This is a genomic window from Acinetobacter towneri (assembly GCF_017498585.1).
Classification (GTDB): domain Bacteria; phylum Pseudomonadota; class Gammaproteobacteria; order Pseudomonadales; family Moraxellaceae; genus Acinetobacter; species Acinetobacter towneri.
The window spans coordinates 690,991-748,661 of sequence record NZ_CP071766.1 but is presented as its reverse complement, the minus strand read 5'-3'; the positions used below and the strand labels follow the sequence as shown (position 1 = coordinate 748,661).

The following is a 57,671-nucleotide window of genomic DNA, read 5'->3' as shown; positions in this document are numbered from 1 at the left end:
TGCTGCACAACAACCTATTGAGATTACGGTCTATCCGAAAGCAACTTATATTTATATTGATGTGCGGGATTTTGGTGCAGGTGTCGCCAATCAAGATCTCCTCTATCTGTTCCAGCCATTTTTCAGTACCGAAATCAATGGAACTGGTTTAGGATTGTATCTATCGCATAGTTTTTGTGAGGCGAATCAAGCCAAGCTGAGCTATGTAGAACAAGAACAAGGCGCATGTTTCAGGATGAAATGTCTACGTGCCATTGAATAAACGCGATTGATATTGGGTCAATCATGTTGCTGTGGTTTTGATTTAATTTTGTGTGGTTTTGGGGAAAATATGCACGCTGTTCAACCTTTGGTTTTATTGGTCGATGACGAAGAAGACCTTTGTACCCTCATGCAGATGACTTTGGCACGTATGGGGATTCAAACCCATGTCGCGTATCGTTTAGTGCAAGCCAAGCAGTTATTGGCAGAACATCAGTACGATGCTTGCTTAACCGACTTAAACCTGCCCGATGGCAATGGCTTGCAACTGGTTGAATGGATTTCCGAACAATATCCGAATGTGCCTGTTGCCGTATTGACCGCTTACGGCAATATGGATATTGCGATTGCTGCTTTAAAAGCAGGTGCATTTGACTTTGTCAGCAAGCCTGTCAATCAAATACATTTACAGCAACTCCTTGAAAAAGCACTGAATAAACCTTTCGACACCACCGATCATCACAGCCAAGATCAGCTTGAATATAAAATGTTGATTGGGCAATCTTTGCCTATTCAGCAATTGCGCAGCACCATCAAAAAAATTGCGCGCTCGCAAGCGCCTGTATTTATTACAGGCGAATCAGGTACGGGGAAAGAAGTTGTCGCCAATTTGGTTCACCGTTTAAGTAACCGCAACGAAGGACCATTTATTGCAATTAACTGTGGTGCAATCCCCACCGAACTCATGGAAAGCGAGCTATTTGGACACAAAAAAGGTAGCTTTACAGGAGCGACTCAAGACAAACAAGGTCTGATTCAATCTGCACATGGTGGCAGCTTATTTTTAGATGAAATTGCCGAACTGCCACTGAGCATGCAAGTCAAACTGCTGCGTGCCGTTCAGGAAAAGCGCATCCGTCCTGTGGGTTCAGATAGTGAAATTGATGTCGATTTTCGTGTGATCAGCGCCAGTCATCAGGACTTAGAAAGTTTGGTTCAGCAAGGACGTTTCCGTCAGGATTTATTCTTCCGTATTCACGTGATGGATTTGGTCTTGCCTGCCTTGCGTGAACGTGGACAAGATATTCTGTTATTGGCAGACCACTTCATTCAAAAAGTTGCACAAGAATGGGACATTCCTGCCAAACAACTGACACCTCGTGCCCAGCAATTTTTATTAGAACAGTACTATCCGGGTAATGTGCGTGAGTTACGCAATATTATTGAACGTGCCATTACCCTGAGTGATGATGATGTTATTGATCTCAAACACTTACAAACCGCACCCTTGCGCCAATTCAGTATGAGCAATACAGCAACCACTGAATCACAACCTACAGCAGAAACACCACAGCAGATCGTGACAGATGTATTGCTGACAGGACGCAAACTGCCTGAAGAAGGTTTAGAAGCCTACTTGGAAAAAGTAGAAAAAGACATTTTACTGAATGCGCTGCACCTGACCCACTGGAACCGTACGTTGGCAGCAAAAAAATTGGGCATGTCTTTCCGTTCTTTGCGCTATCGTCTGAAAAAGTTTGGATTAGATACTGAAGATGAGTAAACGCTAAACAATGAAGACTGTCTAAAAATACGTGTTACTCAGATGAGACTTAACGGCGGCTCAGCAGTAAATCTGCCACATGCTCAAGATAAGCCTCTTCTTTCATTTCAGGACTTTGAATATATTGCTGATTCGGCTGAATCCCAACCCCTTCAATCATTTGCTCGCGTGGGGTGTAATAATGCGAAACCGTCATTTGTAAGGCAGCACCATCGCTAAGTGGGAACAGCTTTTGCACCACCCCCTTGCCATAACTTTTTTCGCCCATCACCCAAGCGCGTGAATGGTCTTTTAAAGCACCAGTAAAGACTTCTGCCGCAGATGCAGAGCGATGATTAATCAGTACTCCGACTTTTAAATTTTGAAATTCAAAGCTAGGTAACGCCTGAAATTGTTGATCGCCTTCAGAACGACTTTTGGTCGATACAATCACACCCTGATTTAAAAATAAATCGGCAGATTCCACCGCAGCAGACAGTAAGCCTCCTGGGTTATTACGCAGATCAATCAATACGGCTTTTAAGCGTGGCGTGCTATGTTCTTCAATTAAGCGTTTAATTTCATTGGCGGTGTCTTGCTGAAACACACGTACTTTTAACAACAAGACCTGATTAGAAAGCATCTGCGCCTGAATATCGGTTTCTACTTTTTTGTTGCGTACCAACATAATTTCAGGCTGATTGGCTGCACGTTGTACGCTTACAGTCGATCCCACTGAGCCTGTGAGCAGGTTATTGACCTGATCTGCACTCAGCTTTTTCAGTTCTTGGTTATCAATTTTAAATAGGCTGTCGCCATTCTTCAGCCCTTGTTTAGCCGAGTCGGCATTGGCACTTAAATTTTGAATGACCCAATGTTGCTGGGCAGCGTCATAGCGCAAAGTAAAATCAACCGAGGCCAAGTCGCCTTCGGTATATTGTAAAAGTTGTTTATATTCTTCAGCAGTTAAATAGCGTGAATAACGGTCTAAACCGCTCACCAAGCCACGAATGGCTTGCTGAAACAAGGCATCATCACTTTTTTCAGTCACATAGTTGTCTTTGACAATGCCATAGATTTGTACAAATTCCTGTATCGACTCTACAGGCACATCGACATAGTCCTGTTGTAGTGTAGGGCCATCTAACTCCAAATCTGGCGCAGCCCAAACACTCGAATGACTGGCACACAACACGCTTGCCAACACAACCGCATAAATTTTGTGAGCCGTCATTCCATCATCTACCTGTCTCGAGGGTTATGCCTGTAGGCGAATTAAGTTGCGACCTTGCATATCTGCTGGCACTGGCAATTGCATCAAATTCAATAAAGTTGGTGCAACATCTGCCAACACACCACCTTCCAAAATGGTGGCCTGAGTTGGGCCTACATAAATGAATGGCACCAATTCAGTGGTGTGCTGAGTATGTACCTGACCACTGTCATAGTCTTGCATTTGCTCGACGTTACCATGGTCAGCGGTAATAATCATGTGACCTTGTTTCGCCATCACCGCTTCATAAACGCGACCTAAGCAGGTATCTACCGCTTCAACTGCTTTGACAGCTGCATCAAACACACCAGTATGACCGACCATATCGCCATTGGCATAGTTCACCACCAACAAGTCATATTCACCTGAGTTAATGGCTGCAACCAGTTCATCAGTCACTTCATAAGCGCTCATTTCAGGTTTTAAGTCATAGGTTGCTACATTTGGCGATGGGATCAGGATGCGTTTTTCACCCGGATATTCATCTTCACGGCCACCACTAAAGAAGAACGTCACGTGTGCGTATTTTTCAGTTTCAGCAATACGCAATTGCGTTTTGCCCAAGTCTGATAAATATTCACCAATCGAGTTTTTCAAATCTTCTGGCATGTACGCCACTGGTGCAGCAATGCTGGCTTGATAACGGGTTAGCATCACAAATTTAGACAATTGCGGCACAACTTTACGTTCAAAACCAGCAAAGTCTTGTTCCACAAAAGCTTTGGTCAATTCACGCGCACGGTCAGCACGGAAGTTCATAAACACCACGCTGTCGCCATCTTGAATTTTGGCAATTTCACCAATACGGGTGGCTTTCACAAACTCATCACTTTCCTCTGCCGCATAAGCCGCTGCCAAGCCTTCTACCGCGGTTGCCGCAGTACGTACTGCCTCACCTTCGGTAAGTAAACGATAGGCTTGTTCTACACGATCCCAACGGTTGTCACGATCCATCGCATAGTAACGACCAATCAGGCTGGCAATACGACCTTGATTTGGATATTGTGCAAATAATGCGTCCAATTTTTCCAAAGAAGGCTGCGCGCTTTTGGGTGGCGTATCACGGCCATCTAAAAAGGCATGTAGATAAACTTTTGCACCACGTTTTAATGCCAATTCTGCCATCGCCACGATATGATCTTCATGCGAATGCACACCGCCTTCAGACAATAAACCAAGCAGATGCACTGCACCGTTGGCTGCTTTGGCTTTTTCTACCGCATCGACCAACACTTCATGTTCAAAGAAAGCGCCTGTACGAATGTCTTTGGTAATACGGGTAAAGTCTTGGTACAACACACGTCCTGCACCCAAGTTCATGTGACCAACTTCAGAGTTACCCATTTGACCATCTGGCAAGCCCACATCTTCACCTGAACCAGAGATCAAACCATGCGGATGCTTTTCCTGCATAGCAGTCAAATTTGGTCGTTTCGCTGCTAAAAACGCGTTGTCTTCGACCGCTTCGCGATGACCCACACCATCCATAATCACCAATACGTGAGGGATTTTGCCAGCAGTTGCATCCGCCATAATCAATACTCTTTTTTCGTCTACAAATTAATCATGCTATCTTAACGAATTTTGCGTCAAGACTCTATGTTCAGAAGATGGTTTCCGCCACTGATTCAGATAGGTTTACCCAATCATACGGAAAAAGCAGCAGCATCGGCCCGCACTTAACGCGCACGATGCAGTAAGTAACCGCCGATGACAAACATCAGAATAATAGGAATAAATACGAACCACGCAGGCGATGGTGCATAGACCAAGCTGGCATAGCCCAAGAAATCCTGTAAATAAAAGAAGGTTAAGCCGACAAATAAAGCAATCACCAAACGGAAACCCATAGATTGCTGACGTAACGGCCCAAAAATAAAGGAGCAAGCAATCACCACCAAAGCAATCAGCGCAAAGGGTGCACCAAGTTTTTGCCAGAACGCCAGTTGGTAGGTTTTGGGTACTTGGCTGTATTCATGCATATAACTCATGAAACTGACCAATTGACTTGGGGATAAATCTTCAGGGTCGATGGTGACCATGTGCACATATTTCGGTTGCAATGCTAAAGCCAAAGCCTGTTCGCTGTTTTTAGCTAAAGTCGCGTTGCCCGCCTGCAAAATATCCATCTGTTCAGTTTGATTGAGCAACCAACTACCGTCTTTAACAAACTGTCCCTGATCTGCAGACAATGTACCACGCAAGCGATAATTATCATCAAAATCGACCACTTGTACATTTTTGAGCTGCCCTTGGGCATTGGCGTAGTCAATATAAATAAAACGATTGCCTTCGCGCGACCAATAGCCACGAACTTCACCCAGCTCAGCGACGCTACGGTGACTTTTAACACTTTTGGCTTGTTCATTGGTGTATGGAATCACCCATTCACTGAGCACAAAAGACAGCAGTACCAATACCATGGCGGAACGAATCACCCATCCCACAATACGCCACAGGCTAATCCCTGCAGAACGCATCACAATCAATTCGCTGTTGGATGCCAACGTACCCAAGCCTAACACTGCGCCAATCAAGGCAGAAATCGGCAAAATTTCATAGAGATAATTTGGCGCACCCCACAATACATACAGCAATGCCTGCCATGCACTATAGTTTTCATTGAGTGAACCCAATTCGCCTAAATAGGTAAACAACACCTGCAAACCAGACAAAATTGCCGTTGCACCAAACATAGCCAGTGCAGTGGTCTTGGTGACGTGTTTTGCAACTATACGACGTGCCAACATCTTAAGACCTCACTCGCTGAATTTGCTGCTTAATTTTAGGTGCTAGTTTTTGTTTACGTGAGAACAAGGCTGCCGCAATCGCATAAGCCAACAACACCAACGGATAAGCAATCATGCCCATTTCTTGTTTGCTGATACGGGTTTTAACCGCCATGAGCGCCACAATCAAACTGGCGAAAATTAACAAGGCAGGAAACAGTTTTAAATAACGCCCCTGACGCGGACTAACTTCTGACAATGCCACGGCTAAAAACAACGCCACCACAATCGCAAAAGGCACAAAAATACGCCATCCCAGTTCACTTGCGACCACAGGGTCTGCACGGTTTTTCCAAAGTTGCGAGGTGGTTAAGGCTTCTACTTCGGCACTTTCAAATTTAGCTTCTTTGTCATTCTCTAAACGTAAACGATAACTTTGGAATTCTGCCTGTGAATATTTGGCTGTGCCAGGAAATATTTCATAACGACGCCCTTCGACCAAATCCACCACATTGGCAGGATCATTTTCCAGCTCTACCCGTGTCGCTTCTTTTGCCAGAATCATGACATCAGGACGACCTGCTTTTTCTGCACGTTGATAGAAGAAAATATCTTTCAGGTTTTTACGATCTTCAGATAGATCACCTGCGTAAATGGTATATGGCCCTGAAGAAATAAACTCTTTGGGTCGCACCAAATCAAAACCTGTGCGTACCGCCTGACTGGTGGTCAATGCTTCAAACTGACGCAATCCCCACGGTGATGCCCACAGCATTAAAAAGCCTTGGACAATTAGAAATACCAGCGTCATTGGCACCAATAAACGTGCCAATTGATGCCGACTCACGCCACTGCTGTTGAGCACTGCCATTTCATGGTCGACATATAAACGACCAAATACCAACATCAAGCCAATAAAGAAACCCAAAGGTAAGATCAGCGTCAAGAATTCAGGCAAGCGATAGCCAATGATGCTGAATAAAATACTCGCATCCAAACGCCCTTGTGCCGCCACGCCAAAATACTTGATCAAGCGACCACCCATCATGATCAAAGTCAGTAAGGCAATCACAACCAAGGATGTCGACACAACTTGCTTGACCAAATAACGCCGAATAATCAAATTATTTCTTCCAAAATGTGAGGGAATCCAATTCGCGTTAGTTTACCTGAATGTTGAAAATATAAAACCTATCGCCTTGTTATACATTGAAACTCGACGCATAAAAATGTTTCAATGGTTGCATAGTTTGCACATTTAGATAGGCATAAAATCCAGTGATTAAATTTAGCTTAAGTCCCGCATTCCAAGAACACAGCGCGAGTGAATCTTTGTCAATTTTAGTGGCTGCAGAACAGGTGCCACAGGCAACTGCTGCTTATCAAATCAAGGATTTAGACAGCATTATTCAAGCGACACAATTTAAAGCAGGCTTTAATGAAAGTTTAAGTTTGGTGGCTAGCGTTGCTGAATGCGCCAATAGCAACCTGATCGGTTTGGGTAAAACCGAAGAATTACCAGCCGCAAAGCTGGCAAAAATTGCACAAAGCATTATCAAATCTTCACAAAAAAAATTTAAACAGATCAGCATTGACTTGTCTGCCCTGCCTAGCGAGCTGCATTATGTATTTGCACTCAGCCTGACCCAAGCAGCCTATGCTTTTGATGAATACAAAAGCAAAAAGAATGAATTTCAGCTTGAACAAATCCATTTCATTGCCAATAACAGCCCACTCAGCGTAGATCAACTTCAATTGATTGAAGCCATGCAATCGGGTCAAAACATGGCACGTGACTTGGGCAACCGTCCGGGCAACATTTGTTTCCCTGAATATTTGGCAGAACAAGCCCAAGCACTTGCGGCAGAATATCCAGACCTACTCAAAGTCACCATTTTAGATGAAGCAGAAATAGCGGAATTGGGCATGGGTGCTTTCCTTGCAGTCAGTCAGGGTTCAGACCGTCCAGGACGCATCATTAGCCTCGAATACCAAGCACAGCGTGATGAAGCACCTGTGGTATTGGTTGGTAAAGGCATCACCTTTGATACAGGCGGCATTTCACTCAAACCCGGCTTAGGGATGGATGAAATGAAATTTGATATGTGTGGTTCTGCTTCAGTTTTAGGCACCATGCGCGCGCTGTGTGAAGCACGTTTACCTATCCATGTGGTCGGCACGATTGCCACTGCAGAAAATATGCCGTCAGGCAAAGCCACTCGCCCGGGTGATATTGTGACCAGTATGAGCGGCCAAACCATCGAAATTTTAAATACCGATGCCGAAGGTCGTTTGGTGCTGTGCGATACCCTAACCTATGTGAAACGCTTCAACCCTGCTTTGGTGATTGATATTGCGACTTTAACAGGCGCTTGCGTGGTTGCACTCGGTTCGGTACTGACAGGCATGTTTACCCCAGATGATGAACTTGCGGCGGAATTGGATGCTGCGGGACACACTGCATTTGACCGTGTATGGCGTATGCCCGTGATTGACGATTACCAAGAACAACTGGATTCACCATTTGCCGATATTGGCAATATTGGTGGGCCTAAAGCAGGTTCAGTTACTGCAGCATGCTTCTTGCAACGCTTTACCCGTGACTATCGCTGGGCGCATCTAGACATTGCAGGCACTGCATGGAATTCAGGCAGCAATAAAGGTGCAACAGGTCGTCCTGTACCGTTATTGATGCAGTTCCTCGCACAACGTGCAAGCAATAATGGCTAAAGTTAGCTTTTATTTGTTTGAAAAAAGTCCTGAACGGCAAGTGGAAAGCACTTGCCGTTTATGCCGCAAAATTTTGCGGCAGCAGGCACGCATTTGGCTGCATTGCCCTGATCCAGAGTTACAGCAAATATTGGATGAGCGTCTGTGGAGTTTTGATGCCAGCAGCTTTATTCCACATGGCATTAACCAAACACAGGCCAGCGTATGTATTTCTGCCGAATTACCGCAGCAATCGGACTGGATTGTGTTTAATTTTAACAGTCAGGCACTTGAAGCCTATGCAAAATTTAGTCACATTATTGAGATTATTGAAAATCACGAAGCAGCTAAAGTGCTTGGACGTGAAAAATTTAAACAATATCGACGTTTGGGCATAGAACCACAGACGTTTAAGCTTTAATTTTAAAACGTTTTTTTAAAAATACTGCTCAAAATAAGGAGAGATGCGGTGACTTTAAATGTCGGCTCAGATTTTAAACAGCGCTGGTTAACCGCGCCTCAGGCTGTGCGCCAGACATTTATGGATGATCTGCATCGAATTTGTGAGGTCTTGCAACCTGAAACGCAATTACACAACTGGATTGCAGAAGATCAGCGCGCTCAGCAACAATCACAGGAAAAAATTGAACAAGCCTATGCTGACCTGAAAGCACGTTTGATTGAAGAAGCACGGCAACGTCGCCAATTGGCACTCGAACTCAAATTAGAACAGCAACGTGCAGAACAAGCCGCTTATGCTGCACAGCTACAGCAAGATGAAGCGCAACGCTTTGCAGAACAAACTCAAGCACTTGAGTTGATGCGTCAAAGTCTGGATCAGGAAATTTCAAACTATACTGCACGTTATGAGCAAAATCCTGAATTACCTGCAGTGACTTTTAATCAAGCCGCAACTGCGGTAAGTGATGATCAAATTGTTTCTGAACTTGAAAGTGTACGTTTGCGTTTAGAGCTAGAAGCCGAAACTCAAATTGAGCAGGCGGTAACGATCTTTCGTGCGCGACTACATGCTGCAGCCCAAGAAGAAATTGACTATATCTTAAAAAATTCAAATTTTTCTAAAGAATAATTTTACTTTTTATCCCCAATTAGCCCAAAGTCTTAAACCCAATGTCATCAAAATGAAATAATTTTGTCACATGATAATCATCCAGAAAAAGTTGAATTCTCAACTTTTATCTCCTTTAAATGACTTTTGTAATCATGGGTTTCAAATGGATATCTTGACGAAAATTTCAGGCAAAATCGACCATCTTAATGCGGGCGAACAGTGGAGTATTCGTGCTCAGGATTTATGGATCAGTCGTGCAGATTTCCAATCATTAAGCATGTACTTGTCTAAAGAAGCGGAAAAGGGTGAGTTTTCAATTCAAAGTAACGATACTTTTAGCCCGCGCTTGGGTGGCACAGAATTAATTGTCACCAAACACTAAAACTGAACAATATCAAAAGTCCACACGGTGGGCTTTTTTTGTGGCCATCAATCCACTTTTTTAGTTATCGCGGTGGATTTAGAAGAAGAAAATAGAAAAAATGAGGAATTTAAATCCAATCACCCAACCAAGACAAAATATTACCCAAGCCATAACCTATTGCCATTAAAGAAAAAATCCATACGGCAGCACCCACCACATTATAAAAACTAAAGGTCGCCAAAGGCATGTGCCCTGACCCTGCAGCAAATGGTGCAAATGAGCGTACAAACGGTATAAAACGCGCCATTAAAATAGTTTTGCCACCATGTTTCATAAAATAATGGTTGGTTTTGACAATATATTCAGGTTTGAAATAACGTGAATGTTGATGAAAATACTTCACCCCTAGAATTCGTCCAGTGTAATAGTTGACGCTATATCCCAAGACTGCCGCGACAAAAAGTAAAATCCCCATATAGTGCAAATGCACCACATCGGTGGTGGAACACAAGGCACCAATTGCGATCAGCAAACTATCGCCTGGTAAAAAGAACATGAACACAGAACCTGTTTCTGCAAAAATAATCAGAAACAAAATGGCATAGATCCACAGACCATAATTATCGAGTAATAATGGCAGCCAGTGTTCCAAATTCATTAAAAAATCAATCATCTACATTAAACCAAAGGGGTGTTTATGATGAAAAAAACATCTTTATCTTTTTAATTATCCCTAAAAACAAAAAAACAGTCTAATTTTTCAATCAGACTGTTTAAATTTCATTCGGCTCTGTGCTTATTTTAAAAAGCCATTTTCAGCCAAGAATTCCATGCTAATTTTAGATTGCTGCATAGTTTCTGCAGCTTTATCACCCAAGAGCAAACGCTCAATATAACGCGCCAAGACATCCACTTCTAAATTGACCTTGCTGCCAACTTTCCATGTGCCAATATTGGTACGCTCTGCCGTGTGTGGAATTAAATTCAGACTGATAACACTGCCGCGTAAATGGTTAATGGTCAGGCTGATGCCATCGACGGTCACCGAACCTTTTTCTGCCAAATATTTGGCAATTTCTGCAGGTGCAGTCACTTCATAGTAAATTGAACGTGCATCTTCACGTACCAGCGTAATTTCACCGACTGCATCAACATGGCCACTTACGATATGTCCACCAAAACGTGTGGTCGGCAACATGGCTTTTTCGACATTGACAGGCTGACCCACTTTCCATGTGCCTAAAGTGGTACGGTTCAAACTTTCACGGGACACATCTGCGGCATACCAATTGTCGCCCCACTCGATCACAGTCAGGCAAATACCATTGGTGGCAATTGAATCCCCCAAATGCACATCCGACATATCCAAATCGGTCTGAATACGCAAACGTACATCACCGCCCACACTTTGCAGGCTTTCTACTTTACCTAAACTTTCAATAATGCCTGTAAACATAATCTTTTCTCTCATTCACTGAGGATTTGTGGATTTACCACAACGCCAATTGGGTACTCACACCTGAGGTATCTACACCACCCAATTCTGCAAAATGGTAAAGTTGCCCTAACAACTGGCGAATAGGTGGGCCTGACTTGGCATGCGTATCGGTAATCACAATAAATTCCAGCACGCGCGCACGTTCAGACTGACGCTGCTTACTGACACGATAACGTGGTACATCTTGGGTCAATAACGTCACTCGACCGCGTTTTAAATTGGCTTGCAACAAGTCTGTGGCACTAATATTACCATCGGTAGAATAACTGGTCAGAATAAAACGTGCATTAATGGTGTCCAATAAGGTTTCATACGCCTCTTTGGCGTACTTAGATGAGTTGTATGGACTTGGACGTTCTTTGCGCCATGCACGGTCAATACCACTTTTAAAGCCTTTGGTGTCTGGGGTTGGTAAATCGACCTGATCCCACAAGGTTAAGGCATTTAAGACATGATAGTTACTGCTATAAGCATGTTGATTATACGGTGGGTCTAAATAAGCCACATCCACCTCAAAACCACTCATTTGATTGGCAAGATGCTGTGCATCGACACACCACATTTCTGCAGCAGGTTTATTTGGTTCACCAATGTCACAAAAACGACTTGGCGTGAGCCACAATAATGATTCTATTCGTTCGAGTGCAGTTTGAGTTTTGCCACCCCAGCCGTGGTGGAAGCTTTTAAACACCCCACTGGTATTACTGACAAAACTGGCAGAGTACAACAACGGCGCCAACAATGCCGACATCTCAACATCATCAATGGCACCCTGCGCTTGCCACGTAGCAATTTGCTGACGAATCGCATCTATGCGCATACCGTTACGACGTTTAAAGAATAAACGGTCACGACTTGGGTCATAAATTTCGTCATTGCGCGGACACAAATTATGCGTCACCCAGCCTTTGACTTCAGGCAAACGGTTCAAATAATCAATGGCTTTTTGATAGCCGCCTAATTCTTTAAACGCAGGTGCTTCAGTGCAGGCCAAAATCGCATGGTTTAAGGCATGGCTGTACGGTTCCCAGTCATTGGCAATCACCCGATAACCATTTTGACGCGCCAAACGTGATACCACTCCTGAACCTGCAAAAAAATCGGCAAAAATTGGTGCACGACCATTTTTAGGATGTAGCGTTCCTGTCTGTTCAAGTGCTTCTAAAATCAGATGCAGTAAACGGCGTTTATTGCCCAAATAAGGCACTAACTGATGGAATAAGTATTCATCAGTGGTGCGTGCCGCATGACGACGTTTGTGATAAACCGTTGACTCTGAACTCATAGTGTCTCTTGAGAAGGAATTAACCTAAGGCGCACGTCATCACCCAATTGAGTGACATCGCAAAGTTTAAATCGAAGTTGCTCTGCCATCTGTTCAAATTCTGCATTAAACATGGCACGAGCCGAGTGCCCTAACAATGTAGGTGCCACATAGCTGATCACCTCATCAACCCAACCTTCCTGTAAGAAAGCGGTCGATAAGGTTGCACCCGCTTCAACCAACACATCATAAATTTGATGTTGCTGTACCAATTGGGCAAGTAAGGTGGCTAAAGGTTGCGGTTCCAATTGTAACACGCCCAAAGCAGCCAACTCTGCACGATACGGTCCCATCACCATCACCGTTTCAGGCTGCTGCAAAATTTGTGCGCTCAAAGGCAAACGACCTTGGCGATCTAAAATAATCCGTTTGGGTTGTACTACGCTGTGGATGTCATCTACACCCTCTAAGTGGCGTACATTAAGCAGACAGTCATCGGCCAGTAACGTGTCGATCCCCGTTAATACTGCAGCAGAAATTGCCCGCCAATGCTGCACATCGGCACGTGCAGCCGTGCCTGTGATCCATTTGGATTCACCCGAAGCCATTGCCGTGCGACCATCCAAACTTGAAGCTACTTTTAAACGCACATAGGGCATGCCCGTAGCCATGGCTTTTAAAAAGCCTAAATTTAACTGACGCGCTTCAGCTTCTGCCACACCGACCTCCACCTGAATGCCTGCATCTTTTAAAATCTGAACACCCTTACCTGCCACCAATGGATTTGGGTCTGGACATGCCACCACCACTTTGGCCACACCTGCATCGACCAATGCTTTGGCACAAGGTGGCGTGCGCCCATAGTGCGCGCACGGTTCCAAAGTTACATAGGCAGTTGCACCACGTGCCTGTTCACCTGCCTGACGCAAGGCAAAGACTTCAGCATGCGGTTGTCCTGCACGCGGATGATGCCCTTCGCCCAATAATTGTGCATCTTTGACTATCACACAGCCGACATTTGGATTAGGTTTGGTGCTGTATTGCCCCAAACGTGCCAACTCAATCGCACGACGCATCCAAAAAAGATCATTGGGAGGTAAATTGGAAGTGAATTCAGTCATATTCAGATGTTGTCTGCTTTTTGCTGACATGAGGATTTATTGCTCACGTAACTGCATTTGTTCAATTTGACGGCGAAACGCTTCGACATCCTGAAAGTCCTGATACACTGAAGCAAAACGCACATACGCCACGTGATCCAATGCAAATAAAGCCTGCATCACAATTTCACCAATGGTACGTGATTTCACATCACGCTCACCCAAACGGCGAATTTGTAATTGGATGTCGCTGAGTACAGTTTCGATTTGCTCTTGGGTCACAGGACGCTTTTGTAAAGCATGCATCAGTGAACGACGCAGCTTGGCCTCATCGAAGGGTTCACTTTTCCCATCCGATTTAATCACACGTGGCATGACGACTTCATAACTTTCAAAAGTGGTAAAGCGTTCACCACAGCCAATACACTCACGACGTCGGCGAATTTGGCAGCCTTCTGCCGCCAAACGTGAGTCAATCACTTTACTGTCTGCAGTGTTGCAAAATGGACAATGCATAGCGGTTTAATTGCACAAATTTGAATGAAAATGCAGTGTAGCAAAAATTCCAAACTTTGTAGAGTTTTACGCAACATATAGAAAAAAAACAGCCCCGAAGGGCTGTTTTACACAATATATTGATTATGTACTGTCTAGATTATTCTACACGTTCACCATGTTGGCTTAAGTCGAGTCCCATACGCTCATCTTCTGCAGCCACACGAATACCAATGGTTAGATCAATTACTTTTAAGATGATGAAAGTCAGTACAGCAGAGTAAGCAATGGTCGCTAACACACCTTCAACTTGCACCCAAAGTTGGCTCATTAGGTTGCTTGGTGCAGCATCGCCCATAATAAACTCGCTGGCAAAGAAGGCTGTTAAAATTGCACCAACAATACCACCTACACCATGTAGTCCAAAGGCATCTAGAGAGTCATCAGCTTTCAGGGCGCGTTTTAAGGCAGTAATACCCCAGAAACATACCACACCACCAATTAAACCCATCGCTAATGCACCACCAACAGTCACAAAACCTGCTGCTGGAGTAATCACCACCAAACCTGCTACAGCACCCGATGCAGCACCTAATACAGAACCTTTACCACGTACCAGTTTTTCTGCTACAAGCCATGCAATTGCTGCGGCTGCGGCTGCCACTTGAGTCACAACTAAGGCATAACCCGCTGCACCATTCGCGCCTAAAGCAGAACCACCGTTGAAACCAAACCAGCCCACCCAAAGTAAACTTGCACCCAGTACAGTCAAAGTCAGGTTGTGCGGAGCCATAGATTCACGGCCCAAGCCCATACGTTTGCCCAACATGTATGCAGCAACTAAACCTGCAACACCCGAGTTAATATGAACAACAGTACCACCAGCAAAGTCGAGAGCACCATCATTGCCTAACCAACCACCACCCCATACCCAGTGGGTAATTGGTGCGTAGACCACGACCACCCAAATCGCGATAAAGGCAACAAAGGCACCAAACTTCATTCGTTCTGCAATTGAACCACTGATAATAGCCACAGTAATAATGGCAAAAGTCATTTGGAAAATCACAAATAAAATTTCTGGAATGCTGCCGCTTAAAGCCTCTGTACCAATGCCTGCCAGCATGACTTTATCTAGGCTGCCAATAAAGGCATTGCCTTCGCCAAAGGCAAGACTATAACCAATGATTACCCAGACAATACTGACAATGGCAGCCGCCACAAAACTATAAGCCATCGTGTTTAAAACGTTTTTCTTACGCACCATACCGCCATAAAACAGTGCCAAACCAGGGATGGTCATGAGTAAAACTAAAGCAGTCGAAACTAAAATCCAAGCGGTATCGCCTGTATCTAATACAGCTTCTGATTCAGCAGCTTCAGGCGTGCTGACTTCTGCTACAGCTGCAACTTCTGTTGCATTTGTTGTTTCGATAGGAGATGTTTCGGCAGTTTCAAGCACTGCAACATCTGAAGTTGGTGCGGTGGCTGTTGCGGCTTCTTCAGCCCAAGCAACAGAACCACCAAGAAGTGCGCCCGATAGACTCAGCGCGAGTAGCATTTTTTTCATTTGTGTCCCCCGACCTTTGTTTTTGTGAGTTATTAGGTACTCAGCAAACTTCATGCCATCTTTTAAACAGCGTCTGCACCCGTTTCACCTGTACGAATACGGATGACTTGTTCGAGGTTAGTCACAAAGATTTTGCCATCACCAATCTTGCCTGTACTAGCAACACGAGTGATTGACTCAATCACCGAATCGACCATTTCATCGCTAATTGCGATTTCGATTTTAACTTTAGGTAAGAAGTCAACGACGTACTCGGCGCCACGATAAAGTTCGGTATGACCTTTTTGGCGACCGAAGCCTTTGACTTCTGTTACGGTGATCCCTTGAACACCAATTTCAGATAATGCTTCACGCACATCATCTAATTTAAAGGGTTTTACAATTGCAGTTACGAGCTTCATGTGTGTTTTCCTTCGGCTTAATTCACCAGTAAGGTTTTATGTTCAAATTCCATGCCAAAGTTCTAAGGTCGGGGGAAATTAGAAACCGTGACATGAGTTTTCTTTATACCTTATTTTATACATTTATATGGTTTTGATCTTCAAAAAATAGACATATTTACTAGAAGATTTACGATTTTACTCATCGAATAAATCCATATTTCGTCTGAAATGCTATAGTCTATTCAAGACCAGTGCTACACTGCCTCCATTTTCTCCATCTTTGTGGAAACAACAATGATTGAAACTTTATTACAAGCCATTTTGGAACAAGTTGAACAACCTAAAAAAGATTTAGAACATAATTTACGTGCTTTGCTCAATGAGGCGGTCACCAAAATGGATTTGGTCTCGCAAGATGAGCTAGACCGCCAACGTACTGCGCTCAATAATGCCAACTTACGTTTAAATGAATTGTTAAAACAGGTTGAAGTACTAGAACAGAAAATTCAACTCCAAAAATAAGCACCAATTGAGTGCATAAATACAAAAACCAAACATTATAAAAATAACGCACCAAAACGGATCATCATAAAAATGTCTTTTGCCAAAGTGTATACGCGGGGGCTGCTCGGCTTGCACGCCCCTGCAATTGAAGTCGAAGTCCATCTGAGTCAAGGCTTACCTTCTTTAACCATTGTCGGTCTAGCCGAAGCTGCCGTGCGTGAGAGTAAAGATCGGGTACGCTCTGCCATTATTAACAGTGGTTTTCAATTTCCAACCAAACGTCTGACCATTAATTTAGCACCTGCCGACTTACCCAAAGATGGTTCACGTTTGGACTTAGCCATTGCTTTGGGCATTTTAATTGCTTCGGGACAATTGCCCGAACAAAGCACTGAAGGTTTAGAGTTTATTGGAGAATTGGCTTTAGATGGTCAATTGCGCCCTACCACAGGTACACTCAGTATTGCGATTGCCTGCCAACAGGCACAGCATTGTTTGGTTTTACCTGAACAAAATGCACAAGAAGCTGCTCAATTGCCTGACTTTGAAGTCTTTGCCGCCACACATTTAAAACAAGTTTGCGAACATTTGGCACAAAGCCAGCCTTTAGATAAAGTCACCGCAATTGCCCAGCCACAGTTATCTCATTCCGCATTTGATTTAGTCGATGTTAAAGGACAATTGCGCCCACGACGTGCTTTGGAAATAGCAGCTGCTGGTGGACATTCATTGCTATTCAAAGGCCCACCCGGTACAGGTAAAACCTTACTGGCATCCCGACTTTCCAGTATTTTACCGCCATTGAATATGCAGGAAAATTTAGAGGTCGCCAGCATCTATTCTGTGGCGGATAGCCCGCATACGTTTGGACAGCGCCCTTTTCGCGCCCCGCATCATACCGCTTCTGCTGTAGCCTTGGTCGGTGGAGGCTCATATCCCAAACCTGGTGAAATTACCTTGGCGCATTTAGGCGTTTTATTTTTAGATGAATTGCCTGAATTTGATAAAAAAGTGTTAGAAGTGCTGCGCCAACCTTTAGAGTCCAAAGAAATTGTGATTTCCCGCGCCTCTCGGCAAATTACCTTTCCAGCCAACTTTCAACTGATTGCTGCCATGAATCCCTGCCCTTGTGGTTATGCTTTTAATCAAGATGTGCGCTGTCAGTGTTCTGCAGAAAGTATTAAACGCTATCAAAACCGTATTTCAGGACCGTTGTTGGATCGTATCGACTTACACATTGATGTACCACCTCTGCAAGCACATGAATTACAGGATACCCGACCAGTGGAAAATTCTGAAACCGTGCGAAGCCGTGTCATTCAAGCATATACACGACAATTGCAACGCCAAGAGTGTTTAAACATGGCGCTCAGTCCCAAACAATTAGAGCAATTTGCACATTTAGATGATACTGCGCAAAATATTTTAGCCATTGCGCAGCAGCGTTTGAACTTATCGGCACGTGCGTATCATCGGGTGTTACGAGTGGCACGCACCATTGCAGATTTAGCCCAAAGTGAACAGATTCAAAGTCCACATTTGAGTGAAGCACTGTCTTATCGTGCCCATGAAGCCTGATTGAAAGTCTAATTAAGAGTTCGATTAAGAATCTGATTAAAAGTCTAAGAGATGAAAATAGCCCATTGCCATGCCTGTACAATGGGCGAGTTGTTTTTATTGTTTTAAGTTTCACTCCTAACTGGAGCTTTTATTTATCGTCGTAGCCGTATCTTTAGAAGGCTTTAGTTAAAGTAAATACAGCTCCTGTTTCAACGCCACGCTTTGCCGCATGCGAAAAACCATCGGTATCAATATCAGTTCCTACAGCAGCCAATTCAGCAGATAAACCTTCAACTGAAGCAAAGTTATAGCTTACACCGACTTTCCAATCTACATAGCTGTCTTTTCCACCGCCAAAATCAAAGTCATCTGCTTGGGTGTAACCTAATCCAGCAACCCCAGAAAAGCCGGTACTTCCAATGGGTGCGGTATAAGTGGCATTGAAATACCAAGCATCGGTGTCACCACCTAAGAAATCATTACTGTAGTTAATGGCTGTTAATAAGCTGGCATCTTTAAACAAAACATCACTAAAACCTAATTTTGCATAAGCTTCGAGCCAGTTTAAATCGCTCTCACTTGGGTAAGCGTAATACCAAAAACCCACATCCAAAATGGGTTTGCTGGCAAAATAATCTAGGCTTGTGGTATAGCCCATATAAGGGTCAAGCTCTAAATGTGCCGTACCACCAAAATCGACATTGGAACCCCACACACCAGCATAAAGGCCTGAATCATGGCTCAACGCAAAACCCGCTTGCACCGCAGGATCACTCATTGTTTGTGTCATGCCACGAAAACGATAATCACTGGTCATTGCCGCAGTACCACTAAAAGACAATGCTGAAGTTGATTCTGATGCCATGCTTAGACCAGATGCTGCCATCATCGCTGCTGCAAAAAGTGTTTTAAATCCCATGTTCATGATTATTCCCCCTGCATCTGATGAGATGCTTGTGTCTATTGTTGTTTAACTCACATGGAGGATTGCAAACCGTGTGCCAACATTCAAAAAAACAAGATTTTTCATACTCAGAATAGGCTCACAACCACATATAAATAATTGTTATTTATATTTATTTTTAAATTAATAAATTTCTTTTTTTTATCACTGTGACCTATAAGATACTTTTTTTTATTCTTTTTAGGTAGATGTTTAAGTCATATTTACTGTGCAGATACCGAATACATTGCAACATTTTTGATGTGCCTGACTTAGAACTCCATTTTAAACTACCTAAAAAAGTGCAATAACATTTATTCCCACATCTTTGCATATACTAAAAACTGGGACAAAGTCATTACTCATATGCTTATAGCCCCTTGCCCATTAAGGGCAAACAGCATGTTTGGCCTAGAAAAAATATTTTTGAATGCGAATAATTTTTTTGCACCAAGAACATGCATATCATTCAAATTGTTAAACCGAATAGCCAATGTGAGATTTCAGCAGCATTGTGGCAGGCCGATGCAATCTCTTCTGAAGTTATTACACTTAAAAATTTAGCGAAGAGAGAAATACTAATTGGGTCAAATTCATCAAAAACAGCGCAAATAAAACACCGTATTTCACATGAAACACCTCATAGCTAAAAACTATTACTCACCCCATAAACACGATTCTATTTTTTATACTTTTAGTTCAAATAAAAACCAAAATATCCAACTTTATCTATTTTTAAAATTTAAAACCGCACTTATGAGTAAATACTTAAGAAGATGAAATAAACATAAAATTTTAGGTTTTTACTTACTTATTTCGCCATAAATTCTTAACTTAAACTACTGAAATATTAAACAAAGCTGATTTTATGGCTAAAATTTACAAAAAACTTAAAGCATTGCTCCCAAGTCATCCATTCTAGCTGTTCAGCTCATTTAAAATTATGTTCATGTTTTTACTAAAAATTAAAATAATTATTAAACTTTTTAAAATTCAATATTTTTAATGACCCTACAGTTTATCGAAAAAATGCTTAACTTTAGTGTCATAAGCCCCTTAAAAATGATATTTTCGCGCCTAAATAGCGATACAATTCGGCTACGTTTCAACTACACATTTACTGCATGAGGCTGTCTCCCAATGCTGCAATCTAAAAAATTAACACTAGCGTTGCTCATCAACGCAGCGCTTGTTTCAACTGCATTTGCTAGCGAACAAAGTGAATCTAAAGGCTTTGTAGAAGACGCAAACGGTTCGGTTTTATTCCGTACAGGCTATTTAGCTCGTGACTATAAAGATGTAGCCCCTGATACAGATACCAGTTCATTTGCACAAACAGCAATCATAAAATTAGATTCAGGCTTTACCAAAGGTGTAGTCGGTTTTGGTGCAGGGATTATTGGTGATGCTTCATTCAAGCTAGGCGAAAATGCGCATACGGGCAACGGAATGATTCCAACACATAATGATGGCTCTGCTTATGACCATTGGGCACGTGGTGGTGCTTATGTAAAAGCACGTATTTCCAATACAACAGCAACTTACGGTACACAAGTACTCGATTTACCTGTATTAGCTAGCAACACTGCCCGTTTAGTACCTGAATATTTCACGGGTGTACTCGTTCAAAGCAATGAAATTGATAACTTAAACTTGGTTGCAGGTAAATTTACTGAAAACCAATATTCAAGCCAAATCAATTCAGATGGTAATCAATTAGACCGTGCTGTGGTATGGGGCGCGAAATATACATTTAATGATGACTTAAAAGCATCTTATTATGGTGTTGATGTTAAGGATAAATTAGATCGTCACTATGCCAATGTGAACTATAACCACGGCTTAAAAGATGATGCTGCTCTTAACTTTGATCTAAGCGGCTACCACACAAAATTCTCTAAAGATGCTTCAACTTATTCAGCAACAGGTACGATTGCAAACACTGCCTATGGTACAAATGCAGAGAATGGTGGAATTGCAGGAACAGAGAAAACCAATGACATTTGGGCGATCTCTACCTCATATAGCAAAGATGTACACAATGTGATGTTGGCTTACCAACAAAACTTTGGTGATGTAGGCTATGACTACGGCGGCAACGCAGATGGTGCACAATCTATTTATCTACCTAACTCATATTTGTCTGATTTTGTAGGTAATGATGAAAAATCTTTAGGCTTACAATACAACTATAACTTTAAAAACCATGGTCTTCCTGGTCTAAACTGGACAACTGCTTTTGTTTACGGTTGGGACATTGATGTTCGTGACCAAGCAAAAGATGGTCAAGAGCGTGAATTCTTTAACCAAGTAAAATACACCGTTCAATCAGGTTTTGCGAAAGATGTGAGCTTACGTCTACGTCATTCATACTACCGTGCAAACGATGAATACAAGAGCGTATATATGCCAGACACTAACGAATGGCGTATCTGGTTAGATATTCCTGTGAAATTATTCTAATTTCTCGGAATAGCCAATCCAATAAAAAACCTGCACATATTCTGTGCAGGTTTTTTTACATTTCAGCTTTCATTTGAACACTGAACAGGCTACGTGCAAATTATGGATTTGCAGCTTTGTAGCCTTCAATTGAGTTCAATACTTCTTGTTTCGCAACATCAGCACCTTCCCAACCACTTAACTTCACCCATTTGCCTGGCTCTAAGTCTTTATAGTGCTGGAAGAAGTGTTCAATTTGGCTGATCAATAATGGTGGAAGATCCGTATATTCTTGAACATCTTTATAAATTGGGGTTAATTTTTCGTGCGGAACGGCAACCAATTTCGCATCAATACCACCATCATCTTCCATGTTCAATTTACCCACTGGGCGGCAACGAATCACAGAACCTGGCTCTACTGGGTGTGGAGTCACAACCAATACGTCTAGCGGATCACCATCCAATGAAAGTGTATTTGGTACATAACCGTAGTTCGCTGGGTAGAACATTGCTGTACCCATGAAACGGTCTACAAATAATGCATCAGAATCTTTGTCAATTTCGTATTTGATTGGCGCTGCATTGGCAGGAATTTCAATGATCACATAGATGTCATTTGGTGCATCTTTACCCGCAGGGATATTGCTGTAGCTCATAGCATCACTCTTAAACAAGTTAAATCTTTTTAAAACCGCGTCAATTATAACGGTTTTCTGTCCTGAATTACTGCGCGATTATACATCTGCAAGGCAAAAATACATATTTTCACACCTGACTTGATCAGGTCAGTTTAATCACCATCAGCAAAATACAAATTGGACAAAGTAAAGACAGCATCCAAACAATTGAACGCAGCGTCGCCCAATTGGCTAAATAACAAATTCCATAAATAATGCGCAGCACAATATAAGCAATACCAAACATCATCACCACCACTTGTGGGATGACCATATATTCCGCCATGAGCACTGCAGCAATAAATAAAGGCAGGCTTTCAAAACTGTTTTGCTGTACGGCGTTAGCACGTGCAGCAAAACCTGTGGTTTTGGCTAAAAATTCACGTGGATTTTGGTTATCTTCACGTTTAAAGCCACCTGCCATTTTTGCGACAACAGCAAAGACATACGGCAATAAGCAAGCAATAATAATTAGATAAACAATTCCACTTATGCTTTGCATCAATTTTTTCTCATAAACTGTATTGAGAACTTATCATAACATGGCATTTCTTGAATAAATTTTGTTAAATAGCATGTTTTAAGCAATTGTATAAAGGATCCATTATGGTCAGCCCAGATCAAAAGGAAATGTTAGATGTACTTGAAAAGCAGCGCCAACATCAACTGCGAGTGGATCGTGTTTTAAAAATTGTGTTGCCTATTGTGGCATTTTTATTGATGGTGATTTGCGCCAACATGAACGTATGGTCGACCATTTTTACCTTCGTTGTACTTTGGGTGGCGTTTTATGCGGTAGGGATTAAGCGCTTACCGCTCTGGCACTGGATTATTGTGATTGTGGTGTATTGCTTAATTGATAATATTTTAAGTTATGGCAGTTTTAATCAATCAGGTTTTAGCCGCCAATTTGGTGCGATGTTTATTTTCTTGGGTATTGTGGGTGTTGGGCGTCGTTACTTTGACCGTTGGCTGATGAAAGAGTAATACTTTTGCCTTTATCGAACAAGAAACAATCTATTTTCTATAGCATATAAAAAATGCCCCTGAGTTTTCAGGGGCATTTTTATTTCAGAGTAGAATGAATTACGCAGTCTTACGCAAATCTTTACGCAAAATTTTACCTACGTTTGATTTTGGCAATTCATCCATAAACTCCACATAACGTGGGCGTTTATAGCCAGTTAAGTTCTCTTTAGCGAACGCTAATACTTCTTCTGTGGTCAATGATGGATCTTTTTTCACCACAAACAGTTTTGGCACTTCACCTGATTTTTCATCTGGTACACCAATTGCAGCCACTTCCAATACTTTCGGATGCTTCGCAATCACTTCTTCAATTTCAGATGGATACACGTTAAAGCCTGATACCAAAATCATGTCTTTTTTACGGTCTACAATTTTCACATAGCCGCGTGAATCCATAACACCAATATCACCCGTACGGAAGAAGCCATTAATCATCACTTTATTGGTTTCATCTGGACGGTTCCAATAGCCTTTCATGACTTGTGGACCACGGATTGAAATTTCACCTTGCTCACCCAGTGCAACTTCATTGCCGTCATCATCCAAAATAGCCACTTCAGTTAATGGTAATGGAATACCAATTGTGCCAGTGAATTCTTCAGATGCAGGCGGGTTTGCCGTTGCAACTGGCGAAGTTTCAGACAAGCCATAACCTTCAATGATGTTAGTGCCTGTCACTTTTTTCCATGCTTCAGCAGTCGATGGTAATACGGCCATACCACCACCCATCGCCATTTTCAATTTGCTGTGATCAAGCTGTTTAAACTCTTCATTGTTCACGAGCGCATTGAATAAAGTATTCACCGCAGGGAAGAAAGTTGGTTGATATTTGCGTAATTCTTTCATCACCGCAGGTAAGTCACGCGGGTTTGGAATTAAGACGTTTGCCTGACCTTTGTACATGCCGTAAAGCGCACACACCATGAATGCAAAGATGTGATACAGCGGCAATGCACAGAAAATACGGTCATCTGGCTGACCATCTTGTGCACCGAATTTACTCTGGAAAATACCATCACATTGCAGCATGTTTGCCACAAGGTTGCGGTGTGTTAATTCTGCACCCTTAGATACACCTGTTGTACCACCCGTGTATTGCAACACAGCCGTATCACTTAAAGTTAAGCTTGGGCGTTTGTAGTTGCTTGGGCTTACTTTAGACATTGCTGCGTTAAATTTAACGTGACCCGGAATGTTCCATGCAGGAATTTGCTTACGCACTGAACGTAAAACAAAATTCACCAACGTGCCTTTTAATGCACCTAGCATATCGCCCACAGAAGCAACAACAACATGCTTCACAGGGGTTTTACCAATAATCGCCTGATAAACGGATGCAAAGTTTTCAATAATCACTAAAACTTCAGAACCAGAGTCATTTAATTGATGCTCTAACTCACGCGAAGTATAAAGTGGATTCACGTTCACCAAAACTAAACCTGCGCGGAACACCCCCAGTGCAACCACAGGATATTGAAGTACGTTCGGCATCATCACCGCAACACGCGAGCCAGGTGCCAAACCTAAACTTTGTAAATAAGTTGCAAATTTACGGCTAGCTTCTTCTAGTTCACTAAAGCTTAAAACCTTATCCATAAAGATAAAGGCATCACGTGAACCAAATTTTTGGAAATTACGTTCAAAAATGTCTACGAGTGACGTATTTTCTGCAGGCAGTTCTACAGTTTCTGGAATCCCTGTCTTTTGGTATTCAGCAAACCAAATCTTTTCCATAATGCCAATTTCTCCAATCAATAATCCTTAGTTTTAAACTGTTTTTCTCAATACAGGACGTCGTTCTTTGCTTGTTTATGTCCCGTATTGCATCCATTTTCACGAATATAAACCATATATAACGTATTTTGCTTAAAAAACGCTAGTATTATCTTTGAATTAACAGTTTATTTGCTTTTTGGTAACCGCGTGGTAAGAGATGACCTTTCGTGCCGCGCTTCGCCACATACTTCAGCAAATCGTCGCCTTTGAGTTTGAGTTGTTGCTGTCCTGCAAATACTTGAATTGCTTCATCTAAACTTAAAGGCAACATAGACACCAACTGATCTTTTTCCTCAAGTTGTATCAATTTATTACCTTTACCTTTATTCAAAATTGGCAATTCTGACAGCTCAATCACCAGTAAACGCCCTGCTGAACTGAGCAGTGCAACATGACTCGCGTGTTCAATCATTTGCAAGTTCATCACTGTCGATTGTTCAGGCAAAGACAGGAATGCTTTACCTGCTTTGGCACTGGTATCTAACTGTTTGGCCTGCGTTTTAAAGCCGTAACCTTTGCTGCTGGCTGCTAAAATTTCAGCTTCATCATCGGCAATCAGCAATTGTTTAAAGCCAACACCACTGGCAGGAGCAAGTTTTGAACTTAATGGTTCGCCCAAGCCACGTGCCGAAGGCAGGCTATTAATTGGCAACGCATAACTGCGTCCCGTATCATCTAAAATATAGACGCGCTGATTGGATTTGCCTTGTGCATGACTGAGATATTGATCACCCGCACGGAAATTTAGATTTTCCGCATCGACCTCATGCCCTTTGGCACAACGAATCCAGCCTGCTTCAGACAACACCACCGTTACAGGGTCGGCAGGTAGCATATCTTGTTCATTAATCGCAGTCGCTTCGGCACGCAATACAATTGGTGAACGACGATCATCACCAAACTTTTTCGCGTCTTCTTTCAACTCACTGATAATTAAATTTTTCAATGATTCAGGATTCGCCAATTGTTCACGAATAATGGCAGCGCGTGCTTCTAATTCTTCTTGTTCACGACGAATTTCCATTTCTTCAAGCTTAGCCAAATGACGCAGCTTTAATTCCAAAATGGCTTCAGCCTGAATTTCATCAATACCAAAATGCGCCATCAACTCGGCTTTAGGATGATCTTCTTCACGAATAATCCGAATCACGGTATCAATATCTAAATAGGCAATCAGCAAACCTGCCAAAATGTGCAATCGCTTTTCGATTTTATTGAGATGATATTGCAAACGGCGTGTGACGGTATTTTTTCGAATCTCAATCCATTCCAGCAAAATACGACGAATCGATTTCACCTGCGGACGACCATCTGCGCCAATCATGTTCATATTGACACGATAGCTCGATTCTAAATCGGTCGTGGCAAACAAGTGACTCATCACCGCTTCGGCATCAATACGGTTGGAACGCAGTACAATCACCAAACGGGTTGGGTTTTGATGGTCAGATTCATCACGCACATCGCTCACCAACGGCAGTTTTTTCGCCTGCATTTGATCGGCAATTTGAGTAATGATTTTTGAACCCGAAACCTGATACGGCAATTCTGTGATCACGATTTCATTTTTTTCAATGCTGTACACCGCACGCATACGGTAACTACCACGACCCGTACTTTGCATTTTCAGCAATTCTTCAGGTGGGGTAATAATTTCAGCTTTGGTCGGTAAATCTGGCGCAGGAATATATTCTGCGACTTTTTCATCGGTTAAATTTGGGTTGCGAATCAGGGCAATTGTGCCTTTCACCACTTCACGCAAGTTATGCGGTGGAATATCGGTGGCCATCCCCACTGCAATACCTGTAGTGCCGTTAAGCAAAATATTCGGTACACGCGCAGGCAAATTGACAGGTTCTTTTAATGAACCATCAAAGTTATCTTGCCAATCACAAGTACCTTGCCCCAATTCAGCCAAAAGCACTTCACTATATTGCGATAGTTTGGCTTCGGTATAACGCATGGCGGCAAAGGATTTCGGATCATCGGGTGAACCCCAGTTACCCTGCCCTTCAATAAATGGATAACGATAGCTGAACGGCTGCGCCATCAACACCATAGCTTCATAACAAGCAGAATCACCATGTGGATGGTATTTACCCAATACATCCCCTACGGTACGGGCCGATTTTTTCGGTTTGCCGCTGTGCTTGAGTCCAAGCTCACTCATGGCGTACACAATACGGCGTTGTACAGGTTTCAAACCATCGCTGATATGGGGTAATGCACGATCCATAATCACGTACATGGCATAGTTAAGGTATGCACGTTCAGTAAATTCTGCTACGGAACGGTTTTCTGTTGCATGATGCGCAAGGCTTGTCATAAAACCTGTCGTCCTAAATCATTTGTTTTTGTATCAATCGGCTTATGCTATGCCGCAGCAGCATCCTGCACAAGGGCTAGTAAGGATGCTCTGCGACAATTTGTGTCTTATGCCGTAAAAATATTCATTTTATAAAAAACAGCAATGCAAAATATACGATGGCTGGTGGTTATTTTACAAACCTATCGACTCTAAAGTTCTGCCTTTGGTTTCTTCACCCAACACCACAATCACCAAGGCAACGGCCAATAAAACCGCTGTAAACATCATAAAGACATAACTAAAGCCATTTTGCATAACCATCATGTGTGTGACCACCATCGGGGCGATAATACCGCCCATGCGTCCAATGGCCGAGGCCCAACCTGAACCAAAAGCACGAATATTGGTTGGATATTGTTCAGGAGTATAGGTGTATAGCACCCCCCACGCGCCCAAGTTGAAGAACGACATCAAACAACCCCAGAACATGATCATCGCCACACTATCCGCCTGACCAAAGAAGTACGCCGATACGGCACACATGCCAATAAAACCTGCCAGTGTGGCTTTGCGGCCTAATTTTTCGACCAGCCAAGCGGCTGCAATATAACCGGGTAATTGCGCCAAAATCATGCCCAACACATATTCAAATGACTGTACGATGCTGTAGCCTTGCTGCACCAACAGACTAGGCAACCAAGTGAAAATGCCATAATAGGAATAGACAATGCCAAACCAAATCAGCCACAGCATTAAACTACGACGTGCAAATGGTCCCGACCACAGTTGGGTAAAAGAGATATGCTGTTTAGCGGCAACAGGCTGAACTTCAATCTGTTCAATGACTTCTACCCCACATTGACGCTCAAACTTTTGTACCAGTGCATGTGCTTCGGCAATACGACCACGATTGATCAGATATGGGATAGATTCAGGGACTTTTTTCCAGATAACCAAGGCATATAAGGCAGGCAAACCACCGATTAAAAATGCTGTATGCCAATCAAATTTTGGAATCACAAAATAAGAAACCAATGCCGCACATAACCACCCCAAGCCCCAAAAACTTTCCAGCAATACAATAAAGCGCCCACGCACATGCGCAGGAATGTATTCACTGACCAACGTCACCGCTACGGGAAGCTGCCCGCCCAAACCTAAACCTACAATAAAGCGAAAGACCAGTAACCAAGTTAAATTCGGCGCAAAGGCACAAGCGGCAGTAGCTAGACTGTAAATCACCAAGGTGGTGGCAAATACAGTTTTACGTCCAATTTTATCGGCCAGACCACCTGAAAAGACTGCGCCAATGGCCATTCCGACAAAGCCAATTGACACCACCATGCCTTTTTCGGCAGGGGTCATGCTCCAGTCTTCTGCCATTTTTGCCAAAATAAAGGAGATCAGTCCTGTATCCATGGCATCAAACATCCAGCCCAAACCAATCACCACCAGTAGGCTATAGTGGAATTTTCCAATGGGTAGACGTTGCACACGCGAAACTAAATCCATAACACACTCTTTAAGTTGGCTAAAAGGATATGGGCTAAAACACAACTGCTGTTGTATTTTTATACTATGAATTGACAGGATGTGGATAGCATTAAAAAACCGATCTGGTGATCGGTTCGCTTCTATTTAGATATTCAATACAATTCTTATAACCAATTAGGTTTCATCTTTAGAGGATGCTGAATGTTCATCATCGTCCTGATAAATAAATTTAGGCATTTCTAAGCCAAAATAAATCGCAATCAAACGCAAAGTAAAACCAAAAACAAGTGTTGAGATCACGGTCAATTCAAGCGACAAACCGATTTCGATACACAACCAATAGCAAATCACGGACACAAAAGAAATACTGGCATATAGCTCACGGCGGAACACTAAAGGCACATCGTTACACAGAATATCACGCAGAATCCCACCTGACACACCTGTTAAGACGCCTGCAACGGCAGACACCACAAAGCCATGCCCCATTTCCAAAGCAATTTGACAACCAATAATAGTGAAGCCAATTAAGCCTAAAGCATCGAGCACCAAGAAAATGGAACGTAAATGACGCATCCATTTGGCAATTAAAATGGTGATAAAAGCTGCAATACAGGTCAGCACCAAATATTCAGGATGTTTGACCCAAGTCAGTGGATAATGCCCTAATAACACATCTCGCACCGAACCACCACCCAATGCGGTGACACAGGCAATTAAGGTGACACCAAACCAATCCATGCTACGACGCCCTGCAGACAATGCGCCTGTCATCGCTTCTGCGGTAATCGCGATTAAGTAAATGACCAACAACAACATGGACTTGCCCTTCTTTCACTAGGCCAATAGATGCGCGTTATAATAAGCGAAAAACCAAGATAAAGTTATAAAAATTGCGCACAACATTGCTTAAGTTTTTTACCCGAACCACAAATACACGGCTGTTTCATAGTCGGCTGTTGCCCTGTGGTCGGATCTAGAAAATACCAACGGGCCTGATGTTGCACAAAATGGGAAATTTCATGGTGAATTTGCGCCTGCTTGGCATCGTGGTAATGGGCTTTAAATTCAACTTGGGCATGGCTTTTATCTAGCTTTTCATTGCTATTCAGCACTTCGAGCTTTAACCATTGATTCGACTTGCTCCAATCTGCAATTGCGTCAACATCCAAACTTGCCTGTTGTCCTAGCGCAGTAGTTTGCACAATATAATCAATTTGTTGCAAGGCAAAAGCGCTATAGCGTGAACGCATGAGTTGGCTCGCGGTTTCTGCATGTGCCTGCCCCACGTGTAAAGGTTGGCAGCAGTATTGATAATCGCCTTGCCCGCACGGACATGCCAAGTGATGCATAGAAAATTCCAGAAATTTAAATCAATAATAGGGTCTGTTGACACTTCGTCTATATTTGCAATGGCAACAGCCCCAAAACAGCCTGACAATGCAGGCTATTTTAGCGGAAGCACAAGACTGAAATGCAGTTTGGCGTTCAGTTTATGATGCGCTTGAAGATTCCTGCTGAATCAAATGCACTTTTTCAATTTTATGTCCATCCATGGTCACAATTTCAAAAACATAACCATCGGAAAGCAGCTTTTCACCGTTTTCAGGCAAACGCCCCAAATGGAATAAAATATAGCCTGATAAAGTTGAATATTGCTCGCTTTCATCCACCAAATCACGACCTAATAATAAAGATACGTGACGAATATCAATGGAACCATCTAGCAATAATGTGCCATCTTCCAAACTTTCAGCACTGGCTTCGAGAGCATCTTCATCAGGGAATTCGCCTGCAATTGCTTCCAGAATATCAATAGGTGTGGCAACGCCTTCAATCGAGCCATATTCATTCAGCACAATCGCCATTTGCAGCGGTGCTTGACGCAATTGCTCCATCACCATCAAAACTTGGGCATTTTCATGCACAATCACGGGTTCACGCAAATGTGTTTCAAAGTCCAGTACACCTGTTTCAATGTATTGATTCATAACTTTATGGGTTAAGACAATGCCTGAAATATTGTCCAGTTCACCACGTGCCACAATCACTCGTGAATGGGTCATACTTAATAATTGGCTGCGAATTGAAGCATCATCTTCGTCTAAATCAATCCATTCCAATTCAGGGCGTGGCGTCATCACCGACTTTACAGGACGCTCAGATAAGCCCAACACTCCTTGTACCATCACGCTGTGATAGACGCCATTTTCAGCATCAAAGACTTCATCGGCAAAGGCGCGGGTAGCTAAAACATCTTCATTGATATGACTGCTTTCTGCCGTATTTTGACTTTTGCCACCTAACATCCGCATCACAGCCGAAGCAGTACGGTAGCGCAAATCGGTGGTGGTCACGGTTTTTTCCTGATTTCTGCGGATGGTTTGGTTCAGGAATTCAATCATCACCGAGAAACCGATGGCGGCATATAAATAGCCTTTTGGAATGTGATAACCAAAACCTTCCACCACCAATGAGAAACCAATCATCATCAGGAAGCACAGGCATAGAATCACCACGGTAGGATGCTTATTGACAAAGTCCATGAGCGCCTTAGACGCCCACAACATAATGCCTATCGCAATGATCACCGCAATCATCATGACCGATAAATGCTGCACCATGCCCACAGCGGTAATCACGCTGTCGAGTGAGAACACTGCATCTAGCACTACAATCTGCACAATCACCATCCAGAAAGTCGCGTGCACAGGGTTTTCTTCTTTTAGTGCTGGTTTGCCTTCAATGCGTTCGCGCAGTTCCATGGTGCCTTTAAACAACAGGAACACACCACCAAACAGTAAAATCAGGTCACGTCCAGAGAAAGGATGTTCAAAAATATGAAACAGTGGTTGGGTCAGAGTGACGACCCACGCGATAGAGGCGAGTAAAATCAGGCGCATCCCCAAGGCGAGAAGCAAGCCCACCACCCGTGCCGTATTGCGTTGTTCTGGCGGTAATTTTTCTGCCAAAATGGCAATGAACACCAAGTTATCAATGCCCAGTACAATTTCAAGCACAATCAGGGTCAATAACCCGACCCACGCTGCGGGGTCAGACATCCATTCAAAGATCATGCGCTCTTCTCCTGAATATCATGGGTCATAAGTGCCACACGGCGATGACACTGAAAAGATAAGTTTGCTTGCTCTGGTTGGCACAGCATGTAATTTAAAAATATTCGTTCGGTGCGACTACTGCCACTGTCCATGACGATTCTATAGTTGTCAGACAAGCTTTGAGTATAGGAAAGTTTGCGCTCAGATTCATCCCCTTTTTGCGACATCATCCACGCCAATGCAGCACTTTCACAAATCTTTGCAAATTGAACACTGCATACTGACGGGTTTGTCATATTTGAGTACTAAGCTAGAGCCAACAAAAAGAACATGCTATGGTGAAGAAAATAAATGAATAGCGAATTAAGAATGACCCAATATATCAATAATCCATCTCCTCAAACCTCTCAACCTTTAGTGGCACTGTACTGTGGTTCGCGCTCTGGCAATAACCCGATTTATCAGGAAAAAGCAGTACAACTGGCAAGAAAACTAGCCGAGCAAGGCTTTGGTATGGTCTACGGCGGCGCGAGTATTGGATTAATGGGTTTGGTTGCTGACACCGTTGTGCAACATGGTGGGCAAGCGGTGGGAGTAATTCCTGAATTTATGCTGGATTATGAAATTGCCCACAGTAATTTAACCGAATTACACGTAGTAAAAAGCATGCATGAGCGTAAGGCGATGATGGCAGATCGTGCCAGTGCCTTTGTGGCGTTACCAGGTGGCTTGGGTACTTTTGAAGAAATTTTGGAAATTGCCACTTGGGGGCAATTGAATCAGCACCAAAAACCGATGATTTTATATAATGTAAATGGCTTTTATGATGCGCTGATTCAGCAGTTAGATCATGCGGTGCACGAAGGTTTTTTACCGCCACAACACCGCGCTAAACTAATTGTATGTAACCACTCCCATAAAATTATTAATGCCTTGAAGAATTTGGATTCTCCACGTCATTTTGTTGGTTGAACTTTTTTAGCTGCATGACATAGCAATAAAAAAATAGAAGTGAAAGCGAGTCGGTGACTCGCTTTTTTTAATTCACTGTTCATTGGTTGTACAGCATAAAAAAGAGAGCACCGTAGTGCTCTCTTTGGTTTGCATCTAAGTTTATAAATTAATTAGTTTAATTTGATTTGATAAACTGCGGTTGTACCACTCACTTCATTACCCACAACCAAAAGTGGCTTGCCGTTAGGCGAATCTTTGGCTGCAATAAAGATCAAACCTTCAGGACCGAGATTTGAATTTTCAACGGTAACCGCATTACCTTCTGCATCGAAAGATGTACGGGTTTCGCTGAATTTACGGTCATTAAAATATTCAACAAATGAGGCTTGTGTCGGCTGGGTAATATCATACACCATAATCCCGCCCATACGCTCCAACCCAATAAAGGCAAAGGTTTTTTGACCAATTTTACCTAAGGTAATCCCTTCTGGTTCAGGGCCTTTATTGTCACTACGATCATCTACACTTAATTTTTCATGGTTGGTATTGAAGTAATCTGGGAATAATTCAGCAGCTTTACGTTCAAAGTCATTTTTTGAGTCCCAAACAATTTTTTTGGTTTGAGGATCGACAATACTGAATGAACGTCCACCATAGGCATATAGTTTGTCATAGGTCATAAAACCATTGCTATCCAGCACAGGTTCACCATTTGCATCTTTCTTGTAACCCTGCGTCCAAGTAATGGTTAAACGACCCAATTGTGAATCTTTAATTAAATTCTCTGCACAGACTTCATTGGCATCGGTAGTGGTACATGCTTTAAATACGTTTGAATCAAGCTTTGCGCCTTTAACTCCTGACTTTAATAGACGCAAATGCGCAGCATAATCGCCATTGGTACGGAAACCTTTACTATTAAATAAGTGTTTAACACGAATTTCTTCGGCATAACCTTGAGTGAGATCATCCGTACTGAAATATAAGTCTTCATCAAGCAACCATTCACGCGCATCGCCTTCATTGGCAGTGACCAAGTAGCTTTGTCCATTGGCTTGATATTGCGCAATTGCATCTGGCATATACATGCCGTATAAGCCTGGCCAAGCTTGAATATTAATCATCCCCTCATTTTTAGCACAGGCTGTAATCGTTTTACCGTTATAGTCTTGTTTACCAACAACACAATCACGATCACCAGCATCTAAAGCATTTGCAGCTAAGCCAAAGTCTTTATAGCCCAAGGGGAAAATATCGACCACTTGGTCTTGAATCAAATCAATCACAGCAATAGCATTGTTTTCTTGTAGACTTGCCCAAGCAGTTTTACCATCGTCACTCACCGCAATATATTCAGGCTCTAAATCTTGTGCGACAGTCGCATTTGGCCCAAAAATACGCACGCCCGCATCAAGCAATTCCTGCTTACGTGTATTCCATGCCTGAAAATCTGCAGTTTTTACAGTAGGCTTGTTGATGTCAGTTAGATTAATAATACTGATTGAACCTTCTGGATCAATCTTATAACCTTCATTTGGCTCACCTTCATTGGCAACCAAGACTTTTTTGCCATCTGGAGTAAAAGTCAACATATCAGGCAATGCACCGACTTCAACTTTGCTGATAAAGCTCAGGTCTTTGGCTTTAAAAAATGCCACGATGCCTTTATCAGTTTTAGGTGTTGCCTGAACAGCTAAAGCGACAATACCTTGATGTACCGCAACACTATTGACTTCAGAATTCGCCAAATGAGTCTTGGCATCCAAGCTGTTCAGCTTAACAGGTGCACTTGGGTTGCTTAAATCCAGTACATCGACCACGCCATTTTTCGCATTGACTACAAATAAACGCTTACTTTCAGCATCATAAGCAGGAATTTCCGCAGCACTCGCACCAAAAACTTGTGCATCGTATTCCCCTAAACGCTCCAAACTAATTGTTGTAGGTGTTGCTTCAACAACTTCTTCTTTTACAGGAATAGGATCATTATTATCATTACATCCCACCATCCCCACAGACAATAAAGCCAACATTAATGCAGAAATTTGCGTTTTCATAAATTACTCATCATTTTTCTAAATGCACCCAACTTACAAACTCAAAGTGAATAATCGGTGACAAATAGATGACAATTTCATTGCATTTCCTTGAATTTTCAAACACTTTTCATGTTTTTATAGATGCAGTCCGCTAGATTGCAAAATGGTTTAAACTAGACCAAATGTCCATTTTGCCGAGTTATGAACCAAACACCGACCCATCAAGCCCTGCATCCTGAATACCGTCTTTTGGTATTTCTGGTTTCAATTGGCTTTTTTATGCAGGCGCTCGACACCACCATTGTGAATACAGCAATCCCTGCAATGGCGAATAGCCTGCAGGAAGACCCGCTGCGGATGCACAGTGTTGTGGTGGCGTATGTGCTCTCGGTGGCAGCGTGTATTCCATTAAGTGGATGGTTGGCAGATCGTTTTGGGGTACGCAATACCTATTTTGCAGCGATTATCATTTTTACCCTTGCCTCTTTGGGTTGTGCTGCAGCAGCGAGTCTGAATGAATTACTGTTTTATCGGGTGATTCAAGGTATTGGTGGCGCATTGCTCTTGCCTGTCGGGCGCTTGGCGATGTTAAAAATCATTCCACGTACCCAGTTTTTATCTGCCATGAGCCTGATGAGTCTGGCAGGGTTGATTGGCCCCTTAATTGGCCCAACTCTGGGTGGCTGGTTGGTCGAAGTCGCCACGTGGCACTGGATTTTCCTGATCAACATTCCTATGGGCATCTTGGGCTGTTGGATTTGTATTAAAGCCATGCCGAATGTGACTGAAACTGAAGTTAAAAACTTTGATTTTCTCGGGTTTATCCTATTAGTTGTGGCGATGGCGGGCTTATCTTTAGGCATCGAAAATTTTGCCAATCCACAATATAACCTGCTTTGGAATTTTGCGTTAATCTTGGCTGGTGGTATTGCTGCAGCATGCTATGCTCGCCATGCTCACACCCATCAAAATGCCTTATTTCGCAGTGATTTATTTAAAAATCGCTTATATGCGATTGGTATTTTAGGTAACTTTTTTGCCCGCTTCGGGGGCAATGCCATGCCTTTTATCATGCCAATCATGCTGCAGGTGGCTTTTGGTTTTGAACCATTTATCACAGGTTTGATGATGATTCCAACTGTGCTTGGTTCTTTGGTATCTAAACCAATTATTCGGCCTTTAATTCAACGTTTTGGCTATCGGCAGTTTTTACTGACCAATACGTTATTGGTCGGGGCGTGTATTGCTAGTTTTGCGCTGACCACTGCTGAAACTGCGACTTGGTTACGTGCCTTGCATTTTTTTATATTTGGGGTGCTTAATTCATTGCAGTTTGTGGGTATGAATACCTTTACACTCAAAGATTTACCTCAACAAGATGCCAGCAGCGGCAATAGTTTTTTATCCATGATTATGATGCTGTCGATGAGTATTGGCGTGGCATTGGCAGGTACTTTGGTGAATATGTTTAGTGCCTATTACGGCGCAGGACAGTTAGTCAGTGCCTTTCATGCCACTTTAATTTGTTTGGGTGTATTAAATATTTTGGCATTTTTAGTGTTTTGGAATATCCCCAAACACACGGCTGTTTAAAACGCCATTACCGAAAGCGCATGGTGCTACACCGCACTGCACGTTATGATATGACTTTGCTCCGCGAAGCTTTTTCAACATGTGCAAACCGTCCAATCAAGCTAAAAACTCAGCTTTTACACCGCACTATCGTATGACCATTGCGATGCTTGGCAGTGCTGTTTTGGCGGTTTTATTGTATTTGGGTGTGTTGCGCCAACAACCTGCGGCAACCGAAGAATATCCGATTCAAGGATTTGACGTGTCACATCATCAAGGCGATGTTCAGTGGCATAAAATTTCCCCACAAAAATATGCCTTTGTCTATTTAAAAGCCACCGAAGGGGGCGATTTTAAAGACCGTAAATTTCAGGATAACTGGCTCAAAGCCCGTGAACATGGCTTTTTGGTCGGCGCCTATCATTTTTATCGCTTATGCCGTGATGGAGCAATTCAGGCAGAAAACTTTATTGCGACTGTTCCAAAAAAATCCGACAGTTTGCCACCTGTAATTGACTTGGAGTATGACAGCAACTGCATCAATACCTATACCAAAGAACAGTTACTGCGCGAAATTCAAATCATGCATGATATGCTATATCAACATTATGAAAAACAACCGATTTTTTATGTATCCAAAGCCTTTTACAATATGGTATTGACTGAAAGTTTCAAGCAAACCCCTCTATGGGTCAGAGAATATCAGGGTAAACCACAACTGGCAGGTCAGCCAAAATGGTTGTTTTGGCAACATACCAATCAGGGTCAAACAAAAGGTATTCACACCCCAGTCGACCTAAATGTTTTTTATGGCAATAGCAAACAATGGCAGCATTTTTTAACAGACAACGCAATTCAACCCACAAGACTTGAACCGAACCAGAAAAAATAACAAGATAGCTGCTTCACAATAAAAAAGTACCGTCATGAAAATTATGAAAGGGCTGCTTTGGGCTGCTCTTACGCTCAGCATTTGTGCAGGATTCGCACTGCTTTACCTATTACAACCCGCAGGCAAACTAGAACAATTTTCCGCATGGCAATATTCAACAAAAACCGCAAATGCCAACTTAAAAGTACATTATTTTGGCGTATCTACCCTATTGTTTGATGATGGTGAAAACCAAATTCTGATTGATGGATTTTTTAGTCGCCCCTCTCTTGCACAAGTCATGTGGAACAAGTTAGACAGCCAACCAGCCTTATTGCACAAGTTGATTCAACAGCATCAATTACAACGCACACGTGCGATTTTGATCACCCATTCGCATTATGATCACACGCTAGATTTGCCATTTTTGGCGCAGCAACTCAAACACAGTCAAATCATCGGTTCAGAAAGTAGTTTGAACATTGCCCGTGGTGCCGCAATTCCTGAATCTCGATTAAGCCTTGTCAATCCTGCCCAACCAATACAGATTGGAAAGTTTAAGATTACGGCTATTCCATCACAGCATACCCCTGCCACCGCTGTGAATAATGATTTAGGTGAACAAATTCAACAACCATTGTCCTTACCTGCCCGTTTTTATGAATTTAAAGAAGGCGGCAGTTTTGATTATTACATTCAGCATCCTGAACAGAACATTTTAGTCAAAGCCAGTACAGGCGCGATTTCTAAACAATTACAACACTTGCAGGTAGATACTTTATTTTTAGGGATTGCACAGCTCTCTAAACAATCGGTTGCTTTTCAACAGCATTATTTAGATGAAACTGTGGAAACGTTGCGCCCTCGTGTCGTGATTCCAATTCATTGGGATAATTTTTTCCAGCCTTTAGCGCGCCCTTTAGAGTTTTTGCCCCGCATTGCCGACCATAGCCCACGGAGTTTACAGCGTTTGATCGACTATGCAGAACAGCAATCGACACAGGTGATTTTGCTGAATAGCAACACGCCTTATCCGCTTGCTCCGATGCTACAACCGACTTCCTAAACATGCGATACTGTTGAAATCTAAACGCTTCATCTAGTTTGTGCCATGCGGAAAATCATTCATATTGATATGGATGCCTTTTATGCCTCTGTTGAGCTGCGCAGTCGTCCTGAATTGCAGCATTTACCTGTGGTGATTGCTTCGCATCATCCTCGTGCTGTGATTGCTGCGGCATCTTACCCTGCGCGTGAGTTTGGTTTACGTTCTGCCATGTCGATGGCACAAGCCCGCAAACGCTGCCCGCAGGTGGTGGTGCTCGAGCCTAATTTTGCGCTCTATCGTGAGGTTTCCGCACAAATTCATCAGATTTTTCAGCGTTATACACCACTTATTGAACCCTTGTCTTTAGATGAAGCTTATTTAGATGTCACCGAAAATTTACAAGGTATTCCAAGCGCAACTGAAGTCGCAATGCGGATTCGGGCAGATATTTTTCAAAGTACAGGTTTAACGGCCTCGGCAGGTGTCGCACCGAATAAATTTTTAGCCAAAATTGCTTCGGACTGGCATAAACCCAATGGCATTTGCGTGATTAAACCCAGTCAAGTGCAGCAGTTTATTCAGGACTTACCCTTAAAGAAAATTCCAGGCGTAGGTAAAGTCACGCAGGAAAAATTAAAAAGCTTGAATTTAAATACCTTAGGCGATTTGCAACACATTGAAGAAAACCTGTTGATTCATCATTTTGGCAAATATGGAAAACGCCTGTTTTTATTTGCCCAAGGGATTGATGAACGTCCTGTGCAGGCAGAACGTGAGCGCCAGCAAATTTCCAAAGAAATCACCTTTGATGATGACTTAAACTTAGCCGAATGTGCAGCTTACTGGTCTAGCTTGATTGATCAGGTTTGGCATAGTTTAGTGAAAAAACAATATGTTGCACGTGGCGTATCGGCCAAATTGAAACTCAAAAATTTTCAGGTCTTACAACATAGCAAAAGTTTTAAACAGCCTCTTGAAACTAAAAATGATCTTGAAAAAGTCCTGCAGCTTTTGCTTCACGAAATGCATATTCCCGCACAGGATCAATTCCGTTTAATTGGGGTCGGTCTGTATCAACTCAGCTCTGCCGATGAACAAGCACAACTGTCTTTACTGTAAATATCACGACTCGTAAATATCACGGATATTAAAGCTATAAACTCGCAGCACGGCATGACAGCCTGCCAAAGCAATGCTTACCGATGAATACTAAAGCTATTTTTGTATAAATTTCAGCCAAAAGAATAAAAATAAGACAATTTACCCTTCACAGTTGTGCTTTTTAGAGTAATCTATGCGCGCGATGTATTTATCCGTACATACGCTGAGATGTCAAAAATCACCATTACTTTTGGCATACTTGTCCTGTGATTGGCGTGACGATCAAATCCGAAGATTACAGGACAACTCTGCGCTTGGCACTTAGCCGCTTTAATACCGCATCTCTCTTTTCCTCATATTTTCCATTCAACTACTTTTTATTTTAAGCAGACTACTGCCTGCATATTTTCCACGTGCTTGCCTGCCTCTATAATACCTCACGCTTTTTATACCTAATCGCTTGGCGCGAGGATTACACCCAATGGCTGTTCAACGTCTACATATTCAAAAACGTTATTCTGAAATTGCAATTTCTGGAAATTTAGTCCATTTGGCAGGGCAACTGGCAGAAGACACACAACAAGATATTGTGGGGCAAACCCAACAAACACTTGCCCTGATTGATCGTTTACTGGCAGATGCGGGTACAGATAAAAGTCACATCATGTCGGTGATGATTTTTCTAAAAAACATTGAGCGCGATTATGCCGCAATGAATCAAGTTTGGGATGCTTGGGTGGCAGATATACAAGCTTTACCGCGTACCTGCGTAGAAGCCAAGTTATACCATCCTGACGTTTTGGTTGAGATGACTGTGGTTGCAGTCAAACCTGAATAGCAACCCAACGTAAAATAGACACGATTAAATCAAGAGTCACAGCCAATTAAAAAAATCAGCATGTCATGGCGACATGCTGATTCATATTGTCTATCTAGTGACTTTAGCGGCAAGCGTTTAGCCCAATACCTTCACTTTATGGCGTACAGAATGCGCTAAAAAATCATACTTTTTTAAGGCTGTATCCAAATCATCTAAATCTGTAGACGATGACTGCCCAAATGCTTCGCGCAATTCGTGATATTCAGGCACTTCTTCATAACGCAGCACTTTATAGCCCGCCAAACGCAACAATTCATCTTGGTATTGTGCATTGCGGCTACGTTTCAACATCAACAGATCATCTAAGGTCACAATTGCAACGACCTGATGATTGGCATCCAACACCACAAAATCGGCAATCATATTGCGGTATTTATGACGAGTGCGTGAAAATTTCGTGGTCAGCAAGGCATCAAAAGACACATGCGCCAAGATGGTATGATGAGGTAAAATTTCCTGCAAACGTGTATACGTCAGCTGTTCATTTAAGCTAAAAATTGCACGTTGCTTTAGTGCACTGTCTTGAGGTTTTTCTCTATTTTCCAACCCCTTAACCGCCATCAAGAGAAAGGAAATCAGTATCAAAACCCCAATCAAAATATAAATTGTCATTATTCAATCCTTAAAATCATTTTTATAGTTGTTTCGGCTTCATGCCAATTTTTTATCAAATCAGTATATAACACGCTTTTATATTTAAACGTTCCATTTAAGAAACTACATGAAACATTGACAAAAGCATCATAGAAACAGAAATTCTGTTTCACAAGCCCGCCTTTTGTCTAAGCGCTGTAGCGTCTAAGCATATTTTTATCCTTAGATTGAAATACTGTATAGCATGCTCAAAAAACAAAGCAATGCTTAACAGATTCGATTGTCGGACAATTCCGATGAAATGAAAAGCAAACAAAAAAGGCGCCGCAGCGCCTTTGATGGAGCTTAATTTGAAGTACTAAGCTTTCGATTTTGGCTTAGATTTCTTGTGTGAAAATGGACGTTTTTCACCTGTTTCACGTGGCGGCAAGCCTGTGTGCTGGGTCAAAATTTGTCCTTTCTTCGGACGATTACTGTTCTGAGCACGATTGCCACTTTGCCCCGTACGTTTTTGTGAATCCCCCGCGACAGTCGAGTTTTTCTTACGTGCCGTTTGATACTGTCCATCTGTGCCTTGCGGCTGATAGGTTGGAATCAGGTGCTGTTTAGAGTTTCCGATTAAATCTGCACGTCCCATTTCTTTTAAGGCTTCACGCAACAACGGCCAGTTGTTTGGATCATGGTAACGTAAGAAAGCTTTATGCAAACGACGACGTTTTTCGCCTTTGACAATATCCACATTTTCGGTATAACGCGCCACTTTGGCCAGTGGGTTTTTACCCGTGTAATACATGGTCGAAGCGGTTGCCATTGGCGATGGATAGAAGGTCTGCACCTGATCGGCACGGAAACCATTCTTTTTCAGCCACAACGCCAAATTCATCATGTCGTAATCGGTCGTTCCTGGGTGCGCAGCAATAAAATACGGAATTAAATATTGCTCTTTGCCCGCCTCTTTACTGAAACGATCAAACATTTGTTTAAAACGGTCATAGGTACCAATACCAGGTTTCATCATCTTAGATAATGGACCTTTTTCGGTATGCTCTGGTGCAATTTTTAAATAACCGCCCACATGATGCGTCACCAATTCACGTACATATTCAGGGTTCAACACAGCCAAGTCATACCGCAAACCTGAACCAATCAGAATTTTTTTGATGCCTTTCAGTTCACGCGCTTTACGATATAACTGTGTTAAAGGCGCATGATCGGTATGTAAGTTTTGACATACGCCCGGGAATACACAGGAAGGTTTACGACAATTCTTTTCAATTTCAGGATCTTTACAATGCAAACGGTACATATTTGCAGTCGGGCCACCTAAGTCTGAAATAATACCGGTAAAGCCAGGTGCAGTATCCCGAATTTTTTCCACTTCACGCAAAATGGATTCTTCAGAACGGTTTTGGATAATTCGGCCTTCGTGTTCGGTAATCGAACAGAAAGTACAGCCACCAAAACAACCACGCATGATATTGACCGAAAACTTGATCATATCAAAAGCAGGGAAACGTGCATTGCCATAAGATGGATGCGGCAAACGTGCATACGGTAAATCGAATACATAGTCCATTTCTTCCGTAGTCAACGGAATAGGCGGTGCATTCAACCACACATCACGTTCACCATGCTTTTGCACCAAAGCACGCGCATTGCCCGGGTTAGTTTCTAAATGCAAAATACGGTTAGCATGCGCATACAGCACAGGATCGTTCACCACTTCCTCAAAAGAAGGCAAACGAATCACTGCCAATTCACGTGGGGGTAATTTGTGTTTAATTGCTTTTGAAGCAGGCTGCAATTGCACAATCTGGGTATCTGCATCTAGCTGATCACCTTCACGCACAATTGGATTGCTGACTACATCTTTCTGGAAATTTTGATATTGCGCGAGGTTGTTGCCCTTATCTTTTTCAATCTCACAACCGTCTAAATCTTCGGTCATCACATAAGGGTTGATGATTGGATCGACACGGCCCACGCTATCTACATCATTAGATGCAATTTCAACAAATTTGGATTTAGACGCACGGTTATGTTTATTAATAATAAATGCTGTACCACGTACATCTGTAATTTCGTGGATTTTTTCACCTTTGGCCAAACGGTGCATCACTTCAATAATCGAACGCTCGCCATTGCCGTACATCAATAAGTCGGCTTTAGAATCCATTAAAATCGAGCGACGAACTTTATCCGACCAATAATCATAATGTGCAATACGACGCAACGAGCCTTCAATCCCGCCAAGTAAAACAGGCACATCTGGAAAGGCTTCACGACAACGCTGACAGTACACCGTAGCTGCACGGTCAGGACGTTTATTCGGCTGATTGTCTGGCGAATAAGCATCATCAGAACGGATTTTACGGTCTGCGGTATAGCGGTTGATCATCGAGTCCATATTGCCCGCGGTAACACCCCAAGCAATGGTCGGCTTCCCTAGTACCCGAAAAGATTCCACATTGGTCCAGTCTGGTTGGGCGATGATCCCGACACGAAAGCCCTGCGCCTCAAGCACACGACCAATCACGCCCGATACAAAAGAGGGATGATCAATATAAGCATCACCACAAACTAGAATAAAATCACAGGCATCCCAACCAAGCTGATCCATTTCTTCGCGTGACATCGGCAAAAATGGCGCAGGCTCAAAACATGACGCCCAATATTTGTCGTAATCAAACAACGCTTTGGGTGCGGTCTGAGCAGTATAAGCAGTAGACATGGCTTGCAATTCTCGGCTGGGAAGTGGAAGATCAAAAGTCGATCAAAGATGAAAGCCGACTATTTTAGCATGAATTCCATTCATCTTGCTTGATTAAAAAACACACAAAATCAGCAAACTATTTTTATATCCTAAGTTGGTATCTGAATAAGAAAAGCATAAAGGGATAAGCCTAAAGCAATAATCCTGAATGCTTATCGCAGCGCTGTTGGTTTAATCTTTAAACGCCACGCACCATAAAGCGCCACACCCAAGACTGCAGTCATCACCCATGTCAGACCAGACCAGCCCCATTGTTCCCAAATCAGACCGCTACCACTACCGAGCAAACTCGAACCCATGTAGTAACTAAATAAATATAATGATGATCCCACTGCACGATACTGCAGTGCTTGAATCGACACCCAACTACTGGCAGTAGAATGTGCGGCAAAAAAAGCAAAGGTAAATAGCACCAATGCAGCCAATACGACGGCTAAATGTGCAATCGACATCAACCATAATGCGATCAACATTAGGACAATCACCATAGGCAACACACGTTCACGTCCAATACGATTGCCCCAGCTTGCCGCACGCGGTGAACTATAAATACCCGCCAAATAGGCAATTGAAATCACCCCAATCCAAACTTGGGAAAGCTCAAATGGTTTAGCTAGTAAATAATAGCTGATGTAATTGAAAACACTGACGAAACAGCCCATCAGTAAAAAGCCCTGTAAAAACAGGATTCTTAATTTACGGTCTGCCAAATTGGCAACAAAAGCATCTCTAAACCGCGAGAAGCGAATCGGATACGCTGTAAAATTTTTCGATGCAGGAAGTAACATATAAAAGGTGATTGCAATTAGTAAATTCAAACCACCAATAATTAGGGTTGCCGCTTGCCAAGATATAAAATCGACCAAGACCCCAGCAATTAAACGTCCACCCATGCCACCAATGGCCGTACCCGAAATATACAGCCCCATAGCAAAACCAATATCTTGCTGTCGAATTTCTTCACCAATATAGGTCATGGCAACCGCAGCTACACCACTCACAGCAATGCCAATAAAAATTCGTGTGGTTAAAAAGAATGACCAGATTGGAAGTAAGGCACTCAGAATTAATAAAATGGCAGCTAAAAATAAAGCCAAAACCATAATAGGTTTACGCCCAAAACGATCTGAAATAAAACCTGTGAAAAGCAAACCTATCGCCAAAGCCACAGTAGAAAATGACAGCGGGAAACTACTTTGGGTTGGTGTAACCGTAAAAAAATCGGCCAAAATTGGCATCATCGGTTGCACACAGTACAAGGTCGAAAAAGAAGCGAAACCCGCTAGAAACAACGAAAAAAGAATGGCTTTAAACGGCTTAGTACCATACTGAACATGAGATGCTGCAGCTAAATCAGACATATTTACTCCAATCACGCAATCAGTATACGCCTGTTTATGGACAAAAATAAGCTCGGTATTTTATCGTTTGCTCAAAAACAGCGTCAGTATCATTCATCACTTTGTCAGTTTTTGCTTACATGCACTGAAGCAAAATGAGGCTAGGCAGTATTTTGAGCTTACGGTATTCTTTAAAGCATAAGGAGACAGGATGTTTCCCAAACAGAAAACAACAATAATAGGTTTGAGCACCAGGATCGTGAGGTACGACAGGAGTTATACCTAAACACGAAATACAAAGAAACCCCGTCAGGATGATGGGGTTTCTTTTTATCTGTGTCTTGAGTATATAACTTTATCTATCATCACTTTCTATTTACACACCCCATAATCAAAAAGTCCCCAAACAAGGTTGAGGACTTTTGAACTTAGCACATTACAAGTTTAAGCTTTGGCAGCAACTGCTTTGCCTGCTTTAATTTGCTCAGCTTCATCTTCACTCATAATCAAGGCAACCGCAATTGCAGTGATCAACACTGGCAAACCTACTGCCATAAAGTTGAAGTGTGCAGGTAAATTCATACCCAATAAGCCGCCAATTAAAATTGGACCCACAATCGCACCCATACGACCAATGGCAGATGACCAGCCAATACCTGTTGAGCGTACCGCAAGTGGGTAATATTGTGCCACATAGCTATACAACAACATTTGTGAACCAATAGATGCTGCACCCGCCAAGAATACTAAGATGTAAAGCAAGAATTGATTAGATTGGAAGCCCATGAGGCTCATCACCAATGCACCCATGATTCCCAAGAACATCAATACAGGTTTTAAGTGGAAACGGTCTGCTAAAATACCACCACCCACGATACCAACGACTGCACCTACGTTCATCACCATCATGAACATTAAGCTGTTGTCCATAGAATAGCCTGCCGCCATCATCAGTTTTGGCAACCAGCTGCTGAGTGCATACATGGTTAATAGACAAGTAAAGAACGCTAACCAGAACAATAAAGTATTCACTGCACGACCGCGTTTGAACAAGCTCACCACGTTAGCAGCTTCAGGCACACCAACCTGATACAATTCAAAAGTGGTGTCTTCGGTAATTTTTAAATCTGGTGCTAAACGCGCTACGATTGGACGGGCTTGATCTTGCTTATTTTCTTTGACAATAAAGGTTAAAGATTCTGGCAAGAATTTCCAAATCACAGGCAATAAAAACAATGGGATACCCGCAATAAAGAACATGATTTCCCAGCCAAAACTTGGGGTAAACCATGAGCCAAGTAAGGCTGCCATTACACCACCTACAGCATAACCACTAAACATAGTAGTCACTAAGGTGCTACGCATGGTTTTAGGTGCATATTCAGAAGTTAAGGCCACAAGGTTTGGCATTACACCACCAATGCCTAAACCCGCTAAGAAACGTAAAATTGCAAACTCAGTTGGATTAGAAGCAAAGCCACCTGCAAAGGTTAAACCACTAAACAGAACGATACAGATCATGATGACTTTCTTACGACCAATTTTATCGGCCAAAGAACCAAAAATCATCGCACCAAACATCATACCTGCCAATGCAGTACTCGCGAGCATCCCCGCCTGAACAGCACTCAAGCCCCACTCATCCATCAATAAGGGTAAAACGACCCCATTAATTGCCAAGTCATAGCCATCAAATAAAATGATCAGTAGACACCATGCCACGACATTGAAATGAAATGGTTTGAATTTTGCGTGATCGATGACATCATTCACGTTAATTGCTTGATGTGCCATTCCTCACCTCCTGTGAGTTTGTGTTTCAGTAAGCTTGAATAGCAATTTTTACAGTGAAGACTTTCATTTTTATCAGTCATCCATGTCCACTTTTGCCATTCAAGTAGATTGTGTAACTTTCACACAAAACACAAAAAATAAAAATTCAACATTAGTCTAAAACATTTTATTAATTATGGGTTTATTGTTATTTTAAACACAATAAAATGTGATTATTCTTCTTAATATTTTCTTTTCCACATAAAAAAACACCCCCAACGCTAGTTGAGGGTGTTTAGAATAATGAGCTGGCGATGACTTACTCTCACATGGGTAACCCCACACTACCATCAGCGCGAAGAGGTTTCACTTCTGAGTTCGGGAAGGGATCAGGTGGTTCACTCTTGCTATGGTCGCCAGCACAACTGTTTACGGAGACTTGCATTGGTCTTATTCACGACTGTGATGCACTGCGTTTTCCGAATCTGTAACAGATTGGGCTGTATTGGGTCTGAATTTTATTGTTTAGCCTTAACTAAATCAAGGTCAGTCTGAATTGACTGATTGGATTTGAATCGATTGAGCATACAACCCCAACTGTTTGGGTGTTGTATAGTCAAGCCTCACGAGCAATTAGTATTGGTCAGCTTCACATATCGCTATGCTTCCACATCCAACCTATCAACGTCGTAGTCTTCAACGGCTCTTTAGGAGGCATAAAGCCTCGGGGAAATCTTATCTTGAGGTAGGCTTCCCGTTTAGATGCTTTCAGCGGTTATCCCTTCCGAACATAGCTACCCGGCGATGCGACTGGCGTCACAACCGGTACACCAGAGGTTCGTCCACTCTGGTCCTCTCGTACTAGGAGCAGATCCTCTCAAATTTCCAGCGCCCACGGTAGATAGGGACCGAACTGTCTCACGACGTTCTAAACCCAGCTCGCGTACCTCTTTAAATGGCGAACAGCCATACCCTTGGGACCTGCTTCAGCCCCAGGATGAGATGAGCCGACATCGAGGTGCCAAACACCGCCGTCGATATGAACTCTTGGGCGGTATCAGCCTGTTATCCCCAGAGTACCTTTTATCCGTTGAGCGATGGCCCTTCCATACAGAACCACGGATCACTAAGACCTACTTTCGTACCTGCTCGACTTGTGGGTCTCGCAGTTAAGCGCGCTTTTGCCTTTATACTCTACGCGTGATTTCCGACCACGCTGAGCGCACCTTCGTACTCCTCCGTTACTCTTTAGGAGGAGACCGCCCCAGTCAAACTACCCACGGACATGGTCCTCGTCCCGGATAACGGGACAGAGTTAGAACCTCAACATTACCAGGGTGGTATTTCAAGGACGGCTCCACTCGGACTAGCGTCCAAGTTTCAAAGCCTCCCACCTATCCTACACAAGTAAGGTCAAAGTTCAATGTCAAGCTGCAGTAAAGGTTCACGGGGTCTTTCCGTCTAGCCGCGGGTACACCGCATCTTCACGGCGAATTCGATTTCACTGAGCCTCTGCTGGAGACAGCGCCGCCATCATTATGCCATTCGTGCAGGTCGGAACTTACCCGACAAGGAATTTCGCTACCTTAGGACCGTTATAGTTACGGCCGCCGTTTACTGGGGCTTCGATCAAGAGCTTCGCTTACGCTAACCCCATCAATTAACCTTCCAGCACCGGGCAGGCATCACACCCTATACGTCCACTTTCGTGTTTGCAGAGTGCTATGTTTTAATAAACAGTTGCAGCGGCCTGGTTTCTGAGGCTGTCGACAGCTCAAGGAGCGAGTCCTATCACCATCAACAGCGTACCTTCTCCCGAAGTTACGGTACCATTTTGCCTAGTTCCTTCAGCAGAGTTCTCTCAAGCGCTTTGGTCTACTCGACCTGACCACCTGTGTCGGTTTCGGGTACGATTCCAGTGTAACTGAAGCTTAGAGACTTTTCCTGGAAGCAGGGTATCAGCCACTTCACTGTACAAGTACAGCTTGCTATCAGATCTCAGCATAGAGCACCCCGGATTTGCCTAAGATGCATGCCTACTTCCTTTCACCTGGACAACCAACGCCAGGCTGACTTAACCTTCTCCGTCCTCTCATCGCATTACACTGAAGTATTGGAATATTAACCAATTTCCCATCGACTACGCCTCTCGGCCTCGCCTTAGGGGTCGACTCACCCAGCCCCGATTAACGTTGGACTGGAACCCTTGGTCTTTCAGCGAACGGGTTTTTCACCCGTTTTGTCGTTACTCACGTCAGCATTCGCACTTCTGATACCTCCAGCAGACTTCTCAATCCACCTTCTTCGGCTTACAGAACGCTCCCCTACCACGTATACAATGTATACATCCGCAGCTTCGGCACATAGTTTTAGCCCCGTTACATCTTCCGCGCAGGCCGACTCGACTAGTGAGCTATTACGCTTTCTTTAAAGGGTGGCTGCTTCTAAGCCAACCTCCTAGCTGTCTATGCCTTCCCACATCGTTTCCCACTTAACTATGATTTTGGGGCCTTAGCTGGCGGTCTGGATTGTTTTCCTCTTGACTACGGACGTTAGCACCCGCAGTCTGTCTCCCGGATAGTACTCATTGGTATTCGGAGTTTGCATCGGTTTGGTAAGTCGGGATGACCCCCTAGCCGAAACAGTGCTCTACCCCCAATGGTATTCGTCCGAGGCGCTACCTAAATAGCTTTCGGGGAGAACCAGCTATCACCGAGTTTGATTAGCCTTTCACCCCTATCCACAAGTCATCCCCTGGCTTTTCAACGACAGTGGGTTCGGTCCTCCAGTTAGTGTTACCCAACCTTCAACCTGCTCATGGATAGATCACCCGGTTTCGGGTCTATACCCAGCAACTATACGCCCTATTAAGACTCGATTTCTCTACGGCTCCCCTATTCGGTTAACCTCGCTACTGAATATAAGTCGCTGACCCATTATACAAAAGGTACGCAGTCACCAAACAAGTTGGCTCCCACTGCTTGTATGCATGCGGTTTCAGGATCTATTTCACTCCCCTCACAGGGGTTCTTTTCGCCTTTCCCTCACGGTACTGGTTCACTATCGGTCAGTCAGGAGTATTTAGCCTTGGAGGATGGTCCCCCCATATTCAGACAAGGTTTCACGTGCCTCGCCCTACTCGTCATCATTATGTGTGCCCTTTCGTGTACAGGACTATCACCCACTATGGTTGCACTTCCCAGAGCATTCCACTAAAACACACATAACTTAATGGGCTTTTCCCCTTTCGCTCGCCGCTACTGAGGGAATCTCAATTGATTTCTTTTCCTACGGGTACTGAGATGTTTCACTTCCCCGCGTTCGCTTCGTATGACTATGTATTCATCATACGATACCTACCTTAAGGTAGGTGGGTTTCCCCATTCAGAAATCTCCGGATCAAAGGATATTTGCCGCCTCCCCGGAGCTTTTCGCAGGCTATCACGTCTTTCTTCGCCTCTGACTGCCAAGGCATCCACCACATGCACTTAATTACTTGACTATACAACCCCAAACAGTCGTTAACCCCTACAAGTAGGATTAAGACAATTAAATAAATAATCAATGATTTATTTAATCTACAGTTCAAAGTCTCGTGCACTTAAGCACTGTACAGCTTCAATCTAAATTCATATACCAAAACGCTTGATTCAGTTAATTTGCTAGTTCTCATTTCAATTCGTAATTAAATCGTAACACCGAAGTATTACTGTCAATCTTGAATTAAATGAGTTGAACAATTTATTTCAGACTCAATTTTTGCCAATCTGTTAATGAATTAATGCGTCTTCGTCAGACCGCACTAAATACTGTGATATTTAAATCACAGAACTTAATAAGCTTATACTTACTAAATTCTGTAATTTTTAGCTTATACCCATACCCAATAAGTACGTGGTGGAGACTAGGAGAGTCGAACTCCTGACCTCCTGCGTGCAAAGCAGGCGCTCTACCAACTAAGCTAAGTCCCCAGCTTATCATCTGTGATTCGATGTATCTTCAATTCCTGTAACTTGATTTATTCAATCTAGGTCAAAGTCATGGTGGGTCTGACAAGACTTGAACTTGTGACCCCACGCTTATCAAGCGTGTGCTCTAACCAACTGAGCTACAGACCCTCAGATACATCAATGAAGAACAACTTGTTGTGGATTCTTACCAATCGTCAATCTTTCGTTAAGGAGGTGATCCAGCCGCAGGTTCCCCTACGGCTACCTTGTTACGACTTCACCCCAGTCATCGGCCACACCGTGGTAAGCGTCCTCCTTGCGGTTAGACTACCTACTTCTGGTGCAACAAACTCCCATGGTGTGACGGGCGGTGTGTACAAGGCCCGGGAACGTATTCACCGCGGCATTCTGATCCGCGATTACTAGCGATTCCGACTTCACGCAGTCGAGTTGCAGACTGCGATCCGGACTACGATCGGCTTTTTGAGATTAGCATCCTCTCGCGAGGTAGCAACCCTTTGTACCGACCATTGTAGCACGTGTGTAGCCCTGGCCGTAAGGGCCATGATGACTTGACGTCGTCCCCGCCTTCCTCCAGTTTGTCACTGGCAGTATCCTTAAAGTTCCCATCCGAAATGCTGGCAAGTAAGGAAAAGGGTTGCGCTCGTTGCGGGACTTAACCCAACATCTCACGACACGAGCTGACGACAGCCATGCAGCACCTGTATGTAGATTCCCGAAGGCACCAATCCATCTCTGGAAAGTTTCTACTATGTCAAGGCCAGGTAAGGTTCTTCGCGTTGCATCGAATTAAACCACATGCTCCACCGCTTGTGCGGGCCCCCGTCAATTCATTTGAGTTTTAGTCTTGCGACCGTACTCCCAGGCGGTCTACTTATCGCGTTAGCTGCGCCACTAAAGGATCAAATCCCCCAACGGCTAGTAGACATCGTTTACGGCATGGACTACCAGGGTATCTAATCCTGTTTGCTCCCCATGCTTTCGCACCTCAGTGTCAGTATTAGGCGAGATGGCTGCCTTCGCCATCGGTATTCCTCCAGATCTCTACGCATTTCACCGCTACACCTGGAATTCTACCATCCTCTCCCATACTCTAGCTAACCAGTATCGAATGCAATTCCCAAGTTAAGCTCGGGGATTTCACATTTGACTTAATTAACCACCTACGCGCGCTTTACGCCCAGTAAATCCGATTAACGCTCGCACCCTCTGTATTACCGCGGCTGCTGGCACAGAGTTAGCCGGTGCTTATTCTGTGGGTAACGTCCACTTAGCCCAGGTATTAACCAGGTAAGCCTCCTCCCCACTTAAAGTGCTTTACAACCAAAAGGCCTTCTTCACACACGCGGCATGGCTGGATCAGGGTTCCCCCCATTGTCCAATATTCCCCACTGCTGCCTCCCGTAGGAGTCTGGGCCGTGTCTCAGTCCCAGTGTGGCGGATCATCCTCTCAGACCCGCTACAGATCGTCGCCTTGGTAGGCCTTTACCCCACCAACTAGCTAATCCGACTTAGGCTCATCTATTAGCGCAAGGTCATAAAGAGCCCCTGCTTTCTCCCGTAGGACGTATGCGGTATTAGCATCCCTTTCGGAATGTTGTCCCCCACTAATAGGCAGATTCCTAAGCATTACTCACCCGTCCGCCGCTAGGTCAGCTACCGAAGCAACCTTCCCCGCTCGACTTGCATGTGTTAAGCCTGCCGCCAGCGTTCAATCTGAGCCATGATCAAACTCTTCAGTTAAAATCATTTTGAAGTTTTAATCTAAACTTCCAAATCTGGCTCATCAATTTTCTGACTTAAATTTCGCTCAAATAAACTTCGAGTAATTTAAACCAATCAATCAATGATAATATTTTCGATCAATCAATCAGTAAAAATCCACACAAGTTATTCTTCATAATCTCTTAATGATCTTCTCGATGCTTCGTCAGCATCAAGCTAGGTCGGCTATACTACTCTCTATTTTAAGAAAGTCAACATGCAATGTTGATTTTATTTTCAAACCCATCCACTCAAAACAAACTCAATCAATCTCAAACCAATCAACCAAGCTATTGTTTTTCAACAAGTTTTTATCAACATCACCGCCGATGGATGTGCATTATAGGCCAAATATTTTGCCATGCAAGGCTTTTTGTAAAAGAAATATATCGAGTGTTTATTTTATAAACCCCAAAACAGATAAGCCACTGTTTTATCTCATAAATTTATTTTAATAAAAATCTGCGCAATTCTTCAAAATACAATCACAAGATTTAATCTATTGTTTTATATGAAATTATTCTAATAAAAAAGTAAAAAGCAGAGCCTAAGCCCTGCTTTTGGTTTAAATAAAGTTCAAATTAGAACTTCATACTGATACGCGCCCAATAGTTACGGCCAATATTGTTAAATTGCTCATTCGCAGCAAAACCCAAACCCGCATTACCCATTTTGTTTAGATGCTCGGTATAAGTTTTATCCAGTACGTTATCAATACCCACAGACACATCAACACTTTTATTGAGGTTATAGCTGCCGTTTAAAGACAATACGCCAAAGCCACTGCTTTCTTTCACATCATAGCCCACGATATTACCTTCACGTTCGCTAATACGACTTTGACCATCAACAACACGTAATAATGCACCTAAAGTATATTTATCCTGAACATAGCGCAGGTTTAAACGCCCTTCCAAAGGTGAAATTTGTGGCAACGGCGTATTGTCCGTAGTGTTTTCACCCCACGCATACATGGCACTCACATCAGCCTGTAAAGCATCGGTAAATTGATAAGCAATACCAACTTCTGCACCTGCAATCGTTGCATCCACATTGCGAGTATGCGCCTCTAAAGGATTTTCTTTACTCTGAGGCTTGTTTTCATCTCTCAGTTTGTAATTCGTCAAAATATAATCATTAATTAAACCTGCATAAGCCGATGCCCAAGAGCTGAATGCACCATGTTCATGTTGATAGCCAAAGTCCAATTGAAGGGTTTTTTCAGTATCAATGTGATTAAACGTATTTTTATTTCCGTTACCCGACAGAGGACTAAACAATTCCCAATAATCAGGCATACGCTCTACATAGCCCAAACCGACATAAGTTTTAGCATCATGGTGCGGATGTTGATTTTCCAAACGAATAAAGCCACTTGGCAAAGTTTCTTTACGTTGTTGAGCTGTTTGCACTGCATCAACTTCGACCTGATCAACACGTACACCTGTAACTAATTTATTTTCATCATTGAGTTGATAACTCAATTCACCAAAACCGCCATAAGATTGAAATTCCATATCGGTTGTTACAGGGAAGTTCATTTTCGGCATTGTGGCTGAATACATGCCTTTACCATGTTTATTCTGTTGACTATCAATACCTGTAATAAACTGCAGCTTATCCCACTCATGCGTTACAGCCATCCGTGCATTTAAAGTACGGCGTGTCACATTCATTGCAGATTTAGCTTCCACCCACTCTTTTGTCATGTGATGTTGTGCCATACCTACTTTACGCAGACTATAGTTATCCATCACGTGATCGTTAAAGCTATAGTTCACCTGCGCTTCAATTTTCTTAATCACATCGGTGATATTTTTCTTTTCTACACGTAGACCCAAACTTTCGCGGTCAAATTCAGAACCGTCCATTGTACGGCCCGCATAAATCACTTCAGCATCACCACGCCCCCCCGTCAGTTCTAGCCAAGTGTTTTCATCGGGTGTCCAACCTAAAGCGAGATCGGCATTCCAACGCTCCCAATCCGAAGGAACAGTCGTGCCATTGCCATCTTTATAGCTGTCTGCCACAGAACGGTTGGCATTTAAACGAATATATTTCTGCGCATCACCCGCAGCCGCTTCAACATTATGATCTAAACGGCCAAATGACCCCATCAAGATACTGGCTTGGCCACGATAGTTTTGACCTTCACCAAATTGCTCAGGCTTACGCTCAAACAATACCGTTGCTGCCGAACCTGTGTTGGCATATTGCACCGTTTGCGGGCCTTTAATGACGGTAATTTCATCAAAACTTTCTGGTGAAATATAAGAGGTTGGTGAATCCATACGACTCGGGCATGCACCTAAGTTTTCAGAACCATCGGTTAAAATTTTAATACGTGAACCAAACATGCCGCGGAAGGTCACATCGCCATTGGTACCCGCACCACTGTTGACCGCACTAAAGCCGACGATGCTTTGCAAATAGTCTGCACCATCTGTGGCTGGAATCGGCTGAATGGGTTGTTTTGGATTAGCACGAACCACCAAACCATTGGCATCATTGCCCTGTTGTGCGGTTGCAACAATAGGCGCAAGACTATGCGTATTCGCAGACAGCATACTTTGATCGGCAAACGCACTTGCTGAATAGCAGGCAACACAAACTGCAGCCGCAATGGGCTGTAATAAAAATTTAGGCTGAGCCATTTTATTTCTCACTTCAAAACATAAATACAGTTAGGGTCAAAGCAGACCCGAAAAACATTGAATTTATGCAAAGTGAGGTGGAGCACGTCCCTGCGGAAGTAAAAAGAGTTGCTGAAGTGCAAACCAAACATGTTGAAAGCGTTTTTGGAAAGCCAAAAGACGCACCTGAATGCGATCAAGTACTTCTTTAAGCTCTAATTCAGGTGGCAAGACCAAGTTGCCATAGACCGTACAATACTGACATTGATGTGAAGCATCGTGATGATGATGTCCATGCTGTGCAGTCAGTTGTTGATCATCAGCTTGCGATGTAGATGAATGTGCAGCATGCGAAGAATTTGTATGCACGGCGTGGGCTTGTGGCAACAAAAGTGCACGCGTGATGGTTTCACAGACTGGCGCAACTTGATATTGCTCAGGCAGCAAAGGCTGTAAAAAAACAGCAATCTGTAAAAAAACTGCGATAAATGAAAGCAGTAAACCACTACGCAACAACAAAAACATCTATCCTGAATTTGTGTGGCACAAGTATAACAAAGCCCAATCGAAATTGGGCTGATTTTTAGGCTTTGGTCTAAACTTGCGCGTCTAGTCTTCTTGATTGTTCTACGTCTTAACGCTTGACCGCGACTTTTTCTTTCTGACGCTGGCGCACTACTTTTTCGACTTTTTCACGGGCACGCTGACGCTTGAGCGGCGATAAATAATCGACAAATAATTTGCCATTTAAGTGATCCATTTCATGTTGGATACAAACAGCGAGAAGTTCATCCGCTTCTAGCGCAAAGGATTGGCCCTCAAGGTTAATCGCTTCAATTTTTACACGTGACGGACGCTCAACTTTGTCGTATATTTGAGGCACTGACAAACACCCTTCTTCATACGGTTGGGTCTCTTCAGTCAATGCGGTAACTTTGGGGTTAATGAAGACCATGGGTTGATCTTTATTTTCAGATAAATCCATGACAATGAGCTGAATATGATGATCGACCTGTGTGGCTGCCAGACCAATTCCTGGTGCGGCATACATCGTTTCAAACATATCTGCAGCCAGCTGACGAATTTCGTCGGTGACTTCTTCGACGGGTTTGGCAATGGTACGCAAACGGGGATCCGGGAAACTTAAAATAGGTAATAAGGCCATAGGACGTCCTCACTGATATGCCATTGATCAAAAAACCGAATGAAGGAATGCTTCATCAAAAAAATGTGTGTAAGATCGTTATTATAACGCAACTACATACATAATTTTAGGAATTATGATAATGAAAAAGGTTTTGACAGACACATCCTCTTTTCGTGTCTTGGGGTTTAAAAAGCAAGTTTTAGCACTCGCGGTATGTCTCATAGTGGGACTTGGTGCGATCAGTGTGGCTGAAGCAGCACCTGCACGAAACATCAATCCGCCTGCCTTAAAAGCCAGCGCACCAAATGTGTATGTGGTAAAAAAAGGCGATACCTTATGGGATATTTCCAAAAAATTCCTGAACAACCCATTACGTTGGCCTGAAATTTGGGCAAGTAACCGTCACGTAAAAAATCCACACTGGATTTTCCCAGGTGACCGTTTGTTGATGTGTACCTACGAAGGTCGCCCTATTATTGGTAAAGATGAAGGCGATGGCTGTGAAGGCATTATTCGTCGTTATGCAGGCAAGAGCACCAATTTACAGCCGCAAATTCGCGTGGAGTCTTTAAATAATACCATTCCTGTGATTCCACTTGACTACATCAAACACTGGTTAGAGCGCAGCAGCATTATTGCCGCAGATGCGTTACAAGGCACACCATATATTTTAGGTACTTCTGATCAACGTGTTTTAGCTGCTAAAGGTCAAAGTGTGTATGCACGTGGTGCAGGTCTGGAAGTAGGTCAACGCTACGGTGTATATCGTGAAGGCGAACCGTACATGCTGACCGATGCCAATGGTCAAAAATTCAATGCAGGCATTGAACTCACTCAAGTTGCTGCAGGTATTGCAGTACGTGGTGAAAATGACATCACCACACTTGAATTGACCGATACCTACAATGCCGAAGTGCGTCGTGGTGATCGCGTCTTACCAATTTATGACCCAATGCTGCCAACCTTGTTCTACCCAACGCATGCTGAAAATGTCAGCACAGGTGGTCAGGTGCTACGTGTGATGGGTTCGATTGGTACTGCAGCAAAACACAGTGTTGTGGCAATTGATCGCGGTACATTACATGGCGTGCAATCTGGTCATGTGTTTAGCGTAGCGCAAAAAGGCGAAGTGGTCACCGACCCGAAAACCAAAGAACGTGTTCAGCTTCCAGGCGAACGTATTGGCAATATCATGGTCTTCAAGAGCTTTGACCAC

47 protein-coding genes, 2 tRNA genes and 3 rRNA genes (2 of these 52 only partly in view) are annotated in these 57,671 nt (G+C 43.1%); 18 read left to right on the top strand and 34 right to left on the bottom strand.

The features are described from left to right. A protein-coding gene (locus J4G44_RS03540) for a sensor histidine kinase (protein WP_207973860.1) crosses the window boundary here: on the top strand, positions 1-262 show its 3' portion. Its footprint begins 1,301 nt before the window's first position; 262 of the gene's 1,563 nt are visible here — the last part of the coding sequence; its start codon lies off the left edge, out of view; the stop codon is at positions 260-262. A gap of 69 nt (positions 263-331) precedes the next feature. Next, the gene (locus J4G44_RS03535; RefSeq protein ID WP_178318308.1) at positions 332-1,765 is read left to right on the top strand and encodes a sigma-54-dependent transcriptional regulator; all 1,434 of its coding nucleotides are present in this window, start codon (positions 332-334) and stop codon (positions 1,763-1,765) included. A 49-nt stretch (positions 1,766-1,814) separates the two neighbouring features. Here J4G44_RS03535 and J4G44_RS03530 read toward each other — a convergent pair whose 3' ends face one another. The 4 genes from J4G44_RS03530 to lptF all read right to left on the bottom strand — a co-directional run bounded on the left by J4G44_RS03530 (position 1,815) and on the right by lptF (position 6,869). Next, entirely contained in the window at positions 1,815-2,978 is a 1,164-nt protein-coding gene (locus J4G44_RS03530; protein ID WP_136144310.1) for a S41 family peptidase, read from the bottom strand. A gap of 24 nt (positions 2,979-3,002) precedes the next feature. Then, on the bottom strand, positions 3,003-4,550 hold the full coding sequence (gene gpmI, locus J4G44_RS03525) for a 2,3-bisphosphoglycerate-independent phosphoglycerate mutase (RefSeq protein WP_104852912.1): 1,548 nt from the start codon (positions 4,548-4,550) through the stop codon (positions 3,003-3,005). 146 nt (positions 4,551-4,696) lie between these two features. Further along, complete coding sequence (lptG, locus tag J4G44_RS03520) at positions 4,697-5,767, bottom strand: LPS export ABC transporter permease LptG (protein WP_004975683.1); 1,071 nt, start codon at positions 5,765-5,767, stop codon at positions 4,697-4,699. 1 nt (position 5,768) lies between these two features. Beyond that, positions 5,769-6,869 carry an LPS export ABC transporter permease LptF gene (gene lptF / locus J4G44_RS03515; RefSeq protein WP_004975682.1) on the bottom strand — a complete coding sequence of 367 codons (1,101 nt, stop codon included), beginning with the start codon at positions 6,867-6,869 and terminating at the stop codon, positions 5,769-5,771. 158 nt (positions 6,870-7,027) lie between these two features. On the opposite strand from lptF, the gene J4G44_RS03510 reads away from it, so the two are divergent. The 4 genes from J4G44_RS03510 (at position 7,028) to J4G44_RS03495 (ending at position 9,909) form a co-directional block, all read left to right on the top strand. Next, the gene (locus J4G44_RS03510; RefSeq protein WP_207973945.1) at positions 7,028-8,476 is read left to right on the top strand and encodes a leucyl aminopeptidase; all 1,449 of its coding nucleotides are present in this window, start codon (positions 7,028-7,030) and stop codon (positions 8,474-8,476) included. Further along, on the top strand, positions 8,469-8,876 hold the full coding sequence (locus J4G44_RS03505; RefSeq protein ID WP_131260997.1) for a DNA polymerase III subunit chi: 408 nt from the start codon (positions 8,469-8,471) through the stop codon (positions 8,874-8,876). The genes J4G44_RS03510 and J4G44_RS03505 overlap by 8 nt, the downstream gene beginning before the upstream one ends. Before the next feature lie 48 nt (positions 8,877-8,924). Then, positions 8,925-9,545, top strand: a complete 621-nt coding sequence (blhA, locus tag J4G44_RS03500) for a cell division protein BlhA (RefSeq protein WP_004975677.1) — start codon at positions 8,925-8,927, stop codon at positions 9,543-9,545. 145 nt (positions 9,546-9,690) lie between these two features. Next, positions 9,691-9,909, top strand: coding sequence for a hypothetical protein (locus J4G44_RS03495; protein ID WP_096901968.1), 219 nt, complete (start codon positions 9,691-9,693; stop codon positions 9,907-9,909). A 109-nt stretch (positions 9,910-10,018) separates the two neighbouring features. Here the strand turns inward: J4G44_RS03495 and J4G44_RS03490 are convergent, their stop codons facing one another. The 7 genes from J4G44_RS03490 to glnK all read right to left on the bottom strand — a co-directional run bounded on the left by J4G44_RS03490 (position 10,019) and on the right by glnK (position 16,219). Next, complete coding sequence (locus J4G44_RS03490) at positions 10,019-10,564, bottom strand: VTT domain-containing protein (protein WP_004975673.1); 546 nt, start codon at positions 10,562-10,564, stop codon at positions 10,019-10,021. A gap of 123 nt (positions 10,565-10,687) precedes the next feature. Then, entirely contained in the window at positions 10,688-11,347 is a 660-nt protein-coding gene (locus tag J4G44_RS03485; RefSeq protein WP_207973859.1) for a riboflavin synthase, read from the bottom strand. A 34-nt stretch (positions 11,348-11,381) separates the two neighbouring features. Then, a complete protein-coding gene (locus J4G44_RS03480) occupies positions 11,382-12,674 on the bottom strand; it encodes a DNA adenine methylase (protein ID WP_004975669.1) in 1,293 nt (430 codons plus the stop codon). After that, entirely contained in the window at positions 12,671-13,774 is a 1,104-nt protein-coding gene (gene ribD / locus J4G44_RS03475) for a bifunctional diaminohydroxyphosphoribosylaminopyrimidine deaminase/5-amino-6-(5-phosphoribosylamino)uracil reductase RibD (protein WP_207973858.1), read from the bottom strand. Before ribD ends, J4G44_RS03480 begins: the two co-directional genes overlap by 4 nt. Positions 13,775-13,810: 36 nt before the next feature. Next, entirely contained in the window at positions 13,811-14,269 is a 459-nt protein-coding gene (gene nrdR, locus J4G44_RS03470) for a transcriptional regulator NrdR (protein ID WP_179991343.1), read from the bottom strand. Positions 14,270-14,408: 139 nt separating this feature from the next. Further along, positions 14,409-15,818, bottom strand: a complete 1,410-nt coding sequence (locus tag J4G44_RS03465; protein ID WP_207973857.1) for an ammonium transporter — start codon at positions 15,816-15,818, stop codon at positions 14,409-14,411. A 62-nt stretch (positions 15,819-15,880) separates the two neighbouring features. After that, positions 15,881-16,219, bottom strand: a complete 339-nt coding sequence (gene glnK / locus J4G44_RS03460) for a P-II family nitrogen regulator (protein ID WP_004650081.1) — start codon at positions 16,217-16,219, stop codon at positions 15,881-15,883. 276 nt (positions 16,220-16,495) lie between these two features. Between glnK and J4G44_RS03455 the strand changes: the two genes are divergently transcribed. Then, complete coding sequence (locus tag J4G44_RS03455; RefSeq protein WP_154321151.1) at positions 16,496-16,723, top strand: accessory factor UbiK family protein; 228 nt, start codon at positions 16,496-16,498, stop codon at positions 16,721-16,723. Between the two features lie 72 nt (positions 16,724-16,795). After that, positions 16,796-18,283 (top strand): YifB family Mg chelatase-like AAA ATPase, encoded by a 1,488-nt coding sequence (locus J4G44_RS03450; protein ID WP_167845701.1) that lies wholly within the window; start codon positions 16,796-16,798, stop codon positions 18,281-18,283. A gap of 154 nt (positions 18,284-18,437) precedes the next feature. On the opposite strand, the gene J4G44_RS03445 is transcribed toward J4G44_RS03450, so the two are convergent. Further along, positions 18,438-19,193, bottom strand: coding sequence for a TorF family putative porin (locus J4G44_RS03445; RefSeq protein ID WP_373683406.1), 756 nt, complete (start codon positions 19,191-19,193; stop codon positions 18,438-18,440). Positions 19,194-19,666: 473 nt separating this feature from the next. Between J4G44_RS03445 and J4G44_RS03440 the strand changes: the two genes are divergently transcribed. Both J4G44_RS03440 and J4G44_RS03435 read left to right on the top strand, forming a co-directional pair. Continuing rightward, positions 19,667-19,858: a hypothetical protein gene (locus tag J4G44_RS03440; protein WP_179989575.1), complete on the top strand. Its 192-nt coding sequence runs from the start codon at positions 19,667-19,669 to the stop codon at positions 19,856-19,858. 490 nt (positions 19,859-20,348) lie between these two features. Further along, entirely contained in the window at positions 20,349-21,671 is a 1,323-nt protein-coding gene (locus J4G44_RS03435; protein ID WP_207973856.1) for an OprD family outer membrane porin, read from the top strand. Positions 21,672-21,771: 100 nt separating this feature from the next. Here the strand turns inward: J4G44_RS03435 and ppa are convergent, their stop codons facing one another. Beyond that, the gene (ppa, locus tag J4G44_RS03430; protein ID WP_004975651.1) at positions 21,772-22,308 is read right to left on the bottom strand and encodes an inorganic diphosphatase; all 537 of its coding nucleotides are present in this window, start codon (positions 22,306-22,308) and stop codon (positions 21,772-21,774) included. A gap of 124 nt (positions 22,309-22,432) precedes the next feature. Then, on the bottom strand, positions 22,433-22,831 hold the full coding sequence (locus tag J4G44_RS03425) for an MAPEG family protein (protein WP_096902243.1): 399 nt from the start codon (positions 22,829-22,831) through the stop codon (positions 22,433-22,435). Between the two features lie 104 nt (positions 22,832-22,935). Here J4G44_RS03425 and J4G44_RS03420 point away from each other — a divergent pair, with 104 nt between their 5' ends. Next, positions 22,936-23,316 (top strand): hypothetical protein, encoded by a 381-nt coding sequence (locus tag J4G44_RS03420; RefSeq protein WP_004975646.1) that lies wholly within the window; start codon positions 22,936-22,938, stop codon positions 23,314-23,316. 99 nt (positions 23,317-23,415) lie between these two features. Here the strand turns inward: J4G44_RS03420 and J4G44_RS03415 are convergent, their stop codons facing one another. The 7 genes from J4G44_RS03415 to J4G44_RS03385 all read right to left on the bottom strand — a co-directional run bounded on the left by J4G44_RS03415 (position 23,416) and on the right by J4G44_RS03385 (position 32,291). Further along, positions 23,416-25,092, bottom strand: a complete 1,677-nt coding sequence (locus tag J4G44_RS03415; protein WP_179996483.1) for an AMP-binding protein — start codon at positions 25,090-25,092, stop codon at positions 23,416-23,418. A gap of 148 nt (positions 25,093-25,240) precedes the next feature. Then, on the bottom strand, positions 25,241-27,460 hold the full coding sequence (parC, locus tag J4G44_RS03410; protein WP_180051989.1) for a DNA topoisomerase IV subunit A: 2,220 nt from the start codon (positions 27,458-27,460) through the stop codon (positions 25,241-25,243). A gap of 174 nt (positions 27,461-27,634) precedes the next feature. Beyond that, the gene (niaP, locus tag J4G44_RS03405) at positions 27,635-28,954 is read right to left on the bottom strand and encodes a niacin transporter NiaP (protein WP_104852902.1); all 1,320 of its coding nucleotides are present in this window, start codon (positions 28,952-28,954) and stop codon (positions 27,635-27,637) included. A gap of 156 nt (positions 28,955-29,110) precedes the next feature. After that, positions 29,111-29,755 carry a trimeric intracellular cation channel family protein gene (locus tag J4G44_RS03400; RefSeq protein WP_004975638.1) on the bottom strand — a complete coding sequence of 215 codons (645 nt, stop codon included), beginning with the start codon at positions 29,753-29,755 and terminating at the stop codon, positions 29,111-29,113. A 65-nt stretch (positions 29,756-29,820) separates the two neighbouring features. After that, the gene (locus J4G44_RS03395; RefSeq protein WP_154321159.1) at positions 29,821-30,288 is read right to left on the bottom strand and encodes a YchJ family protein; all 468 of its coding nucleotides are present in this window, start codon (positions 30,286-30,288) and stop codon (positions 29,821-29,823) included. 141 nt (positions 30,289-30,429) lie between these two features. Then, complete coding sequence (locus tag J4G44_RS03390) at positions 30,430-32,013, bottom strand: TerC family protein (RefSeq protein ID WP_178318297.1); 1,584 nt, start codon at positions 32,011-32,013, stop codon at positions 30,430-30,432. Continuing rightward, entirely contained in the window at positions 32,010-32,291 is a 282-nt protein-coding gene (locus J4G44_RS03385) for a hypothetical protein (RefSeq protein ID WP_207973855.1), read from the bottom strand. Before J4G44_RS03385 ends, J4G44_RS03390 begins: the two co-directional genes overlap by 4 nt. A 55-nt stretch (positions 32,292-32,346) precedes the next feature. Between J4G44_RS03385 and J4G44_RS03380 the strand changes: the two genes are divergently transcribed. Next, positions 32,347-32,967, top strand: coding sequence for an LOG family protein (locus J4G44_RS03380; protein WP_096902251.1), 621 nt, complete (start codon positions 32,347-32,349; stop codon positions 32,965-32,967). A gap of 152 nt (positions 32,968-33,119) precedes the next feature. Here J4G44_RS03380 and J4G44_RS03375 read toward each other — a convergent pair whose 3' ends face one another. Further along, positions 33,120-35,006: a choice-of-anchor I family protein gene (locus tag J4G44_RS03375; RefSeq protein ID WP_207973854.1), complete on the bottom strand. Its 1,887-nt coding sequence runs from the start codon at positions 35,004-35,006 to the stop codon at positions 33,120-33,122. A 183-nt stretch (positions 35,007-35,189) separates the two neighbouring features. Here J4G44_RS03375 and mdtD point away from each other — a divergent pair, with 183 nt between their 5' ends. The 5 genes from mdtD to J4G44_RS03350 all read left to right on the top strand — a co-directional run bounded on the left by mdtD (position 35,190) and on the right by J4G44_RS03350 (position 40,418). Next, positions 35,190-36,581: a multidrug transporter subunit MdtD gene (mdtD, locus tag J4G44_RS03370; RefSeq protein ID WP_180062050.1), complete on the top strand. Its 1,392-nt coding sequence runs from the start codon at positions 35,190-35,192 to the stop codon at positions 36,579-36,581. A gap of 133 nt (positions 36,582-36,714) precedes the next feature. Continuing rightward, a complete protein-coding gene (locus J4G44_RS03365) occupies positions 36,715-37,452 on the top strand; it encodes a glycoside hydrolase family 25 protein (protein WP_420830720.1) in 738 nt (245 codons plus the stop codon). 34 nt (positions 37,453-37,486) lie between these two features. Then, entirely contained in the window at positions 37,487-38,497 is a 1,011-nt protein-coding gene (locus J4G44_RS03360) for an MBL fold metallo-hydrolase (RefSeq protein WP_179993468.1), read from the top strand. A gap of 45 nt (positions 38,498-38,542) precedes the next feature. Next, positions 38,543-39,598 carry a DNA polymerase IV gene (gene dinB / locus J4G44_RS03355; protein WP_179994879.1) on the top strand — a complete coding sequence of 352 codons (1,056 nt, stop codon included), beginning with the start codon at positions 38,543-38,545 and terminating at the stop codon, positions 39,596-39,598. Positions 39,599-40,061: 463 nt separating this feature from the next. Then, on the top strand, positions 40,062-40,418 hold the full coding sequence (locus J4G44_RS03350; RefSeq protein WP_070154775.1) for a RidA family protein: 357 nt from the start codon (positions 40,062-40,064) through the stop codon (positions 40,416-40,418). A gap of 117 nt (positions 40,419-40,535) precedes the next feature. Here J4G44_RS03350 and J4G44_RS03345 read toward each other — a convergent pair whose 3' ends face one another. The 12 genes from J4G44_RS03345 to def all read right to left on the bottom strand — a co-directional run bounded on the left by J4G44_RS03345 (position 40,536) and on the right by def (position 56,473). Continuing rightward, positions 40,536-41,072, bottom strand: a complete 537-nt coding sequence (locus J4G44_RS03345; RefSeq protein WP_096902256.1) for a DUF2726 domain-containing protein — start codon at positions 41,070-41,072, stop codon at positions 40,536-40,538. Between the two features lie 340 nt (positions 41,073-41,412). After that, entirely contained in the window at positions 41,413-43,785 is a 2,373-nt protein-coding gene (locus J4G44_RS03340; protein ID WP_004975613.1) for a YgiQ family radical SAM protein, read from the bottom strand. Positions 43,786-43,979: 194 nt separating this feature from the next. Continuing rightward, on the bottom strand, positions 43,980-45,188 hold the full coding sequence (locus J4G44_RS03335) for an MFS transporter (protein ID WP_131261665.1): 1,209 nt from the start codon (positions 45,186-45,188) through the stop codon (positions 43,980-43,982). Between the two features lie 423 nt (positions 45,189-45,611). Beyond that, positions 45,612-46,961, bottom strand: coding sequence for an MFS transporter (locus J4G44_RS03330; protein ID WP_096902259.1), 1,350 nt, complete (start codon positions 46,959-46,961; stop codon positions 45,612-45,614). Positions 46,962-47,246: 285 nt separating this feature from the next. Further along, positions 47,247-47,361, bottom strand: a 5S ribosomal RNA gene (rrf, locus tag J4G44_RS03325). 191 nt (positions 47,362-47,552) lie between these two features. Beyond that, positions 47,553-50,442 (bottom strand): 23S ribosomal RNA (locus tag J4G44_RS03320). 393 nt (positions 50,443-50,835) lie between these two features. After that, positions 50,836-50,911: transfer RNA gene (locus tag J4G44_RS03315), tRNA-Ala, on the bottom strand. A 70-nt stretch (positions 50,912-50,981) separates the two neighbouring features. Continuing rightward, positions 50,982-51,058: transfer RNA gene (locus tag J4G44_RS03310), tRNA-Ile, on the bottom strand. Between the two features lie 59 nt (positions 51,059-51,117). After that, positions 51,118-52,654, bottom strand: a 16S ribosomal RNA gene (locus J4G44_RS03305). Together the 16S, 23S and 5S rRNA genes with 2 tRNA genes alongside form the textbook arrangement of a ribosomal RNA operon. Positions 52,655-53,256: 602 nt before the next feature. After that, a complete protein-coding gene (locus J4G44_RS03300; protein WP_207973853.1) occupies positions 53,257-55,329 on the bottom strand; it encodes a TonB-dependent copper receptor in 2,073 nt (690 codons plus the stop codon). 63 nt (positions 55,330-55,392) lie between these two features. After that, positions 55,393-55,827: a DUF2946 family protein gene (locus J4G44_RS03295; RefSeq protein WP_026438527.1), complete on the bottom strand. Its 435-nt coding sequence runs from the start codon at positions 55,825-55,827 to the stop codon at positions 55,393-55,395. 115 nt (positions 55,828-55,942) lie between these two features. Continuing rightward, on the bottom strand, positions 55,943-56,473 hold the full coding sequence (gene def, locus J4G44_RS03290) for a peptide deformylase (RefSeq protein WP_004970115.1): 531 nt from the start codon (positions 56,471-56,473) through the stop codon (positions 55,943-55,945). A 121-nt stretch (positions 56,474-56,594) separates the two neighbouring features. Between def and J4G44_RS03285 the strand changes: the two genes are divergently transcribed. After that, positions 56,595-57,671: the 5' portion of a LysM peptidoglycan-binding domain-containing protein gene (locus J4G44_RS03285; protein ID WP_004970116.1), read on the top strand. It continues 81 nt past the right edge of the window; 1,077 of the gene's 1,158 nt are visible here — the first part of the coding sequence; its start codon is at positions 56,595-56,597; its stop codon lies beyond the right edge, outside the window.

Bases quoted from the DNA above. Each gene is read 5' to 3' on its own strand.
- J4G44_RS03450 (WP_167845701.1), top strand. From the start codon at position 16,796: ATGTCTTTTGCCAAAGTGTATACGCGGGGGCTGCTCGGCTTGCACGCC.
- J4G44_RS03455 (WP_154321151.1), top strand. From the start codon at position 16,496: ATGATTGAAACTTTATTACAAGCCATTTTGGAACAAGTTGAACAACCT.
- gpmI (WP_104852912.1), bottom strand. From the start codon at position 4,550: ATGGCGGATGCAACTGCTGGCAAAATCCCTCACGTATTGGTGATTATG.
- J4G44_RS03425 (WP_096902243.1), bottom strand. From the start codon at position 22,831: ATGCAAAGCATAAGTGGAATTGTTTATCTAATTATTATTGCTTGCTTA.
- J4G44_RS03300 (WP_207973853.1), bottom strand. From the start codon at position 55,329: ATGGCTCAGCCTAAATTTTTATTACAGCCCATTGCGGCTGCAGTTTGT.
- J4G44_RS03440 (WP_179989575.1), top strand. From the start codon at position 19,667: ATGCATATCATTCAAATTGTTAAACCGAATAGCCAATGTGAGATTTCA.
- J4G44_RS03345 (WP_096902256.1), bottom strand. From the start codon at position 41,072: ATGACAATTTATATTTTGATTGGGGTTTTGATACTGATTTCCTTTCTC.
- def (WP_004970115.1), bottom strand. From the start codon at position 56,473: ATGGCCTTATTACCTATTTTAAGTTTCCCGGATCCCCGTTTGCGTACC.
- J4G44_RS03360 (WP_179993468.1), top strand. From the start codon at position 37,487: ATGAAAATTATGAAAGGGCTGCTTTGGGCTGCTCTTACGCTCAGCATT.
- J4G44_RS03380 (WP_096902251.1), top strand. From the start codon at position 32,347: ATGAATAGCGAATTAAGAATGACCCAATATATCAATAATCCATCTCCT.
- J4G44_RS03335 (WP_131261665.1), bottom strand. From the start codon at position 45,188: ATGTCTGATTTAGCTGCAGCATCTCATGTTCAGTATGGTACTAAGCCG.
- J4G44_RS03400 (WP_004975638.1), bottom strand. From the start codon at position 29,755: ATGTTGTTGTTGGTCATTTACTTAATCGCGATTACCGCAGAAGCGATG.
- J4G44_RS03395 (WP_154321159.1), bottom strand. From the start codon at position 30,288: ATGCATCACTTGGCATGTCCGTGCGGGCAAGGCGATTATCAATACTGC.
- J4G44_RS03490 (WP_004975673.1), bottom strand. From the start codon at position 10,564: ATGATTGATTTTTTAATGAATTTGGAACACTGGCTGCCATTATTACTC.
- J4G44_RS03390 (WP_178318297.1), bottom strand. From the start codon at position 32,013: ATGATCTTTGAATGGATGTCTGACCCCGCAGCGTGGGTCGGGTTATTG.
- J4G44_RS03505 (WP_131260997.1), top strand. From the start codon at position 8,469: ATGGCTAAAGTTAGCTTTTATTTGTTTGAAAAAAGTCCTGAACGGCAA.
- J4G44_RS03385 (WP_207973855.1), bottom strand. From the start codon at position 32,291: ATGACAAACCCGTCAGTATGCAGTGTTCAATTTGCAAAGATTTGTGAA.
- J4G44_RS03330 (WP_096902259.1), bottom strand. From the start codon at position 46,961: ATGGCACATCAAGCAATTAACGTGAATGATGTCATCGATCACGCAAAA.
- J4G44_RS03340 (WP_004975613.1), bottom strand. From the start codon at position 43,785: ATGTCTACTGCTTATACTGCTCAGACCGCACCCAAAGCGTTGTTTGAT.
- J4G44_RS03530 (WP_136144310.1), bottom strand. From the start codon at position 2,978: ATGACGGCTCACAAAATTTATGCGGTTGTGTTGGCAAGCGTGTTGTGT.
- J4G44_RS03485 (WP_207973859.1), bottom strand. From the start codon at position 11,347: ATGTTTACAGGCATTATTGAAAGTTTAGGTAAAGTAGAAAGCCTGCAA.
- lptG (WP_004975683.1), bottom strand. From the start codon at position 5,767: ATGTTGGCACGTCGTATAGTTGCAAAACACGTCACCAAGACCACTGCA.
- J4G44_RS03535 (WP_178318308.1), top strand. From the start codon at position 332: ATGCACGCTGTTCAACCTTTGGTTTTATTGGTCGATGACGAAGAAGAC.
- J4G44_RS03350 (WP_070154775.1), top strand. From the start codon at position 40,062: ATGGCTGTTCAACGTCTACATATTCAAAAACGTTATTCTGAAATTGCA.
- J4G44_RS03420 (WP_004975646.1), top strand. From the start codon at position 22,936: ATGGTCAGCCCAGATCAAAAGGAAATGTTAGATGTACTTGAAAAGCAG.
- J4G44_RS03435 (WP_207973856.1), top strand. From the start codon at position 20,349: ATGCTGCAATCTAAAAAATTAACACTAGCGTTGCTCATCAACGCAGCG.
- ppa (WP_004975651.1), bottom strand. From the start codon at position 22,308: ATGAGCTACAGCAATATCCCTGCGGGTAAAGATGCACCAAATGACATC.
- J4G44_RS03480 (WP_004975669.1), bottom strand. From the start codon at position 12,674: ATGAGTTCAGAGTCAACGGTTTATCACAAACGTCGTCATGCGGCACGC.
- J4G44_RS03495 (WP_096901968.1), top strand. From the start codon at position 9,691: ATGGATATCTTGACGAAAATTTCAGGCAAAATCGACCATCTTAATGCG.
- nrdR (WP_179991343.1), bottom strand. From the start codon at position 14,269: ATGCATTGTCCATTTTGCAACACTGCAGACAGTAAAGTGATTGACTCA.
- parC (WP_180051989.1), bottom strand. From the start codon at position 27,460: ATGACAAGCCTTGCGCATCATGCAACAGAAAACCGTTCCGTAGCAGAA.
- dinB (WP_179994879.1), top strand. From the start codon at position 38,543: ATGCGGAAAATCATTCATATTGATATGGATGCCTTTTATGCCTCTGTT.
- J4G44_RS03365 (WP_420830720.1), top strand. From the start codon at position 36,715: ATGACCATTGCGATGCTTGGCAGTGCTGTTTTGGCGGTTTTATTGTAT.
- mdtD (WP_180062050.1), top strand. From the start codon at position 35,190: ATGAACCAAACACCGACCCATCAAGCCCTGCATCCTGAATACCGTCTT.
- J4G44_RS03375 (WP_207973854.1), bottom strand. From the start codon at position 35,006: ATGAAAACGCAAATTTCTGCATTAATGTTGGCTTTATTGTCTGTGGGG.
- niaP (WP_104852902.1), bottom strand. From the start codon at position 28,954: ATGGATTTAGTTTCGCGTGTGCAACGTCTACCCATTGGAAAATTCCAC.
- J4G44_RS03465 (WP_207973857.1), bottom strand. From the start codon at position 15,818: ATGAAAAAAATGCTACTCGCGCTGAGTCTATCGGGCGCACTTCTTGGT.
- J4G44_RS03415 (WP_179996483.1), bottom strand. From the start codon at position 25,092: ATGGAAAAGATTTGGTTTGCTGAATACCAAAAGACAGGGATTCCAGAA.
- ribD (WP_207973858.1), bottom strand. From the start codon at position 13,774: ATGACTGAATTCACTTCCAATTTACCTCCCAATGATCTTTTTTGGATG.
- glnK (WP_004650081.1), bottom strand. From the start codon at position 16,219: ATGAAGCTCGTAACTGCAATTGTAAAACCCTTTAAATTAGATGATGTG.